A 53,703-nucleotide genomic window follows, 5' to 3' on the forward strand; every position below is an offset into this window, starting at 1 on the left:
CGTGCGCGAGATTGATCAACAGGAGCTGATTGTGCTGCCACCACCGTTCGAGATTGCGCCGTTCACCTTTGTGCTGGCGTGGCATAAACGCCGGGGTGGGGATCAGGCGTTGAACTGGTTGAATCGCCGGATTGAGGAGGGGATAGTGCGCGGCTGAAAACGTTATCAAGGAGTGAGGTGTGACAGTGAAGTCTGGTTGGATCGGGTGGGTGGCCCTGAGTGGGTGGTTGATGGCGGGGCAGGTGTTGGCCGAGTGCACGCCGCCAGCGGTGACAGGACAGTGGGATTTTTCGGTCTGCAAGGATTGGCCTGTAGATCCGCCCCTGACGATCAATGCGATAGCAAAGTTTGAACCGGATCCGGTGTACGCCCAAGGCGACAGAATTGGCGCTTACGATCTGGATTTATCCGTGTCGTCAGCCGATAACTCGAAACCGCTCGCTACTTATCATCGACCGTCCGCATTCCAGACTGACGCCTTCGCGCTGGAGAGCCTGGAATTGGACACGGCGCGCTACAAACTCACTGCTGACATTCGTGCCTTTGGCGTCCGTGCAATTTTCAAAGGCTCCTCGCGCGTCAATCCACTGGATGAAACCCAGCTGTCGCTCTATGTGAAAGAAGGCGGCAAACTGCGTCCTGTACTGGATCGGATGCTGGTTTACCGCTTCAGCGGCGAATGGGATGGCAATTGCGCGGGCGAACGTGCGACCACTGTCAGCACGATCGAAATAGGCAAAACCAGCTCTCACGGATTTGCCGACCTGATCGTGAAATCGGTCACCACTGGCGTGAGTGGCGAGGGGGAGCCGGGCAATTGCGAAATGAAGACCACGAACAATAAACCCGTGCTGACCACTCTGCACTACAACGGAAAATCCTACGTTTTGCCAAACGGTTTCCAAGGCCTATAACCCGCCAGCCAAACACGACACTTATCAAGGAAGAACCATGCTCAACCCCACCAGACTTCTGATCGCCCTCGGTTTGCTGGCCATCACCACCCAGGCCCAGGCCGCCTGCACCACCAAGAGTTTCGACGGTAAATCCATGTCGCGCTGCAACGTCTGGCCGGCGTTCCCGAGTCAGGCGATTTCGGTCAAATCCACCTACCTGGCCGACTCCGGTGGTGACGATGCCGGGGCGTTTGATCTGGATCTGGCGCTCCTCAATGCGAGCAACGCCAAACCCATCGCCACCTACCGTAAGCCGGGCGCCTACAACTCCGATGCCGTGCGCCTGGATGATGTACGCATCGACACGGCGCGCTACCGATTGACGCCGGACATCCGCGCGTTTGGGCTGCGCGCGAAATTCGTGCACAGTTCCCATGCCATTCCCTATGAAAAAACCGATCTGGCGCTGTATGTGCGCGAGGGCGACGAGTTACGTCCGGTGCTTGAGGGCCTGGTGGTCTTCAAGGACAACGGTGAGTTCGCGAATGACTGCGAGGGCTACAGCAAGAAAATCCGCCGAACGCTCGAGATCGCTCCAACGAACCACAATGGTTTTGCCGATCTGATCGTCACCACCAGCGGCAGCAAAATGAAAAACACCCGGTCCGGCAGTCAGTGCGTTTCGAAAACCACCGAGCTGAAGAAAAAGCAGATCACCCTGACGTACGATGGCCAGCAGTACAACGTCCCCGAAGACCTCAGAGGTTACTGACCCATGCTCACCGGCCTCAACCACCTGACCCTCGCTGTCAGCGATTTGCCCCGCAGCCTGGCGTTCTATCGCGATGTGCTGGGTCTGCGCGTCGAAGCCACGTGGGACGCCGGTGCCTATCTGTCGCTGCCGGGGCTGTGGTTGTGTCTGTCGCTGGATGCGCAGCGCAGCGGCGAGCCGTCCGTCGACTACACCCATTATGCGTTCAGCCTGGCTGAGGCGGATTTCCCGCTATTCGCGCAGAAGCTAAAAGCGGCGAACGTGCGGGAGTGGCATGACAACCGCAGCGAAGGTGCGTCGTTCTATTTCCTTGACCCCGATGGTCACAAACTAGAGGCTCACGTCGGCGATCTCGCCTCGCGACTGGCAGCCTGTCGGTTGAAACCGTACTCAGGCATGCGTTTTTACGACGCGTCGTGATCAGGCGTTGCGGGCTGATATAGACTGGCCATCATTTGTACTGGCGACAGCAGGTTTTCCATGACTCCATCGCTGCTAATGGCCGTTCTGGCCTCGGGTTTCATTTACGGCATCACGCCGGGGCCGGGTGTGCTGGCGGTGTTCGGCATCGGCGCGGCGCATGGACGACGCGCTGGCGCGGGGTTTCTTTGTGGGCACTTGCTGGGCGATGTGGTCTGGTGCAGCACCGCGCTGATCGCCATCGTCGGTGCCCGGGAAATCGGCAGCACCGCGTTCGATGTGCTGGGCGTGCTCAGCGGCTTGTACCTGTTCTGGCTTGGCTGGCGGGCGGTGCGGGCCAAACGGCGCAGCGATGATCAGCCGCAGGGCGCGGCGCGTCAGCCGTTCTGGCACGGCATCCTGTTCGGTTTGACCAATCCCAAGGCCTACCCGGTGGCGGTCGCGACATTTACCGCGCTGCTGTCGAGTCGTGCCGAACTGCTCAACTGGTCGATGCTGCCGGCGCTGATCGCCCTGAGCTTTCTCGGCGGATTGCTGGCTTACGCTATCTTGATCGGCGTTGTTGGCGCCCGACGGGTGCGGACGCTGTATCAGCGTCATGAGTTGATGATCACCCGCCTGTGCGGGGTAATGTTCATCGGTTTTGCCATCAATGCGCTGCTGCATGCGCTGCCGGGATTGCTACCGAACAAGGCATGAAATGATCTGCAGGGATGCATGACAAAGGGTCAGGGATGGTTGAACAGTGCTGCATTGTCCGGACACCCACGCTGAACCATGGAAAGCCGAAATTCTGCGCCGTTGGCGAGTTATATGGACCTGTTGCTCGATGCCGTCTGTGCGGTGGACAGGCAGGGCCGTTTCGTTTTTGTCAGTGCTGCCTGCGAGCGTATTTTCGGTTATACGCCTGACGAGTTGATCGGCCGGTCGATGATCGAGCTGGTGCATCCCGCAGACCGCCAGCGCACCCTCGCCGCCGCCCGCGACATCATGAGCGGCGAACCCAAGCACAATTTCGAAAACCGTTACGTGCGCAAGGATGGCCGCATTGTGAACATCCTCTGGTCGGCACGCTGGTCAGAGGTCGATCAGCTGCGCATCGCCGTGGCCCGCGACATCACCGAGCGCAAGCAGGCGGAATCGCGTCAGGCTGCGCTGTATGCGATTTCCGAAGCGGCGCATGTCGCCGAAGACTTGCTGGCGCTGTTCAAGCGCATCCACCTGATCATCGGTGAGTGGCTGCCGGCGCTGAATTTCTCCGTGGCGCTGTACGACGAGCACTGTGCGCAGTTGAATTTTCCCTATCACGTCGACGATCACGAATTGCAGCCCGAGCAACCGGGCACCGTCACCGGGCGTTTGTGTGCGCAGGTCATCCGCAGCGGTCAGCCGATTCTGCTGACGCCGGACAGCCCCGACGCCTCGCCCGACTTCGCGGCGCTGGTGGCGGGGCAGGATTCACCGTGCTGGCTCGGTGTGCCGCTGAACTCGAAGAACGGCACCATCGGTGCGCTGATCGTCAAAAGTCTGCCGGGCGGCGAGCGTTACACCGAGCAGGACAAGGAACTGCTGCAATACGTCTGCGCCCAGGTCGCCACCGCCATCGAGCGGCAGCAGCTGCACGCGCGGCTCAAACGCATGGCGCAGTACGATCAACTGACCCAGTTGCCCAATCGCGGATTGCTCAAAGACCGCCTCAAGGCTGCGCTGGCCGCTGCCCGCGAAACCTCGGGAAACATGGCGCTGCTGTACGTCGATCTGGATCGCTTCAAACAGGTCAACGACACCTTTGGCCATGCGGTCGGCGACATGCTGCTGCAAACGGTGGCGAGTCGGCTCAAGGGCTGTGTACGCGATTCCGACACCGTCGCGCGCATTGGTGGCGATGAATTCGTGGTGCTGTTGCACAGCGTTCACGCCGCTGAAGACGCCGATAGCGTGGCCGGAAAAATCCGCCAGGTGCTGATGCAGCCGATACGCCTGGACGGTCACAACCTGCACATCGAACCGAGCATCGGCGTGGCCCGTTATCCCGAACATGGCAGCGAAGAACAGCAACTGTTCCGGCATGCCGACCAGGCGATGTACGCCGCCAAACGTCTCAATCATCGGGCGCTGGATAGCTGAACCAGCGCGCGCCGTTCGTCGCGGCGTGGGCAACTTTTCTAAACCTTTGGCAGTCCGGCAATTCTCAATCTAGGCGGGCACCTGCTCGCCAACGATCAACACCAAGAGGAAGAGAATCATGCCTAATTCAAGAAACTCGAACTCGGGAAACTTCGCCAACGATCGAACCAAGGCGTCTGAAGCCGGTCGCAAAGGTGGGAAAACCACCACCACGACGGTCGACAAAGAGCCTGCGAAAACCGAAATGGGCCGCAAGCCAGCTCAGAAGTCGAAGTAGTCGGTGAGGTAGTTTTGATTGAGAGGCGGGGGCGCAAGCCCCCGCTTGAATTTGCAGAGATAGGAGGGCGCGACCATGAGCCGGATGGCCACCCAGATACGTCGTTTCAGTTTTGCCACGCTGTTGGGTTTGTTCGCGGGCACAGCATTCGCCCAGTCGCCTGCCGACTTCATCAACGATGCGTCCGCCAAAGGCATGGCCGACATTGAAGCCAGCCGGCTGGCGCACCAGAAATCCGAATCCAAAGAGGTCAAGGATTACACCATCGTCGTGATCAATGACCGCACCACGGCCAACCAGCATCTGGCGAAAATCGCGAAGAAACTCGATCTGCCGGTCGCTCCCCGTGAAGAAATTGCCGACAAGGCCAAGACCATGATCCCTCAGGTCAAGGACGGTGAAACCTTCGACCAGGCCTACGCCGCGAGCCAGGTGAAAGCGACCGAAGAGGCCATCCAGCAGATCCAGCAGGAAGCGCAGTCGACCGACGTACCGGAAATCAAGGCATTTGCCGACGAGACGCTGCCAAAACTGCAAAGCCATCTGGAAATGGCCCGAGCGCTGCAAGCCAGCCGCTGACACCACCTGCCAATCAAAAGATCGCAGCCTGCGCCATTCCATGGAGGAGCTGCCGCAGGCTGCGATCTTTTGCGTTTTTTTAACTTTATTTAGCAGTCATTCAAATCCTGCTTCGGCTTGTTCTTCTCCCCCAGCCCCTCAAGGTTGAACACCTCACTCTCGCCCAAACTGCGGTAATGCTTGCGCAGCGCCTCGAGTTGTTTGAGATCCAGCGATTCCAGACCGAGCATCGCATTCTGCGCCTCCTTGTTCACCCGCAATAACTCATCAAGCTTCAGATGCAGGATGTCGGTATCACGGTTCTGCGTGTTCTGGATCAGGAACACCATCAGAAAGGTGATGATCGTCGTCGAGGTGTTGATGATCAGTTGCCAAGTGTCATTGAAATCAAAAATCGGCCCGCTCAACCCCCACAGAAAAATCAGAATCAATGCACCCATGAAGGTTTTCGGGCTACCGGCCCAGAGGGCCAGGGTCTGGGAGATTTTCGCGAATTTCATTGCGGTGTTCCTTGTTGGGATTGCCTGAAGTTCAGACAGTGACGGCGTTGCGAAAATTCGACTGAGAAAGCCTTTCGCCAATGAAAACGCTCATGTCTGGACATAGGGCGGAACACTTTGTGTTAGAAAACTTTCTTTGTGCGGGTTTGCGTCTAGGATCAACTGGCAGTCAATTCGCCAGCATGCGAATGCACGGACAGTAACTAGTCAGAGGTCATTCATGGAATTCTTCGAGAAATTAACCAGTCTAGCCGCCAAAGTACGGTTGCAAGCTGCTGCGATCCAGACGGAGGAGGCGACAAAAAATGCGTTTGTCATGCCGTTCATCAGCACCGTTCTGGGTTACGACGTGTTTGACCCGACAGAGGTGACACCGGAGTTTGTCTGCGATATCGGTACGAAGAAAGGCGAGAAAATTGATTACGCCATCATGAAAGAGGGCGAAGTTCAGATACTCATTGAGTGCAAGAAAATCGGTGAACCGTTGCACATAAACCACGCGTCTCAGCTCTTTCGTTACTTCCATGTCACCAGTGCCCGGATCTCAATCCTTACCAACGGCCAGATCTACAAGTTTTTTACGGATCTAGATGCACCAAACAAAATGGATGAAAAACCTTTTCTTGAGCTCGACCTTCTGGATATTGATGAGTATTCAGTTCCCGAACTGGTCAAGCTGACAAAATCTGCTTTTGATGTTGATTCGATAATCAGCGCGGCAGGGGAGCTGAAGTACGTCAGTCAAATCAAGAAGGTCATAGCCGCTCAGGTCAGCAAACCCGACGATGATTTCGTTAAGGTCTTTGCATCACGTGTCTACGATGGGGTGATTACACAAAAAGTACGTGAACAGTTCCATGAGTTGACTAGAAAAGCGGTGGCTCAGTTCTTAAACGATCAGATTAATGATCGGCTCAAATCAGCAATGAGTGGCGCAATCCAGCCAGTGTTGGCGTCCTCACCATCAGCAATTGTTGGGACGGATCCGATAGATGCGCGCGACGAGTCAGAAGACAAGGTGTTAACAACACTGGAAGAGCTTGAGGGTTACCACATCGTTCGTGCGTTGGTTCGCTCTGTGGTTGATGCCAAGCGCATCGTTCAGCGTGATACGCAGAGCTATTTCGGTATTTTGTTAGACGACAACAATCGCAAGCCTATCTGTCGATTGCATTTCAATCGTTCTCAGAAGTACATCGGTATCTTCGATCAGGATAAAAATGAAACACGACATCCAATTAGCTCAGTCGATGATATTTACGAATATTCGGATCACCTGAAAAAGACAGTCGGGTACTACGATTGAATAAGAGACCGGCCCAGAGGGCCGGTTTTTTTAGCATTTTTCGTTCGAATACCAGTGTGGAAATCCCTTGCAATAAGCCCGTCTGGAACTGCCCGCAGCGCTACCTGTATTGTGACGAACCGCAGGAATGTCCCGACAGGAGAACGCAATGAGTTGGTCCGCCAGACAATACGTCGCTTTCGAAGATGAACGCACCCGCCCGGCCCGTGATTTGCTGGCGGCGATTCCCCCGGTTCAGGCGCGATCGGTGGTCGATATCGGTTGCGGCCCGGGTAACTCCACCGAGCTGCTGGTGCAGCGTTTTGAGCTGGCGCAGATCCGGGGGCTGGACAGTTCGGCAGACATGATCGCCGCGGCGCGCAAACGCCTGCCGCAGTTGCAGTTCGAAGTCGCGCAAATCGATAGTTGGGCGGATCAAGGGCCGTTCGATGTGATCTTCGCCAACGCCGTGCTGCAGTGGGTGCCGGATCACGCGACGTTGCTGCCGGCACTTGCCAACAAGCTGTCGGATGGTGGCAGTCTGGCGATCCAGATGCCGGACAACCTCAACGAGCCTTCCCATCGACTGATGCGCGAAGTCGCCGCCAACGGCCCATGGGCCGCGAAACTCGCCGGCGCCGCCGGACAGCGCACCGACATGGCCAGCGCCAGCGAGTACTTCTCGATGTTGTGTCCGCACTGCTCGCGGGTCGATGTGTGGCGCACCACCTATCACCATCAGTTGTCCGGTGGAGCGGCGGGGATCGTGGAGTGGTTCAAGGGCAGTGGCTTGATTCCGTTTCTGAGCCCGCTGAGCGAAGAGGAGCGGGCGCAGTATCTGCAGCAGTATCTGGTGGCGGTTGCCGAGGCGTATCCGGCGTTGCCCGATGGTTCGGTGCTGTTGCCGTTTCCGCGGTTGTTTATCGTCGCGACTCGGTAAAGGCAAACACGAATTCTGTGGCGAGGGAGCTTGCTCCCGCTGGACTGCGAAGCAGGCCCAAGATCTTCGGGGCTCTTCGCGCCCCAGCGGGAGCAAGCTCCCTCGCCACAATGTATATGCCGCGAGTTAGCGCTGCACCGCCACCAACATCATCATCGGCCGCTCCCGCTCTTCAGCCAGCGCCGGTTGCGCCGCCACCTCCGCATCGCTCGGCCCCCATTCGTTGACATGGCGAATGGCAAAACCTGCCGCGATCAACGAATTCAACAGCGTGCCCATCGTGCGGTGCTGCTTGATTACCCCGTCGGCCAGCCAGTTGGTCACCCGCTCGCCCTCCATCTGATAGCTGTCCAGCGGCCAACGCTTGTGACCGTCGCTGTCGACCAGCCAGCCTGGATTGCGCGGCGCCATGAAGATCGGATGCTCGATGGAGAAAACAAAATACGAACCCGGTTTCAACGCCGCGTACAGATGAGCGAACAGTCCGGCCAGATCCTTGATGTAGTGCAGCGCCAGCGAACTGTAGGCCAGATCGAAACTGCAGGCCGGCAAGTCGAGATGTTCAAGGTCGGCACGTTCATAGCGAATATTCGCAGCCGCAGTGGTTTCGCGCGCCCGCTCGAGCATCTTTTCCGAGACATCCAGCCCCAGTACATGGGCGGCGCCGTGCTCACTGGCCCAACGACTGAACCAGCCATAGCCGCAGCCGAGGTCGACCACATGCAAATCGTGCATTGATGGCAACAACGCCTTGAGCGCCGGCCACTCCGGCGCGGCGTCGAGGCCGCCTATAGAGCGGTTCATCTGGCTGTAGCCCTGGAAAAACTCTGGGTCGTCGTAAATATTTTGCGTCATGGTGGAAATGCTCTTTTGAGTTCGGTCATCAGCGGCACAGGGGCCGCGCCATGGAGTCCCTCGAAAGTCAAAACGCGTATTCGTCGATGGCCGCGCAGGGGGAGGGTGGTGGGTGATGGAGAAATGCTAGCGGAGGGCCCGATTTGCATTCAACCTTGCTGCAAGACCTTCAACGCTGCCGAAGCCAGAAACCCCGAACGACTTTTCTCTTCCGGGTGATGAAGCACATATTCATCAATGCGGTTGAGCAGATAGCCGGGCAGTGTGATGTTGAGTTTCTGCGCCTTGCCCAGGTATTTGGTAACGTCGATATCAACCACTGCCCAGGCACAACCGGCGTACTGCGGGTTCGCTACGTGCACGCCAAGCTTGCTGGCTGGCGGGATCGACGCACCGTCCTCGGCCAGAATTTCGAAATGACCCTCAATGGCTTCACGAGCCATCGCGACGGCATCATCCAAATCATCCCCGGCAGAAAAACAGCCGGGAATATCCGGCACTTCCACTCCCCAGGCATGTTCTTCATCACCTATTGAAATTGCGATCGGGTAAAGCATGTTCGTGGACCTCCTGGACGCTGTCGGTGGAATGAGTCAAAGCAGCGCCTGTTTCAAAATGCTGATGGCCGTTTTTTTAAGCAGATCCTTCTTTGGATGCGGCACCGTCACCAGACCAGGTTTTATGGGATGTTTAAAGTGGTGATGACTGCCTTTGACCCGCACCAGATACCAACCGTCTGCGACGAGCTGACCGATTAAAAAGCGGCTATTCACAACACCTCCTTTTGGTGTGCTTGGTGGGTACTATAACTACTGATTTTTTTTGATCAACACTATAACCACCGAGCGGTCATCGTCCTTTGATTGGCTCGGTGGCAAGATTCAGTCTAGGCTGGGGCGTCGCGCTGGGATGATAGGTGTGTTGCAGGCCTTTACGGGGCAATGCGGGTAAATCCCGGATACAAAAAAACCGGCCCTGTAGGCCGGTTTTTTCTGTTCCTGCATCCCCCGTCATAACCACGACGTGAGACCCGATTGAGTGGAGCGGGTAGAGGGAATCGAACCCTCAACTAAAGCTTGGGAAGCTTTCGTTTTGCCACTAAACTATACCCGCTCAGAGCGGCTGACTTTGTACCAGAGTCGGGCGCGGATTTGAAGTTTTTCTTTTGCTCGCAGCGCGTTACAGCGTTGAAAATGGTCATTCGCGGGCGAATCTGCAGGTCAATCAATGCTGGTTTTCAGCCCCACAGACTCGCTCGCGACGACGCCTCTTCAAATGGCCAATGCATGGTGATCCTGGACGAACGCGTAACGTGTTCGGCTCGACTGCGGTGACGGTTTCAGGAAGCCGAGCAGGGCGTTCTGGCTATCGCGGCAAGCGGCCTTGTGCTCCATATCGAGGAAATGCCCGGTGGCCTGCAGCGTGGTGAAGGTGCTGTGTGCCATGTGGCTGCCGAAAATCCGGGCGTCTTCGGCGGCGGTGTATTCATCCCATTCGCCGTTGAGGAACAGCACCGGCACGTTGATCTTCTTCGCCGCATTCAGGTAGCACTGGCGATCGCTGTGCAACACGTCACTGATGTGGAAGTGCATCTGCCCGTATTCGTGCTCGGCCAGGCTGCTGACGTGGCGATAGTTGAAGCGCTTGAACAGTGACGGCAGGTGTTTGCCGATAGTGCTGTTGACCAGGTGCCCGACGCGGTCGCCGTCGCGCTGGCCGAGGTAATCGACACCGCGCTCCAGATAATCAAGCATGTGTGCGTTGATCACCGGCGAGAACGAGCTGATCACGGCTTTTTCGATGCGCCGCGGCTGGTGTGACAGGGCAACCAGGGTCGCCGCACCACCCCAGGAAAACGACAGCACGTGTTCGGCGCCGAAGTGGTCGATCAGCTCCAGCAGGATCTGCCCTTCGACTTCCTTGGTCAGATGTTTCTCGTGACGGTTGTGGATTTTCGACCTGCCCGCGTAGGGCTGGTCGTAGCAAACCACGTTGAATTGCGGGTGCAGGTTTTTCACAGTCTGTGCAAACGACGCAGTCGTGGCCATCGAGCCGTTGACCAGGATGATGGTCTTTTCTGCGGCGTCTGCGCGATAGAACTCCGTGTAAACCCGATACTGACCCTGTATATCCAGCACAGCGATTTCTGGCCTCATGTCATAAGACTCCTGGCAAGCAAGCGGGTATGCGCGCAAATAGAGATTGCACGAGCTTTGTGACAGGTAGGCATACGCCTGGAATTTGCCTGGCCCATGTCGATCCATGACTACGGTCGACGGGTGTTGTTATTGGCGGGCAGTCTGCCGGCTGAGGCGCAACCCAAGGGGCTGACGACCGGCAAAAAGTTTCTTGGATGTATGGTGTGACTAATCGGTCACAATCTGGCCGACGTCCTGATTCAAGCAGTGGGATGGGGATCGCGCAAGTGCCGTTGGTAAATTGTTCGACAACTTCTGCTGAGCGGTCGCCGGCTTAGAACAAATGAATCTCTTCGGTGCGCAAAGCACGGTACTCGCCCGGTTTTAGCGCGTTATCCAGCGACAGCGGGCCCATGGATTCGCGGTGCAGACGCAGCACTTTATTGTTGAAGTGACCGAACATGCGCTTCACCTGATGGTAGCGCCCCTCGACGATGCTCAGGCGCGCCGCTCGCGGGCCGAGCACTTCGAGCTGCGCCGGTTGCGTGGTCAGGTTTTCGAAGGCGAAGTAGATGCCCTCGGCAAACGTGAGCGCGTATTGCGGCCCGATCTCCTGTTCGGTCTCGACGTAATAGACCTTCGGCAGTTTGGTCTGCGGTTGGGTCAGGCGTCGCGACCAGCTGCCATCGTTGGTGATCAACATCAGCCCGGTGGTGTTGAAGTCCAGGCGACCGGCGATGTGCAGGTCGTCCTTGTCCGGTTCATCGATCAGGTCGAGCACGGTCGGGTGTTGCGGATCGCGGGTGGCGCTGACGCAGCCGGGCGGTTTGTGCAGCATGAGGTAGCGCGCCGGTTTGCCGGTTTGCAGGACTTCTTGATCGACTTCGACGCGGCTGAATTCCAGCACTTCGCTGTGCGGGTCGCTGACGACTTTTCCGTCGATCCGCACGCGCTTTTCCACCAGCAACAGGCGAACCTGCTGACGGTTGTAGCGGGGCAGGTTGCTGAGGAAACGGTCGACGCGCATGGTCAGGAATCGGCGGACAAAGGGCCGCGTATCTTACGGGATCGGCCGCGCCGCTGCTTGCAGTTGCGCCTCGACCTGAGCGCAGCGCGGACACAGGCAGGATTTGTCGCGCAGCGCTGCGGGCAAGGCTTCAAGCACTGCCGGATCGATGCTCACGCCATAGCACCAGCAGGCCTGGTCGGCGGTGCGCGGGTCGGCCAGGCTGCAGTCGTTGCGCGCGCCACAGGCCGGGCAAAGGTCGGGTTTCGTGTCGGAATCAGGCATAGGGCGAGTGAGGCATTTCCACGCAGGTGCGGTTACGGCCGGTTTGCTTGGCCTGGTACATCGCATGATCGGCCCGGGACGGCAGCGTGTGCAAGGTGCATCCGCTTGCTGAGTGGTAGCACCCGATCAACACTTTCGGGAAATAATTGCTCCCTGAGTGGCGCGAATAGTCGTTGTTGTATTCCTGGGCCTTACGCAGACCAACTGTGGGAGCGGGCTTGCTCGCGAAGGCGTCCTGTCAGTCAGTGATTCGTCACTGACCCACCGCTTTCGCGAGCAAGCCCGCTCCCACAGGGGATTCTCAGTGTGACTGACACCGCTGATCTGCAGCCTTTGCGCGCCCGGTACTTGTCCCAGGCCAAACACCCACAGACTGGGTCGGCTGCGCTGTACCGCTGCGGCCGAAGGTCTTTCTGAAGGCTGTTAGCAGCGGCTGCATGACAGTGTTTTGCAAATGAACAGGATTTCATCAATCACATGTTTCAACTTGTTACGGAATCGCACCAGATTCGGAAAACGCTGTCAGATATTTCGTCAGTCACCGAATAAACGACTGATGCCTGCCAGCGTCGCTGGTGCGGCTACCCGCGGTCCAGGAGGCCGCCATGTATCGACGAATTCTTCTACTTGCTGCGATGATGTTTTCCGTTGCCGGTTGCGCTCCCTACTCCTACGCAGACAGTTATTACAGCTCGCAGGTCTACACCTCACCCGCGCCGGCCTACTACAACACGGGCGGCACTTACTACCGCGGCGGCAGCACCTATTACTCGGCCCCGCGCTATTACCAGGCGGCCCCACGCTACTACCAACCGGCTCCGCGTTACTACTCGGCGCCACGTTACTACCAGGCGGCGCCGCGGCACTACCAGCCAGCGCCGCGTTACTACGAAAGTCGTCGCTGGCACGGCAACGATCGTGGTCGTTGGGACGGTCACCGCGGTGGTGGCTGGGATCGTGACCGGGGCGGGCGTGATCATCACGGCAATCGGGGTGACCACGGCGGGCGAGGCAGTCGCTGGTAATCATCCGCAAATAAAAAGCGGCGCATTGAGCGCCGCTTTTTTTGTGCCTGCGATTTGCCAGGCAATCAGTAAACCGTCAGATCCGCCAACGGATGCCGACCTTCCCAGACCTTGTGAAAATGCGCCTCGACCACCGCCTCCGGGACATTGTTGATGTCCGGCCAATGCCAGTGCGGTTTCTGATCCTTGTCGATCAGCCGTGCGCGAACCCCTTCGCTGAACTCCGGATGCCGGCAGCAATTGAGGCTCAGGGTGTATTCCATCTGAAACACTTCGGCCAGCGACAGGTAGCGGGCGCGGAGGATCTGTTCCCAGACCAGGTGCGCGGTCAGCGGCGAGCCTTCGCTCAGGGTTTTCGCGGCGCGGGCGATCAGCGGATCACTGCTGTCACGTTGCAGGCTGATGGCTTTCCAGGCGCAAGTGACGTCGCTGACGTCGAGCAGTTCATCGATCTGCTGACGCCGCGGCAGCCACTGCGCCTCGGGCATCTGCCCGACGGCTTCCTGTTGCAGGGCCTTGAGCAGACTGTTGAGCTGCATGTCGGTCTGTTCCTGCCAATTGAGTTGCAGCAGGCCTTCGATCAGTTGCGGTTGTTGCTCTTCAAGCAGGAAACGATCGGCCAGATCCAGATCGATCGCATCGCGGCCGTTCATGTGTGCACCGGTCAGACCGAGGAACAAGCCGAGCTTGCCCGGCAACCGTGAGAGAAACCAACTGGCACCGACGTCCGGGTACAGACCGATGGTGATCTCCGGCATCGCCAGGCGACTGCTCGGCGTGACGATCCGCGTGCTCGCGCCTTGCAACAGGCCCATGCCGCCGCCGAGCACGTAACCGTGGCCCCAGCAGATCAGCGGTTTGGGGTAGGTGTGCAGGCTGTAGTCCAGGCGATATTCGGCGGCGAAAAACTGCGCCGCCAGTGGCGGGACTTCACCGGGATGGGCGCGGCAGGCCTCTACCAGACTGCGCACTTCGCCGCCGGCGCAGAACGCCTTGGCGCCATTGCCGCGCAGCAGCACGCAGACGATTTGCGGATCCTTGGCCCAGGCGTGCAGTTTGTCGCTCAGGGCGTTGATCATCGGCAAGGACAGCGCATTGAGCGACTTTTCAGCATCCAGGCTGGCGATCCCGAGGCGGGCGCCGTCGGTGCCGGTAAGTTCTTCGAAGTGCAGATTCATCGTGACCTCGATCGGAAAGTTGAGCGTTCAGTATGATCGCTGTGTGGGAAAGTGCCGGATCTGCGTCAGATCAATTGACAAGCGTGGTCGGCTTTCCTAGGGTTCGCCCCATTGTTTTTGCCGGGTATGACCATGACTGCTGACGACCGTATCAAACTCGAACCGAGCTGGAAGGAGGCACTGCGTGCTGAGTTCGACCAGCCTTACATGGCGGAGTTGCGCAATTTTCTGCAGCAGGAGCGGGCGGCCGGCAAGGAGATCTATCCGCCGGGTCCGCTGATTTTCAACGCGTTGAATTCGACGCCGCTGGATAAAGTCAAAGTGGTGATCCTCGGCCAGGACCCGTACCACGGCCCGGGCCAGGCCCATGGTTTGTGCTTCTCGGTGCAACCGGGCGTGCCGGCGCCGCCGTCGCTGGTCAACATCTACAAAGAGTTGAAACGCGACCTGAACATCGACATCCCCAACCACGGCTACCTGCAGAGCTGGGCCGATCAGGGCGTGTTGATGCTCAACACCACCATGACCGTCGAGCGCGCCAATGCCAACGCGCACAAGGACAAGGGCTGGCAGTTCTTCACCGACCGGATCATCGAACTGGTCAGCGAACGCCAGCCGCATCTGGTGTTCATGCTGTGGGGCGCGCATGCGCAGAGCAAACAGAAGCTGATTGATGCGACCAAGCATTTGGTGCTGACCTCGGTGCATCCGTCGCCGTTGTCGGCTTATCGGGGCTTCCTCGGTTGCGGGCATTTCAGCCGGACCAACAAGTTTCTCGAGCAGAATGGTGAGGCGCCGATCGAGTGGCGGTTGCCGCCGGTCTGATCGGCTGACCGGGCCGGCCCCTTCGCGAGCAAGCCCGCTCCCACATTGGTTTTGCGGCATGCACATAACCAATGTGGGAGCGGGCTTGCTCGCGAAGAAGGCAACTCGGTATATCAGTGTTACTCGGGATTACGATTCCAGTACTTGAACAACGGCTCCGCCAGAAACAGTACAAACAGCAGCCGCATCACCTGCATCGCCGTCACCAGCGGCACCGACAGTTGCAGGGTTTCCGCCGTCAGACTCATCTCGGCGATGCCGCCGGGCATCATGCCCAATGTCAGCGAACGCAGATCCAGATGGGTCAGTGCACTCAAACCCAGCGCGGCCAATGTGGCGATCAACATGGTCAGCGCCGTGCCGATCAGCGTACGGCCCATGAATGACGGTGCGCGGCGGAAGAACTGTCGATTGAAGTGACAGCCCAGCCCGCTGCCGATCAGCCACTGGCCGATCTGGCTGCCACCGTCCGGCAGACCGATGTGCAAGTCCCAGGCAATGCTCACCGTGGCACTGACCAGCAACGGCCCGAACAGCCACGGATTGGGTTGACGCAAACGCTGCCAGAGCCAGGCGAGCAGGGCGCCCGTAGGAAACAGAATCGCCAGCCAGTGCCAATCGACGTTGCCAGCGTGGGAAATCGGTGTGCCGTCGCCCAACAGATACTTGAACGCGGCCGGCACGCACAGCACTACCACCAGCACCCGCAGACTCTGCCCCGCCGCGACATGGCTGAGCAGCGCGCCATTGCGCGCGCCGAGGTTGACCATCTCCCCGGAACCACCGGGCATGCTCGAGAAAAATGCCGTGGCGCGATCTTCGCCGGTACGGCGCATCAACCACACGCCGACCACCGCCGACAGGCTGGTGACCAGTGCGCCGAAGAAAATCAAACCGAAATGACTCAGCACCTGCTCCATCACCAGCGGGGTGAAGTGCAGGCCGATGCCGATGCCGACGATCCATTGGCCGCATTTGCGCCCGCCGGGGATTTCCGTGAGTTGCCACGGAGTCAGGCAGCGCACCAGGATGATCGCCAGCAACGAGCCGACCATCCACGGCAGTGGCCAGCCGATCTGGCTGGCGATAAAACCGCCAAGCAGACCGACCAGCGGGGTAGCCCACCAGCTTCGGAGGGAAGACCGATCAGACATCGGCGATGGCGCGTTGCGCCGCCGAACGTTTGCGCCAGATGCGCAGCAGCGGCATCAGCAACATGATCGCGGTCAGGATCCACACGCCGAAGGTGATCGGGCTCGACCAGAGGATTTCCAGCGCACCGTTGGAGATCGACAGTGCACGACGCAGGTTCTGTTCCATCAGACCACCGAGGATGAACCCGAGCAGCACGGGCGACAGCGGGAAATCCAGCTTGCGCAGGATGTAGCCGAAGATGCCGATGCCGACCATCAGGAACAGGTCGAAAGTGGTCGCATGCACGGCGTAGACGCCGATCCCGGTGATGATCGCGATCACCGGCACCAGTGCCCAGTTCGGCACGGCGAGGATGCGGGTGAAGATGCGGATCATCGGGATATTCAGGATCACCAGCATGATGTTGGCGATGAACAACGACGCGATCAGGCCCCAGACGATGTCCGGTTGCTGTTGGAACAGCAGCGGCCCCGGGGTGATGTTGTACAGCGACAGCGCGCCGATCATCACGGCGGTGGTGCCCGAACCGGGTACACCGAGGGTCAGCATCGGCACCAGTGCTCCACAGGCCGAAGCGCCGATCGCGGTTTCCGGAGCGGCAAGGCCACGGGCGTCACCTTGACCGAATTTGCCGCCGGCACCGGCGATGCGTTTTTCGGTCATGTAGGCCACGGCGCTGGCCAGCGTCGCGCCGGCACCGGGCAACACGCCCATGATGAAACCCAGCAGGCCGCAACGGATGTTCACCACGAACACCGATGCCGCTTCCTTGAAGTTGAACATCATGCGTCCGGTGGCTTTCACCGCTTCCTGGCCGCGATGGGTTTTTTCCAGCAGCAGGAGAATTTCACTGACCGAGAACAGACCCAGTACCAGCACCACGAACTGGATGCCGTCGGTCAGGTGAATATTGTCGCCAGTGAAGCGGTATACGCCGCTGTTGGCGTCGATGCCGACGGTCGACAGAAACAGCCCGATCAGCGCCGCAATAAAGGTCTTCAGCGGTCGATCGCCGGCCATGCCGCCGAGGCAGACAATCGCGAACACCATCAACACGAAGTATTCCGCCGGGCCGAAGGCAATCGCCCATTTCGCCAGCAGCGGGGCGAACAGCACCATGCCGCAAGTGGCGATGAACGCGCCGATGAACGAACTCCACGCCGACAGCGACAGCGCGACACCGGCCAGACCCTGACGCGCCATTGGATAACCGTCGAGGGTGGTCATCACGGTGGAGGCTTCGCCCGGAATGTTCAGCAGGATCGAGCTGATCCGCCCGCCGTATTCGCAACCCAGATACACCGCCGCCAGCAGAATCAGCGCCGACTCCGGCGGCAGGCCAAGGGCGAAGGCGATCGGGATCAGCAGGGCCACGCCATTGATCGGACCCAGGCCCGGCAACAGCCCGACCACGGTGCCGATCAGCGTGCCGGTCAGGGCCGTGACCAGGTTGTACGGACTCAGCGCGACGCCGAAGCCCTGACCCAAATAACCGAGAGTATCCATATCAGTTCTCCAGAACGTCGAGCAGGCCCAGAGGCAGTGGAACGTCCATCAGACGGTCGAACAGCAGGTACAGACCGATGGCCATCAACGTTGTCACCACAATGCTCGGTAGCCAGCGACCGCCATACAGGCGCGCCATCGGGATGCCGATCAGGATGCTGCTGAGGATGAAGCCCAGCGGTTCGAACAGGCCGGCGAACACCAGCAGCAACAGCACGCAGATGCCGATCTTGGTCAGGGTTTGGCGATCCAGCGGTGGCTCGTCTTCGCTGTGTTTGATCGGTGCCGGGCGGAACACCATGTACAGCAGCGCCAGGCCCATCAGGCCGAGCATCAGCAGGGGAAAGGCGCGTGGGCCGACCGGTTCGTAAGAAAAAGCCGCTTGATACGGCCACGCCATCAGCGCCAGGCCGACGCAGGCCAGCAACAGCACCGAGGCGAAAATGCGTTGTAAGAGCATGGGAAACTCCTGTGCCGAGGCCTCGATGCGCGAGGCCGCAGCCGCTAGACAGAGACGATCACTGAATCAGGCCGAACTCTTTGGCCAGCACCTTGTAGTCCGCCACCTGCTTCTTCACGTAGGTGTCCAGCTCCGGGCCGGTCATGGCGAACGGGAACAGCTCACGCTGATCGCGCAGCTTGGCGAAGTCGTCCGAGGCCAGCAGTTTGTCGAAGGCGTCTTTCCACCAGGCGTAGTCTTCGTCGCTGACTTTTGGCCCGAGGTAGAAACCGCGCACCACCGGCCAGACGATGTCGTAGCCCTGCTCGCGCGCGGTCGGGATGTCTTTCATTTCCGGCTCGTCGATGCGCTTGTCGGCGAACACTGCGAGCAGCCGCATGTCACCGCTCTGGATATGCGGCATGGAGTCGGAGATGTCGGTGCTGCCGACCTGGATGTGACCGCCGAGCAGTGCAGTAGCGATTTCGCCGCCGCCTTCGAGGGCGACGTAACGCAGGTCACGCGGGTTGATCCCGGCAGCCTTGGCGATCAGTGCGGTCTGCATCCAGTCCTGGCTGCCGACGGTGCCGCCGGAACCGATGACCACGGAGCTCGGATCTTTCTTCAGGGCTTTGACCAGATCGTCGAGGGTCTTGTAAGGCGAATCGCTCTTCACCGCGATGGCGCCGTAACTGGTGCCGACGGCGGCCAGCCAGCGCACATTGGTTTCATCGAAACGGCCGAACTTGCCTTGCGCCAGATTCAGCAGCGAACCGCTGGACCACGCCACCAGCGTGCCGGCGTCGGCCGGGCGTTGGGCGACGACCGCGTTGTACGCCACCGCGCCGACACCGCCGGGCATGTAGGTCACGCGCATCGGTTTGGTCAGCAGTTTTTCATTGACCAGCGCGCTCTGCGCCAGTTTGCAGGTCAGGTCGAAACCACCGCCGGGGGAGGCCGGGGCGATGCATTCCGGACGTTTCGGTTCGGCTATCAGTTGGCCGGCGAACAGCATGACGCCAGCGGCCAGAGCAACTTTACGCAGTGACAAATTCATTGGTTTCTCCACGGTTTCTTGTTGTAGGGCTTTTTTGTAGGAGCTGCCGCAGGCTGCGATCTTTTGAACTTCAGCACTCCGGCATTTCAATCAATTACCAAAGGGCAACGCTATAGCTCACCAGCAGACGCACTTCATCGGCATCGCGAGCGGAGTAGTTGGAACGGTAGGTGGCATTACGCAGGCGTACGGCAACGTCCTTCAGCGCGCCGCTTTGTACTACATATTTGATCTCGGTGTTGCGCTCCCACTCTTTGCCTTCTTCGCCATTCTTAAGCTTGATGTTGTCACCGCTCAGGTAACGGCTCATGAACGACAGGCCAGGGATGCCGAGGCGCGCGAAGTCGAAATCGTAACGCGCCTGCCACGAGCGTTCTTCGGCGCCGGCAAAGTCGTTGATCTGCACGAAGTTGACCAGGTACGGGTCGCTGCCATCGACATACGGGAACGCGCTGTCGCCGGACATGTGCTGATAACCGGCGCTGAACTTGTGGCCGCTCAGGGCATAGCTGACCAGGCCATTGAGCGAGCGGTTGTCGATCTCGCCGCCACGGGCTGCGCCCTGATCGTCACTGACGGCAAAGCGCAGGTCGGTGGCGAAGGTGCCCGGGCCCATCGGCCGCGAGGCGACCAGACCGAAGAAGTGCTGGTTGTAGACTTCGTCGAGTTGGGCGAAGTGGTAACTGCCGGTGATCTTGTCGGTGAACTTGTAGTCTACGCCGGCAAAGTCGAAATGCTTGCCGGCAGCGGTACCGGCGAAACGGCTGTTCTTGTTGTTGAGGGCGATGTCCTCGAAATCGGTGCTGTCGCGATCCTTGGCTTTCTCCAGACGCCCGCCGGTGAAGGTCAGGTTCTTGATCTCTTTGGAGGTCAGCAAGCCGCCTTCAAAGGTCTGCGGCAGGATGCGCCCGTCATTCGGTTTGAGGATCGGCAGTTCAGGAATCAGGCTGCCGATTTTCAGCTCGGTGGCGGAGATTTTCACTTTGCCGGTCAGGCCGACTTTCGAGTATTCGTCCGCCGCGCGCCCGTCATCGTGGGTCGGCAACAGGCCGGTGCCGGTACGATCCGGGCTCGAATCAAGCTTGACCCCGAGCATGCCTAGCGCATCGACACCGAACCCCACGGTGCCGTCGGTGTAACCCGATTGCAGGTTGAGCATGAAACCCTGCGCCCATTCATCACGCTTGCTTTGCTGGGCACTGGTGCCGTCGCGAAAGTCGCGGTTGAAGTACATGTTGCGGGTTTCGAAAGTGGCGGAGCTGTCTTTGATGAAGTCGGCATGGCTCAGCGGCGAAAAACCGGCGAGGGCAGCAGTGCTGGCGAGGGTGGCGTGGCGCAAACGAGAAGGACGAACAGGCGTAGGAGCCTTGGTCTGCAAGGACGGCATGCGGGTGTACTCCGTTTATTGTTCTTATTGGTCGAAAACGCTTCGAGGCGTTTTTCGTATCGCTGTGTGGCAGCAGCGACGGCAGTCGAAACTGTCCGTGACCGGACTCTAACGGGCTAACCTTTCACTAACCTTTCAGCTGGATTTCGCGGGTTTCGGGCTTCACAGCGGCGGTTGCGGCTGTAAACTCCGCGGCAAAGAGTGGCGTCGGCCATCCCTGAATGAGGTAGAGATCCATGCGTGTTCTGCTCGTCGAAGACCATTTGCAACTGGCCGAAAGTGTCGCCCAGGCGCTCAAGAGCACCGGTCTGACCGTGGACGTGTTGCACGATGGCGTGGCCGCCGACCTGGCGCTGGGCAGTGAGGAATACGCAATGGCGATCCTCGACGTCGGCCTGCCGCGCATGGACGGCTTTGAGGTGCTGGCACGCCTGCGCGCACGCGGCAAGAACCTGCCGGTGTTGATGCTGACGGCGCGCAGCGATGTGAAGGACCGCGTACACGGGCTCAATCTCGGTGCTGACGATTACCTGGCCAAACCCTTTGAACTGACCGAGCTCGAAGCGCGGGTCAAAGCCCTGCTGCGACGCAGTGTGCTCGGTGGCGAGCGCCAACAGCGCTGTGGCGTGCTGGCCTACGATCTCGACACCCGGCGCTTCAGCCTCGGCGAAGAACTGCTGACCCTGACCTCTCGCGAACAGGCAGTGCTCGAAGCGTTGATCGCCCGCCCGGGCCGAGTGATGAGCAAGGAGCAACTGGCGGCACAGGTGTTCGGTCTCGACGAGGAGGCCAGCCCTGACGCCATCGAAATCTACGTGCATCGTCTGCGCAAGAAACTCGACGGCCAACCGGTAGCGATCGTGACTTTCCGTGGCCTCGGTTACCTGCTGGAAAGCCGCGATGCATAAGCCCAGCAGCCTGCGCTGGCGGTTGCTGTGGAACCTCGCGTTGCTGCTGGTGGTGTTGATGCTCGCCAGTGGTTTGAGCGCGTACTGGAACGGGCGCGAAGCCGCCGACACCGCCTACGACCGCACCCTGCTGGCCTCGGCGCGGACCATCGCCGCCGGCCTGTCGCAGCGCGACGGCACCCTCAGCGCCGAGGTGCCCTACGTGGCGCTGGATACCTTCGCCTACGACAGCGCCGGGCGGATTTACTACCAGGTCAACGACATCCATCAGAAGCTGATTTCCGGCTATGAAAACCTGCCTGGCCCGCCACCTGGCACGCCGAGAACCGACGATTATCCAGCGCTGGCGCGCTTCTATAACGCGACCTATCGCGGGCAGAACGTGCGCGTGGTCAGCCTGCTCAAAGCCGTCACCGAACCGAACATGAACGGCATGGCGGAAATCCGTGTCGCCGAAACCGATGAGGCGCGGGTCAGCATGGCCCGCAGTCTGGCGGCCGATACGCTGCTGCGTCTGGGCATGCTCGCGATCGGCGCCTTGTTGCTGGTGTGGTTTGCGGTGAGTGCCGCGCTGCGCCCGCTGGAGCGTTTGCGCACGGCGGTGGAGGAGCGTCAGCCCGATGATTTGCGGCCGCTGCCGCTGGTGGAAGTGCAACATGAATTGTGGCCGCTGGTGCGCGCGCTCAATCACTTCACCGAACGCTTGCGCGGGCAGTTCGAGCGGCAGGCGCAGTTCATCGCCGATGCCGCCCACGAACTGCGCACGCCACTGGCAGCGTTGAAGGCGCGGTTGGAACTGGGGCTGCGTTCGACTGAAGCGCAAACCTGGCGCAGCACGCTGGAATCCTCTGCGCAAAGCACCGATCGCCTGACCCATCTGGCCAATCAACTGCTGTCGCTGGCGCGGGTGGAAAACGGTGCCCGGGCGATTGCCGAGGGCGGCGCGCAACTGCTCGATCTGAGTCAGTTGGCCCGCGAGCTGGGCATGGCCATGGCGCCGTTGGCTCATGCACGCGGGGTCGCGCTGGCGCTGGAGGCGGATGAGCCGGTATGGCTGCGCGGTGAGCCGACGTTGCTCAATGAACTGTTGAGCAATCTGGTGGACAACGCACTGGCGCATACGCCACCGGGCGGCAACGTGATTCTGCGGGTCGCGGCGCCCGCGGTGCTTGAGGTCGAAGATGATGGGCCGGGCATTCCGCTGGAAGAGCGGGATCGGGTGTTTGAACGCTTCTATCGGCGCAATCAGCAGGTTGCAGGCTCAGGGTTGGGGCTGGCGATTGTCGGAGAGATCTGCCGGGCGCATCTGGCGCAGATTACCTTGCACGATGGCGAGCAGGCCGGTTTGAAGGTTCGGGTGAGTTTTGTTGCGGGATAAATGTGGTGTTGGTGCGGGCCTCTTCGCGAGCAAGCCCGCTCCCACAGGGGATCCGCGCCGTACACAAATCCCCTGTGGGAGCGGGCTTGCTCGCGAAGGCCGCGCCGCGGTTCCGGATCAGTAAAACATCGTCCGCGATTCTTCCAGATCCGCGCACAATTCCTTGTTCTCCGTATCGATCCCAAGCTTCCTGAACGCCGGCACACTGTGCGGATCAATCCGCGCAAACGGATGCTCGGTGTTCTTGTGGCAATACAGGCTCGCCACCTGCACCAGATCGACGTAATCGATCTGCGCCGAGTTGCGCTTGAAATCCAGATACAGCCCCGGCAACGCCACCAGTTGCTCGGGAAATTCCCAGACCCGCAACAACTTGTCGCCCAGCAGCGGATGAATGTGGTCGATCACGTGGTTGAGGCTGACCGGGTCTGATAGCAGTTCGTAGTGATCTTCGGCGTAGGTCAGGATCGGCAGCACGCCGATCTGATGCACCAGCCCGCCCAGCGCCGCCTGATCAGGTTTGAGTTGGGTATGCCGGCGGCACAGGGCGTAGCTGACGCCGGCGATTTCCAGGCTCTTGCGCCAGACTTCGCGCATCTTCTGTTCGACCACCTCGGAGCGGGCGTGGAAGATCTGTTCCATCACCAGCCCGATCGCCAGGTTGCTGCTGTAGTTGACCCCCAGCCGGGTGATAGCGGTGTGCAGGTCGGTGACTTCCTGGGTGGCGCGCAGCAACGGGCTGTTGACCACTTTGATCAGTCGCGCCGACAACGCCGTGTCGCGGCCAATCACTTTGCTCAGGTCGCTGACACTGATCTCCGGGTCTTCGGCGGCCTTGCGAATTTGCAGGGCCACTTCCGGTAATGTTGGCAGAACCAGGTCATCGTTATCGATGGCCTCAACCAAATCCTGTTGGACCTTATCCGCCAGCTCGCTCATGTAGATTCTCTAGGGTGTTGCAACAAAAGCTGCGATCAGCGCTGGATTTCGCGGTCGCGATCCAGTTCGTAGGGCAGGTCGAGCAAATGCAGGGCTGGCCCTTCGAGGGCGCCCAGGTGCAGATCACCCGCTTCGGCAGCTTCGGCCTGCAACACCGCCAGCAGTTCAATCTTTTCTGCGGCGCGGGCGGCAATCACTACTTCGCCGATGGCGCTGCTATGGCTTGGGGCGAACAGCGGGGTCCCCGGCTCCGGCAATTCGCTCGCGTCCAGTTGCACGCGATAGAGACGACGCTTGAGCTTGCCCAGGTACTGCATGCGCGCGACGATTTCCTGGCCGGTGTAGCAACCTTTCTTGAAACTCACGCCACCGACGGCCTGCAGGTTGAGCATCTGCGGGATGAACAGCTCGCGGGTGGTCGGCATGACCTGACCGATACCGGCGCGAATCTGCCCCAACAGCCATTGGTTCAACTCGCCTTCAGGCAGGGCAGCGGCCAGTTTGGCCTTGATGGTGTCGGCTTGATCGGCCGGTAGCCAGAGTTCGGCGCGATCCGGCGAGACGCGAATCGCGATCAGGCCTGCGCTGCGCACCACGCTGTCGGTTTCGCTTGGCAGATCCAGACCCAGACTGGCCAACGCTGCGTCGCCGTGCTCCAGACCAAAACGCACCCAGGCGGCGCTTTCGTCGGTCAATTTGGATTTGGAGAACACCGCGTACTTTTTCAGATCCGCCAGTTGCGGTTCCAGCAGTTCGCTGGACATCGCCAGCAGCACGCCGTCACCTTCGAGCAGAATGCGGAAGCTCGACTGCATCCGGCCTTTTTGCGTGCAGCGCGCGCCCAGGCTGGCCTGGCTGTCGCTGAGGTAGTTGAGGTTGCAGGTCAATTGGCCTTGCAGGAATTTGCCGGCATCCACGCCGCGAACCGCGAGTACGCCTTCATGAGACAGGGTGCAGAAAAAAGCAGAATCGGCCATGGGTCATCGCAGGGTAAAAAGTCTGGGGCACATCATAAGGGCGCGTTGTTGAAATGGGTAGTTGATAAAGGATCGGTGGTGCCCGACCAAAGCCGACTGTGCGACCCGCGCCGGGGCTGTATACTGCGCGCCTATTTGAGGAGGGCTCCATGGTCGAACAAGTTGAACTGAATCGCCTCTTTTGGCACAGCCGTCGCGGCATGCTTGAGCTTGACGTGTTGCTGGTGCCGTTCGTGAAAGAGGTCTATCCGCACCTCAACCAGGTCGATCGCGACTTGTATGTCCGTCTGCTGACCTGTGAGGATCAGGACATGTTCGGCTGGTTCATGGAGCGCAGCGAATCCGAAGACCCGGAGCTGCAGCGCATGGTCCGGATGATCCTGGACCGTGTTCAGCCCAAGTAACACCTTCGAATGCCGCTGGCATGCCTCACGGCAGTTGCTGGCGGCGTATCTGTTGGCCCAGGCGTTCGCTCTGGGTGTGTTGTTTCTTCTGACGATTCCACTCTGGGCCAGTTTGCTCGGGGCTTTCGCTTGTGTGCTGCACGCCGCGTGGGTGTTGCCACGGCAGATTCTGCTGACGCATCCGCAGGCTTTTTGCGGGTTGCGCCGCGACGCCGATGGCTGGCAGTTGTGGAATCAGGCGGGCGGCTGGCAAGCGGTGCAGCTGCGCCCGGATAGCCTGGCGTTGCCGTTGATCGTGGTATTGCGCTTTCGTTTGCGCGGCGAGCGGCGGGTGCGCTCGATCTGTGTACCGCAAGACTCGCAGGCAGCGGATGTGCACCGACGCCTGCGAGTGCGGCTCAAGTTCAGCCGGCGTAGGTGGGCGGCACCAGAATAGTGTCGAGCGCCTCGGGCAGCAGGTTTGGATAGTCGAGTGTGTAATGCAGACCGCGACTTTCCTTGCGCTCCATGGCCGAGCAGATCATCAGTTCGGCGACTTGCGCCAGATTACGCAGCTCGATCAGATCGCGGCTGACTTTATAGTTGCTGTAAAACTCGTCGATCTCGTCCAGCAACAGACGCACGCGGTGCTGCGCCCGTTGCAGACGCTTGTTGGTGCGCACGATGCCGACGTAGTCCCACATGAAGCGGCGCAACTCATCCCAGTTGTGGGCGATGATCACGTCCTCGTCGGAATCGGTCACCTGGCTGGCGTCCCACTCGGGCAGAGCGGTTGGCGCAGCGACGTCATCCAGTTGCGCAAGAATGTCCGCTGCCGCCGAGCGGGCATAAACGAAGCATTCGAGCAGCGAGTTGCTGGCCATGCGGTTGGCCCCGTGCAGACCGGTGAAGCTGGTTTCGCCGATTGCGTACAGCCCCGGCACGTCGGTGCGACCGTGTTGATCGACCATCACGCCGCCGCAGGTGTAGTGCGCCGCCGGTACGACCGGGATCGGCTGCCTGGTGATGTCGATGCCGAAACCCAGGCAACGTTCGTAGACGGTCGGGAAGTGGCTTTTGATGAAGGCTTCAGGCTTGTGGCTGATGTCGAGATACACGCAGTCGACGCCCAGCCGCTTCATTTCATGGTCGATGGCCCGGGCGACGATGTCGCGTGGCGCCAGTTCGGCACGTTTGTCGAAGCGCGGCATGAACCGCTCGCCGTTGGGCAGCTTCAGGTGCGCGCCTTCGCCACGCAGGGCTTCTGTGATCAGGAAACTCTTGGCCTGCGGGTGATACAGGCACGTGGGGTGGAACTGGTTGAATTCCAGGTTGGCCACCCGGCAGCCCGAGCGCCAGGCCATGGCGATGCCGTCACCGCAGGCGCCATCGGGGTTGCTGGTATAGAGGTAGACCTTGGCCGCGCCGCCGGACGCGAGGATCACGAAGCGTGCGCCGTAGGTGTCGACTTCGCCGGTCGCGCGATTCAGCACATAGGCGCCGAGGCAGCGCTCGCCGTCCATACCCAAGCGGCGTTCGGTGATCAGATCAACGGCAACCCGTTGTTCCAGCAGCTCGATGTTGCTGCGTTCTCTGGCCTGAGCAAGGAGGGTGGTGAAAATCGCTGCGCCGGTCGCGTCAGCGGCGTGGATGATGCGCCGATGGCTGTGCCCGCCTTCGCGGGTCAGGTGGAATTCGAAACCGCCGTCTTCGGTGCCGGACTGTTCGTCGCGGGTGAACGGCACGCCCTGGTCGATCAGCCACTGGATGGCTTCGCGGCTGTGCTCGACGGTGAAGCGCACCGCGTCTTCATGGCACAGACCGCCGCCGGCGTTCAGGGTGTCGTCGACGTGGGATTCGACAGTATCGGTATCGTCCAGCACGGCAGCGACGCCGCCCTGGGCCCAGTAAGTGGAGCCGTTGGCCAGATCACCTTTGCTCAATACCGCGATGCGCAAATGACCCGGCAGGGTCAGTGCGAGACTCAAACCGGCAGCGCCGCTGCCAATCACTAGAACATCGTGTTGAAACTGTTGGCTCATTTCAGGATTCCGCTCAAAGCGACCCGGATCGGGGTTGGCGCAAGACAGCTGGATCGGCGAGTCAAGACAGCCACACAGCCCACTAGTATATAGAGGGGTGGAGCGGCACAATAGCCGGGCTCGTATGGCATTGTGAAACTACTGTGACGACAAAAGCTTGACGTTTCGTCGGACGTTTTTTTCCGTCGTTTTCGGAAAAGGCGACTGTATCGAGGATGAAACAGGCTTTTTCAGCACACGGTTGCTCAATGTCGCTTCAGCCCGGCTATAAATAATTGGAACTTTTGCCAGAGGCCCAAGATCAATAGTCAGTTGCCAGAAGCACGGGACAGTGTCGGCTTCAATGCAGAACCTGCGATTGGGTTTTTGCCGGCGAACCGATGACAAGATTATTCGCGCAGCCGGTTTATCCCGCGCTGCGTTTTTCGTGCGTGCCAAATCAGAGCCCGCAGGAAACTTGCCTGGAGGGGGAGAACTTTTGCGAAAAGCCCGAGTCTATGTTTGCAAGTCTGGTCGTTTAGTTATGCAAGCCTCCTCCATGCTTATCGAGGAGTGTTCATGCTAACCCAGGAAGAGGATCAGCAGCTGGTCGAGCGTGTTCAGCGTGGCGACAAGCGAGCTTTCGATCTGCTGGTGCTGAAATATCAGCACAAAATTCTCGGGTTGATCGTGCGTTTTGTGCACGACACCCATGAAGCCCAGGATGTGGCTCAGGAAGCCTTTATCAAGGCCTACCGAGCGCTAGGAAACTTTCGCGGAGACAGCGCGTTCTATACGTGGCTTTACCGCATTGCCATCAACACGGCAAAAAACTATCTGGTTTCACGCGGCCGCCGGCCGCCGGATAGCGATGTAAGTTCTGAAGATGCAGAGTTCTACGACGGCGATCATGGCCTGAAGGATCTCGAATCACCGGAACGCGCATTGCTGCGGGATGAGATCGAAGGCACCGTCCATCGAACCATTCAGCAACTGCCAGAGGATTTGCGTACGGCTTTAACTTTACGTGAATTCGATGGTCTGAGTTACGAGGATATTGCGAGCGTCATGCAATGTCCGGTGGGTACCGTGCGCTCCCGGATTTTCCGCGCTCGGGAGGCCATCGATAAAGCCCTGCAGCCGTTGTTGCAGGAAAACTGAGACAGCGGCGACAGCCAAGAGAGGAACGCCATGAGTCGTGAAGCCCTGCAGGAATCGCTGTCCGCAGTGATGGATAACGAAGCGGACGAACTGGAATTGCGTCGAGTGATCAATGCACTGGACGATGTTGAAACCCGTGAGACCTGGGCTCGTTATCAGATCGCTCGGGCAGCCATGCACAAGGATCTGCTGCTTCCGCGTCTGGACATTGCTGCGGCAGTTTCTGCTGCGCTGGAAGACGAAACGGCTCCAGCCAAAGTATCCCGCGGCCCTTGGCGCAACCTTGGTCGTCTGGCCGTTGCGGCTTCGGTGACCGTTGCAGTACTGGCTGGTGTGCGCCTGTACAACCAGGACGAGATCGCTGGTGTCGAGCTGGCTCAGCAGTCCAATCAGCCTTCGCTGGTTGCGCCGCAGGTCAAAGGCCCGGCTGTTCTGGCAGGCTACAAGGAAAGCTCGGAAACCACTGGTCCGATGGCCAATGGCGTCCTGCAGGGACAGCCAGGCTGGCACGATCAGCGTCTGCCAGGCTATCTGCGTCAGCATGCTCAGCAGGCTGCATTGAAAGGTACTGAAAGCGCTCTGCCTTATGCGCGTGCAGCAAGCATGGAAAACCGTTAAGGAGGATCATGCGCGCCATACCTCTACTTTCGCTTCTGCTCAGCGGCTGGTTCATTGTTCCAGCCCATGCCGACGAGGCCCAGGACTGGTTGATCCGCCTGGGTCAGGCCGAGCAGCAGCAAAGCTTCCGCGGCACTTTCGTATACGAGCGTAACGGTAGTTTTTCTACCCACAATATCTGGCACCGCGTCCAGAATGGTCAGGTTCGCGAGCGTTTGCTTCAGCTCGACGGATCGGCACAGGAAGTCGTGCGCGTTGATGGGCATACTCAATGCGTCAGCGGTAGCCTGATTGCGGGGTTGGGAGACTCTCCCAACTCGACCGCTCGTTCGCTTGATCCCCAAAAGCTGAAGAACTGGTATGAGCTTGCCGTTATCGGCAAGTCGCGCGTGGCCGGGCGTGATGCGGTCATCGTATCGCTGACGCCTCGCGACCAGCATCGCTATGGTTTCGAGCTGCATCTGGATAAACAGACCGGGTTGCCACTGAAATCGTTGTTGCTCAACGACAAGGGGCAGTTACTCGAGCGTTTCCAGTTCACCAGTCTTGATACCGCAGATGTTCCGTCGGACAAAGACCTGCAAGCTGGCACCGAGTGCAAGGCAGTTACGCTTGACAGTGACAAGGCGTCTGCCGTCAAGACGGCTCAGGTTTGGCGTTCCGACTGGTTGCCACCTGGCTTCGAACTGACCAGCAGCACCTCGCACAAAGACCAGGAAACCAAAACTCAGGTTAATAGCCTGATGTATGACGACGGGTTGGCGCGTTTCTCGGTGTTTCTGGAACCGTTGAACGGTGCGACAGTCACGGATACGCGCACGCAACTCGGTCCGACCGTCGCCGTTTCCCGTCGTCTCACCACGCCTCAGGGCGAAATAATGGTTACGGTGGTTGGCGAAATCCCCATTGGCACAGCTGAAAGAATTGCCTTGTCGATGCGTAACGATGGCGCTGCAACCAGCAAGCAGTGAGCTGATTTCAGTCATTTCCACTTCTTTTTCGAGACGTAGATGAAATGTTTGCTCAGCATTTTCATTTGCAAATCCCCCGAAAGTTTTTTATAGGTCAGAGCCTCACGGCTCTGGCCTTGTCTGTTGTTCCCGGAACAAAAATACCGGCCCGCGGTTCCCGGTGTTCCTTGCTCCATATCGCTTAACCCTGCTCGTCGTAACGGGAGCTGTATGTCGATACTTAGCTTGAAGTCTTATCTCTCCATTTTCGCCACCGTGCTCGTGCTTGGTCAGGCGGTGCCCGCTGCCCAAGCGGCCGACTTGCCTGACTTCACCCAACTGGTTGAACAGGCCTCGCCTGCAGTGGTGAACATCAGTACCACGCAGAAGCTGCCGGACCGCAAGGTGAACCAGCAGATGCCTGACCTGGAAGGCTTGCCGCCGATGTTGCGCGAGTTCTTCGAACGCGGCATGCCGCCTCAGCAGCGTTCGCCACGCGGTGATCGTCAGCGCGAAGCGCAATCGCTGGGTTCGGGCTTCATCATTTCCTCGGATGGCTACATCCTGACCAACAACCATGTGATTGCCGATGCCGACGAAATCCTCGTGCGTCTGGCTGATCGCAGTGAAATGAAAGCCAAGCTGATCGGCACTGACCCACGCTCTGACGTGGCCCTGCTGAAAATCGATGGCAAAGATCTGCCGGTGCTCAAGCTCGGCAAATCCCAGGACCTGAAGGCCGGTCAGTGGGTGGTGGCGATCGGCTCGCCGTTCGGCTTTGACCACACCGTGACCCAAGGCATTGTCAGCGCCGTCGGCCGTAGCCTGCCGAACGAAAACTACGTGCCGTTCATCCAGACCGACGTGCCAATCAACCCGGGTAACTCCGGTGGCCCGCTGTTCAACCTGAACGGTGAAGTGGTCGGGATCAACTCGCAAATCTACACCCGTTCCGGCGGCTTCATGGGGGTGTCGTTCGCCATCCCGATCGACGTGGCGATGGACGTTTCCAATCAGCTGAAAAGCGGTGGCAAGGTCAGCCGCGGCTGGCTGGGTGTGGTCATTCAGGAAGTGAACAAGGATCTGGCCGAGTCGTTCGGTCTTGATAAGCCGGCCGGTGCGCTGGTTGCGCAGATTCAGGATGACGGTCCGGCAGCCAAGGGTGGCCTGCAAGTGGGCGACGTGATCCTGAGCATGAACGGTCAGCCGATCGTCATGTCCGCCGACCTGCCACACTTGGTCGGTGCGCTGAAAGCGGGCGCCAAGGCCAACCTTGAAGTGATTCGCGACGGCAAGCGCAAGAATGTCGAGCTGACAGTCGGTGCGATTCCGGACGAAGACAAAGAGCTGGCAGCACTGCCGAAGTCCGGCGCGGAAAGCAGCAGCAACCGCCTCGGCGTTTCGGTGGCGGAACTGACCGCTGAGCAGAAGAAAACCTACGACCTCAAAGGCGGTGTGGTGATCAAGGAAGTTCAGGACGGTCCTGCGGCCCTGATCGGTCTGCAGCCGGGTGACGTGATCACTCACCTGAACAACCAGGCCATCGGCTCCACCAAGGAGTTCACCGATATTGCCAAGGCCCTGCCGAAGAATCGTTCGGTGTCGATGCGCGTTCTGCGTCAAGGTCGCGCCAGCTTCATCACCTTCAAACTGGCTGAATAAGCCGGTCGCGGTGAAAATAAAAAACCGCCTCGAGAGAGGCGGTTTTTTTGTGCCTGAAACTTTTATCTCGCTGATGAAAACTCAGCCCATCATGTCCTTGATCATGCGCTCCTGCTCCATCAGCTCGCGCTGGCGCGCATCGATCCGCGAGGATAACGGGAAGTTGCTGCCCGCCTTGCGCTTGGCAAAGTCGAGCTGCTGGATCGCCTGCCGATAATCACCGACCAGCGCAAAGTACTCGGCACGGGCCTGGTGCAAGCCGATGATGTTGCCTGAGAGACCACGGGTCTCGGCCACCTGGTACCACACGTCCGGATCATTCGGACGGGATTTGAGCAGGCTATCGAGAGCCTTCTCTGCGTCGGCAGTGCGATTCTGTTTCAGTAGCAGATCGACGCGAACCTGATTCAGCGGGTAATTGCCAGGATACTGCGTGAGCATCCGGTCAACCCGCGTTTGCGCATCCGGCAGACGGTTGTTGGTGATGTCCAGGTCGATCTGCGCGAGGTTGTAGATGATCTCGTTGGGCGATTTGGCCAATAGCTGTTTGAGGTTCTCCCGGGCTTCATTGAGCTGGCCGCCCTTGATCTGGGCGATTGCCAGCCCGTAACGCGCCACGTCATTTTTCGGGTTCTCGTCCAATTGTGCGCGAAAGCGTTTGGCGCCCAGCCCCGGGGTTTCTTCGTAGATCAACTGTACGCGAGCGCGAATCAGCTGATAGCGCATGCTGTCTTCGATGCCGCCCGCTGGCGCTTGTTCTGCGCGGTTACGGGTGTCGGCGATACGCGATTCGGTGACCGGGTGAGTCAGCAGAAACTCCGGCGGCTTGGCGTCGAAGCGATACTGGCGCATCAGGCGTTCGAACATGGTCGGCATCGAGCGCGGATCGTATCCGGCCTTTTCCAGGTTGAGAATGCCGATGCGGTCGGCTTCCTGCTCGTTCTGGCGCGAAAAGGTGCGTTGCGACTGAATCGCCGCGGCCTGTGTGCCGGCGATAGTCGCGATCCCGGCATCACCGCCACCGGCGGCGGCAATCACGATCCCGGCCAGCAGCGCGGCCATCATCGGCACCTGCATCCGCTGCGAAGCTTCTACCCCGCGCGCGAAGTGGCGCTGTGACAAGTGCGCCAGTTCGTGGGCCAGTACCGAGGCATATTCGCCTTCGGTCTGCGCGTTGAGGAACAGGCCGCCGTTGACCCCGACCACGCCACCCGGCGCGGCGAAGGCGTTGAGCTGCGGACTGTTGATCAGGATGAATTCCAGGCGCCGATCGGTGACCTGGCTGGTTTCCACCAGCTTGTAGACGCTGGATTCGACGTAGTCTTTGAGCTGCGGATCGTTAAGCTGTGCAACCTGACTGCGCAACATGGCCAGCCAGGCGCGGCCCAGCTGATATTCCTGTTGCGGTGAGACAATGGCAGAACTGGCGTCGCCAAGTGACGGCAGATCGTCGGCAAAGCCCGGTGAGGCGAGCAGGCAAGCGAGCGTCAGCAGGGTAGGGCGCAGAAATGTCATGCACAAAGCCTTAGAAGACAAAGACCTTACTGTAGCCGGACACCGGGCGTGCGACCAGATATTCTAGGCGCCTCAACCACCTGAACCGGAGTGACGCAATGACTGACGCTGTAGCCCATGACTGTGAACTGGACGCCAGTGGCCTGAATTGCCCGTTGCCGTTGCTCAAGGCCAAGATGGAACTCAACAAGCTGTCCAGCGGCGCGGTGCTCAAGGTGATAGCCACGGATGCGGGTTCGCAGCGCGACTTCCGCACCTTTGCCCGTCTGGCCGGTCATACGCTGCTGCGCGAAGAAGAGGAAGCAGGCGTCTACCGTTACTGGTTGAAAAAAGCCTGAAGCCAACAGCGTAAAAGACCTAAGGATTATTGATGTTCAAAGTGTTACGCGACTGGATTCAGCGCTACTTTTCCGACGAAGAAGCGGTGGTGCTGGCGGTGCTGCTGTTCCTCGCCTTCACCGCGGTGCTCACGCTCGGTGGCATGCTTGCGCCGGTATTGGCCGGGATGGTGCTGGCGTATCTGATGCAGGGGCTGGTGCTCGCCCTTGAGCGCATGCGCGTGCCTGGCGCGGCGGCCGTGGGCCTGGTGTTTGCGCTGTTCATGGGCGTGTTGCTGGTGTTCATCGTGGTGGTGTTGCCGCTGCTGTGGCATCAGTTGATCACGCTGTTCAACGAGCTGCCGGGGATGCTCGCCAAATGGCAGTCGCTGCTGCTATTGCTGCCCGAGCGCTATCCGCATCTGGTTTCTGACGAGCAGGTGCTGCAGGCCATCGAAGCGGCGCGTGGCGAGATCGGCAAATTCGGCCAATGGGCGCTGACCTTCTCGCTGTCGAGCCTGCCGCTGCTGGTCAACATCATGATCTATCTGGTGCTGGTGCCGATCCTGGTGTTTTTCTTCCTCAAGGATCGGGCCATGATCGGCGAGTGGGTGCGCGGCTATCTGCCCCGTGAGCGGGCGCTGATCACCCGCGTGGCGCAGGAAATGAACCGGCAGATCGCCAACTACATTCGCGGCAAGGTCATCGAGATCGTGATCTGTGGCGGCGTGACCTACATCGCCTTCGTCGCGCTTGGCCTCAACTATGCGGCGCTGCTGGCGTTGCTGGTCGGGGTGTCGGTGGTGGTGCCGTACGTCGGCGCGGTGGTGGTGACCGTCCCGGTGTTACTGATCGCGCTGTTCCAGTGGGGCTGGAGCGATCAGTTCATCTATCTGATGGCGGTCTACGGGATCATTCAAACGCTGGATGGCAACGTTCTGGTGCCGTTGCTGTTTTCCGAGGCGGTCAACCTGCACCCGGTGGCAATCATTTGCGCGGTGTTGTTGTTTGGCGGGTTGTGGGGGTTTTGGGGCGTGTTCTTCGCGATTCCGCTGGCGACGCTGTTCAAGGCAGTGCTGGATGCCTGGCCGCGCAAGGAGCCGGTTGTAGCTCCGTTGCTTTAAAGCCGGATTATTCGTTGCGGCTTGTGGCCCCTTCGCGAGCAAGCCCGCTCCCACATTTGAAATACATTCAAAATGTGGGAGCGGGCTTGCTCGCGAAAGCGTCAGTGAAAACGACGCAGAAATATCAGGCTTTATTGAGGGCCTGAGCCGCAGCCAGCACCGCATCCACATGCCCCGGCACTTTCACGCCGCGCCATTCCTGACGCAGTACACCGTTCTTGTCGATCAGGAATGTGCTGCGATCAACGCCCAGATACTCCTTGCCGTACAGCTTTTTCAGCTTGATCACGTCGAACAACTGGCAGACGGCTTCGTCCTTGTCGCTGATCAGCTCGAACGGAAACTCCTGCTTGCACTTGAAGTTCTCGTGAGACTTCAGGCTGTCGCGGGAGATACCGAAAATCTCGGTATCAGCGGCCTGGAACGCCGCGTACTGGTCACGAAAACCCTGGCCTTCGGTGGTGCAGCCCGGGGTGCTGTCCTTCGGATAGAAGTAGATCACCACTTGCTTGCCCTTGAGGGCGGACAGGCTGACGGTCTGCCCGCTGGTGGCAGGTGCTTCGAAATCCGCAACCGGTTGGTCGATGACAACGGCCATGAAAGCTTCCTTACATTGGGTTTTGTGGGCGCCAAGGTTCGATCAGCGCATCCAGGTTCATTGCGTCGGCGAAATCCAGGAACTGGTCGCGCAGCCAACTGATCTGGGTGCCGGCCGGCAGCGTTACGGTGAACGTGGCGTTGAGCATGGTGCCGCCGGTCTGTGGGGCCTGATAGGTGTCGCAGGTCAGGTTTTCCAGCTCGACGTTGTGATCCATGAAGAACTGGCACAGTTCATTGATGATGTCCGGGCGATACGCCGAGCTGACATAAGCCACGTAGGGCAGGGCCTGTGGACGGTTTTCCAGGGCTGCGCTGCGTACCACGTTGACGGTGAAGGCGTGGCGCTTGGCCAGGGTCGGCAGGCTGCCTTCGAGGCGGGCCAGAGCGTCCCAGCTGCCGGAGATTTCCAGCACCAGGGCACTGCACTCGCCGTGGCGGGTCAGGCGGGAAGTGACGACGGCGCAGCGATTTTCATGGCTGGCGCGGCACAGGACGTTAGTCAGCTCCATGGGGTTGGCGCCAAGGGCACTGATGACAAGGAATTGTTCGCGAACTGTGGGGGTGGACATGCAGCATTCCTAAAGCGATGAGCGGTCGGTAGGTCGATGGGCATTGGCCGTCGGGATGCGTCTGCGCGTGCCCGTTCAGAAAGCCCCGGGCCGTGGCTCGCAATTCGCTCCAATAAAGGCGGAGCGTGCAGCAGCGACACTGGAACGGGGCCTGGGAGGCCGAAAGGGGAGGCTGGAACCCGGCGTACAAGCTGATCTGTACCGATCAAAGTCTGAAGGGTAGCGAAAACCGACGCCAAGGGGAATGGCGGCGCAGTACTTCGCTTGTGCAAGCATCTTGGCGCCAGTACCATTACCGCTCTCTTTTTCCGGCAGGAGCGGTTTCATGATTGCGGGCAGTATGGTGGCACTGGTCACTCCCATGGATGCACAAGGGCGTCTTGACTGGGACAGCCTCAGCAAACTCGTGGACTTCCATCTCAAGAACGGCACCCATGCCATTGTCGCGGTCGGTACCACCGGCGAGTCGGCGACCCTTGATGTAGAAGAACACATCGCCGTCATCAAAGCCGTGGTCAAACAGGTAGCCGGGCGCATTCCGGTGATCGCCGGTACCGGCGCCAACTCGACCCGCGAAGCCGTCGAGCTGACCCGCAACGCCAAGGAAGCCGGCGCCGACGCCTGCCTGCTGGTAGTTCCGTACTACAACAAGCCGACCCAGGAAGGCCTGTACCAGCATTTCAAGCACATTGCCGAAGCCGTCGACATTCCACAGATTCTCTATAACGTTCCCGGCCGCACCTCCTGCGACATGCAGGCCGAGACCGTAATTCGCCTGTCCAGCGTGCCGAACATCATCGGCATCAAGGAAGCCACCGGCGACCTGAAACGCGCCAAAGCCATCATCGACGGCGTGAGCAAGGACTTCATCGTGCTGTCCGGCGATGATCCGACCGCGGTCGAGCTGATCCTGCTGGGCGGCAAAGGCAACATCTCCGTAACGGCCAACGTCGCCCCGCGCGAAATGGCTGACCTGTGCGAGGCCGCGCTGAAAGGCGACGCCGAGACCGCACGGGCGATCAACGAAAAATTGATGCCGCTGCACAAGGACCTGTTCATCGAAGCCAACCCGATTCCGGTGAAGTGGGCTTTGGTCGAAATGGGCCTGATGCACGAAGGCATCCGCCTGCCGCTGACCTGGCTGAGCGCTCCTTGTCATGAAACGCTTCGCACGGCCCTGCGCCAGTGCAGCGTCCTGGTTTAATTGAGGAAGTACAACGCATGAAGCGAATGGCCGGACTTTCCGCACTTGCCTTGATTATCTCCAGCACCAGTGGCTGCGGATGGGTCTGGGGCCCGGAAGGTTATTTCCGTGACCGTGGTAGCGATTACCTGGAAGCGCAACAGACTGCACCGATGCAACTGCCACCGAATGTCAGCACCTCCAAGCGTCTGGATCCGCTGTTGCCGATCCCGCGCAACGTGGCTGATGACACGGCGAAGGGCGAATACGTGGTACCACGTCCGCAACCGCTGACGGCGGTTGCCGATGCGACCGACTACTCGCTGCAGAAGAGCGGTGACTCGCGTTGGGTCGTGGCCCAGCACCCACCGGCCGAAGTCTGGCCAGTGGCGGTGCAGTTCTTCCAGGACAACGGTTTCCGACTGGATGAACAGCGCCCGCAAACCGGTGAGTTCACCACCACCTGGCAGCATTCCGACGAGCTGTCCGCCGCTGTGGCCAAGCGCCTGAGCGCCGCCGGTGTCGGTGCCGACAGCGAAACCCGCGTGCGGGTGCGTATCGAGCCGGGCGTGCAGCGCAACACCAGTGAAATCTACGTGGTCAGCGCCGAGCGTCCTGCCGGCAGCACCGCCGACGTCGAGTTCACCAACCGTTCGGTCAACACTGGCCTGGACGCAGCGCTGGTCGACGACATGCTGGCGAGCATGAGCCGGATCTCCGAGAAGGGTGGTTCGGTGTCGATGCTGGCTTCGCGCGATTTCGATACCCCGAGCCGTGTCAGCCTCAGCGAAGACGGCAGCGGCAACCCGGTATTGAACGTTGGTCCGGACCTGGATCGTGCCTGGTCGAGCGTCGGTCGTGCGCTGGAGCAAGGTCAGTGGCGCGTTGAAGACATCAACCGCAGCCTGGGCCTGTACTACATCAACCTGGCCGAAAAAGCCGAGAAGAAAGACGACAAGCCTGGTTTCTTCAGCAGCCTGTTCGGCAGTGCGCCGACCAAGGAAGAAGTTGAAGCCCGTGCCGAGCGTTATCAGGTTCGCCTGAGCAAGGTCGGTGAGAACGTTCAGGTGACCGTCGAGAAGAACATCAACACCGTAGCGCCGGCCGATGTGGCGCGCAAAGTGTTGAGCGTGATTCAGGACAACCTGGGCTGATCACATGCGCTTTGCCGTTCTCGGCAGCGGTAGCCAAGGGAACGGCACGCTGATCGCCAGCGCTGATACGTATGTGCTGGTGGATTGTGGTTTTTCCCTGCGGGAAACCGAAAAACGCCTGTTGCGCCTGGGTGTTCACCCGGCGCAACTGAGCGCGATACTCGTAACCCACGAACATGCCGACCACGTGCATGGCGTGGGTTTGCTGTCTCGGCGCTACAATCTACCGGTCTACCTCAGTCGCGGCACACTGCGCGGGATGCGCAAACCGATCGAACCCGCAGGCTTTCTCGCCGGCGGCGAGCAGCTGCAGATCGGCGCACTGAACATCGGGGTCATTGCCGTGGCCCATGATGCGCAAGAGCCGACCCAGTACGTATTCAGTGACAGCGAGCAGCGGCGCTTTGGCCTGCTGACCGACCTGGGTTCCTACTGCGAGCGGGTGCTGGACGGCTATCGGGATCTCGATGCGTTGATGATCGAGTCCAACCACTGCCGCGACATGCTGGCCCGTGGTCATTACCCGTACTTTCTCAAGCAACGGGTGGGCGGCGAGCTGGGACATTTGAACAACCATCAGGCGGCATTCCTGGTGGCCGAGTTGGGGTGGCAGGGCTTGCAGCATCTGGTTCTCGCCCACCTGAGCAGCAAGAACAACCTGCCGCAGCTGGCCCGGCAATGTTTCGTCGACACCCTCGGGTGCGACCCGGACTGGCTGCAACTGGCCGATCAAGATTCAGGGCTCGACTGGCGCCATATCGCCTAGCCCATCTACTTAGCAAGCGGAGCCCATCATGGAAAAACGTGAAGAACTCTACCGCGGCAAAGCCAAATCGGTTTACAAGACCGACGACGCTGACCGCTTGATCCTGCTGTTTCGCAACGACACCTCGGCGTTCGACGGCAAGCGCATCGAGCAGCTCGACCGCAAAGGCATGGTGAACAACAAGTTCAACGCCTTCATCATGCAGAAACTCGAAGCGGCCGGCATTCCGACCCAATTCGACAAACTGCTGGGCGACAACGAGTGCCTGGTGAAGAAGCTGGACATGATCCCGGTCGAGTGCGTCGTGCGTAACTACGCCGCTGGCAGCCTGGTAAAACGTCTGGGCGTCGAAGAGGGCATGAAGCTCAACCCGTACACCTTCGAACTGTTCCTGAAGGACGACGCCAAGGGCGACCCGTTCATTAACGAATCCCACGTCGTGGCATTCGGCTGGGGCACCGCCGAGCAACTGGCGCGCATGAAAGAACTGTCGCTCAAGGTCAACGAAGTCCTGAGCAAACTGTTCGACGACGCAGGCCTGCTGCTGGTCGACTTCAAGCTTGAATTCGGCGTGTTCAGCGACGGCTCGATCGTTTTGGGCGACGAGTTCAGCCCGGACGGCTGCCGTCTGTGGGACAAGGACACCAAGAAGAAAATGGACAAGGACCGCTTCCGTCAGGGCCTCGGTGACGTCATCGAAGCCTACGAAGAAGTCGCCAATCGTCTGGGTGTACCGCTTTAATCGACGCAAGCATCTGATAGCACGAGAAATTTTGCGAAAGAGGGTTTGCTTTCGGTAAAAGTGTTGTTATGATGCGCGCCGTTGGAGAGATGCCAGAGTGGCCGAATGGGACGGATTCGAAATCCGTTGTACCTTCACCGGTACCTAGGGTTCGAATCCCTATCTCTCCGCCATACATAGAAAAAGCCCCGTAGCTGAAAAGCTACGGGGCTTTTTTGTTTCTGCTCGCTAGAGTAATCAGCAAATCCTGTCGCCGGAACCCGAGGTTGAAAACTCGATAATCGGATGTGACTCGATTGATGCCGGTTCGTACGTAACTCTCGGAGTCTACCTACAGCTCTATTTCAAATCACTCCTTATCCTGACCTGCGTGCCCAATATCGACTGGAATTCGGATAAAAAGACGCCGCTTTTCAAGCCTGGAGGGCGGCGTTGTCCGCTTGTTCAAGGGGCGCGCTTCATGGATCAGCGATATGAATCGCGATTGCCAATTTTTCCTGCGCGGTATCATGGTGTAATACTATGATCAACAGACAGCTCGGTACGCTCGCGGCTATATTTTCACGACCCACACCCTCCACGTTGGAATGGGCGCGCATCGAGTCTCTTTTCAATGCGGTCGGGGCCAGAACCGTGGAAGGCAATGGTTCGCGAGTTCGGTTTGAATTAAGAGGTGTGGTCGCTACGTTCCACCGACCTCACCCGGATAAAGAAGCAAAGCCCTATCAGGTTCGTGATGCTCGGGCTTTTCTTGAACAAGCAGGAGTCACTCCATGAACGTGATGAATTACAACGGGTATGCCGCCCGAATTGAATACAGTGATGAAGATGGTCTTTTTGTTGGTCATATCGCTGGGATCAAGGACGTTGTAGGTTTTCATGGCGAATCTGTAAAAGAGCTTCGGTCAGCGTTCGAAGAGGCTGTTACTGACTATCTGGAGACTTGCGAAAAACTGGGTCGTGCCCCGCAAAGGCCTTATTCGGGCAATCTCAGTCTGCGTTTGGCGCCTGCTCTTCATGCGACTGTTGCCGTAAAAGCGCAATTGGCTCAAAAAAGCATTAATCAGTGGGTTGCGGATGTTCTTGACCGAGAGGCCCATGCCTAGCTTGATTCTGGTTTGGAACTACAGGGTCTTATGTACGTCGTTCCCGAACAGAGCAAATAGCCCCGTAGCTGAAAAGCTACGGGGCTTTTTTGTTTCTGCGGGCTTTACCGAGCACCCGCATCAGTCACTCACGGCTGCGAGTGCCCGAGCTTCTGCTTGATCAGGTCATACACTTGCTTGTGCGTCGAGTTGCGCAGGGTGTTGTCCTTGCAAGCCGAAGCCAGGAAAGTTTTCACTTCGTCCTTGGCGTGCGGATAGAGGCTGGCGACGTAGTCGGCTTCGTGTGTTTGAGTGCAGTTGAAGTGCTTGTCGTCTTTCGCTTTGTCTCTAGCCATGGTGCGGCTCCTTTTTTGAGTTGAATGTCATATGGCTTAACAGGGCTGGATCGCCCCATACGCTAAAGAGCGTAGGGGCGCACAACTGCTTCGCCAGTGCTTCGGGCAAAAAAGGAAGAGGCTGTAGGACGTGGCGCCATGCCGACCGGCGCGATCAGATCTCCTTCACCGGTGTCTCCCCCTGCACACCCTTGATCAACTCGATCACATGTAAACAATCAGCCTTGTTCACATACGACTCGCCACTGGCAATCGTCTCGTGGTTCCCCGCCCGCAGCCTCCAGCGCCATTGGCCTTTGCCGGTGCTCGGGGTGCCTCGGGATTGCCTGTAGATCTCGAAATACATTCAGTTCGCTCCTTGCGATGGTGTTTGCGACAACCTGTGTGGCGCATCGTCGCAAGCCTAGCGGAGCGAGTTTTTTTCGCTATCGGGTATTTGTTTCCAATCGTTGGCAGATGTTTCTGAAGAGCGCGGGCCAGAGCGCCCGCATCGGCGTCTGGATTGGCCAGAATGTCGCCACTTCCACCTTGCAAGGCTATCGACGCTACTGCTTAATACGGGACGGCTCATGGCGTCGAAAATGCTTCGACGACCGACAAACACTATAAAAAGAGCATTCCCTTGACTGAGCATGGAACAGCACAGGCCACACGGGTCACGTTATCGCTGGTTGTCCCGGTTTTTAACGAGGAGGACAGTCTCGACGCGTTCATTCTGCGCCTCGATGAAGTCTTCCAGCACCAGGCCTCAATTGCTCTGGAGCTGGTGTTCGTCAATGACGGCAGTTCCGATGCCACGCTTGAGCGGCTGTTGGAGCGCCAGTTGCGCGACTCGCGGCTGCGCATCGTCGATCTGAGTCGCAACTTCGGTAAAGAGGCGGCGTTGTCTGCGGGATTGCAGATCGCCACCGGGCAGATCGTCGTCCCCATTGACGTCGATCTGCAGGACCCGCCCGAAATCATTCTGCAAATGATCGAGCGATGGCGCGAGGGCTATGAAGTCGTGCTCGGTCATCGCGTCAGCCGCCGCAGCGATACGTGGGCCAAGCAGACTTCGGCGCATTGGTTCTATCGTTTGCACAATAAGATCGCCGAACAACCGTTGCCGGAAAACGTCGGTGATTTTCGCCTGATGGACCGTTGTGTGGTCGATGCCTTGCTGACCTTGCCCGAGTCCCGGCGCTTTATGAAAGGCCTGTTCGCCTGGGTCGGTTTTCGCACTACCCACGTTGATTACGAGCGGCCCGAGCGCGTGGCGGGGCAGAGCAAGTTCAACGGCTGGCGGCTATGGAATTTTGCTCTGGAAGGCATCACCAGTTTCAGTACCGAACCGCTGCGGATCTGGACGTACATCGGCGCGGCGGTGTCGCTGGTATCTTTTGCCTTTGCCATTTTTATCGTGTTGCGCACGCTGATCCACGGCGTCGACATGCCCGGTTATGCCTCGTTGATGGTAGCCGTGACGTTCCTCGGTGGCCTGCAGTTGATTGGCATCGGCGTGCTCGGCGAGTACCTGGGCCGCACTTACATCGAATCCAAACGCCGGCCGATTTTTCTGGTGCGTCGCGTCTACGACCCCAAGGACTGAAACATGGATCTCAAGGAAACCGACATCCTCGGCGACAGCATCGGTGAGCATTGGTATTACTGCTCCAAAGCGGCGGCGACGCGTCGTCTGCTCGGTGATGCACCGATCACGCGGATTCTCGACGTGGGCGCCGGGTCTGGGTTTTTCTCGCACCACCTGCTGACGCAAACCTCGGCGCAGGAGGCGTGGTGCGTCGATATCAGCTACCCCGCCGATTCCGATGCGACCACGGTTGGCAAACCGGTGCATTACCGCCGCGATATCGACGCCATCGATGCGGATCTGGTGCTGCTCATGGACGTGCTGGAGCATGTCGACGACGACCTTGGGCTGCTCAAGGCTTACGTCGATAAAGTGCCGTCCGGCAGCCGCTTCCTGATGACTGTGCCGGCATTCCAGTTCCTGTGGAGCGGGCATGACGACTTCCTCGAACACAAGCGCCGCTACACCCTGCCGCAGTTTGAAACCCTGGCCCGTGATGCCGGTTTGACTGTGCAGCGTGGTGCCTACTATTTCGGTGCGGTGTTTCCGATCGCCGCGGCATTGCGTTTGCTGCCCAAAGGCCCGCAGGCCGCAGTACCGCAGTCTCAACTCAAACGCCATCAACCGTTGGTCAACGGCGTGCTCAAGACCCTCTGCAGCCTTGAACTGCCGCTGATGGGCATGAATCGCCTGGCCGGTCTGAGCGTTTTCGTGCTGGCGCGTAAGCCGTGACCTCAGCCGACCGATCGGTGTTGGTCCAGCGTGGTTTGCGCTTTGCCGTGACCGGTCTGTTCGTCACCGCACTGCATGCGCTGGTGGCGGTGCTGTTCATCAACTTCGTCGCGCCGCAACCGCCGTTGGCCAACGGGGTGGCATTTGCTGTGGCGACGGTGGTGTCCTATGTGATCAACACCACCTGGAGTTTTTCGGCCCGTTTGCATGGCAAAACCTTGCTGCGCTTCATGCTGGTTTCCTGCGGTGGATTCTTGCTGGCGATGTTCGTTGCGTGGACGGCGCAACTCGCTGGACTGCACTATTTGCTGGGCATCGGCGCGGTGGCACTGATCATCCCGGCATTCACCTTTGTGCTGCATAACTTCTGGACGTATCGATGAAGGGCTTGAACAAGCACCCGTCCTTGGCGCTGTTGCCGATCCTGCTGGGAGCGCTGGCGTTTTTTCTGGTGATCGGCCCGCGTGCCCTCGATCCGCAAAACATTGCCTGGCTCAAGGACGGCGACCCGGCAACGCACTATCTGGGCTGGGTATTCTTTCGTCATTCGCCCTGGACTTTTCCCCTCGGGCTGAACCCGTCCTATGGGATGGAACTGGGCAGCTCGATCATTTTTTCCGATTCCAATCCGCTGCTGGCGCTGCTGTTCAAACCGTTTAATGGCTGGTTGCCGGAGACGTTCCAGTATTTCGGTTTATGGCTGCTGGCGTGTTTTATTCTGCAGGCCTGGTTTGCCTGGAAGCTGCTCGGACTGATCACCGACAACCCCGTGTTGCGCCTGCTCGGTGCCGGGCTGCTGGTGTTTTCGCCGCCGATGTTTCTGCGTACCGGTGGTCATCTTTCGCTGGTCGGGCATTTCCTGATTCTTGCGGCGCTGTATCTGGCCTTGCATCCGGCGCTGCCGCGACGACGCTTGGCGTGGGGCGGTTTGCTCGCCGCGACAGCACTGGTCCATGCCTATCTGCTGGGGATGGTAGCGCTGATCTGGGTGGCGGATCTGTTGGGCAAGTTGTGGGCCGGCAAGTTGAGTCGACGTCAGGTGCTGATCGAGCTGGTCAGTTTGTTCGCGCTGGTGAGCGTGTGCTGCTGGCAGGCGGGGTATTTCAGTATTACCGATGGGGCGGCGGGCGGCGGTTTCGGCTTTTATCGAATGAACCTGTTGTCGCTGGTGGATCCAGACGGTTGGTCATTTGTCTTGCCGGGCATCCCCAAGGGCGGCGGTGATTACGAAGGCTTCAACTACCTCGGACTGGGTGTCCTGCTGCTAGTGCCAGTGGCGGCAATCGGCTGGTACAGAAGTGGTATCTCGTTGAAGGCTTTGTTGTGCAGTCGCCCGTTCCTGTTGTTGGCGTTCGTCGGATTGACGTTGTTTGCCCTGTCGAATCAGATCGGTATCGGCTTGCATACTTTCGGCTATCCGCTTCCCAAGTTCGCGCTGCGTGTGGCGAGTGTTTTTCGCGCTTCAGGACGCATGTTCTGGCCGGTGTTCTACGCCATCGTGATATTGCTCACCTACCTGGTGGTGCGCGGTTATCGGCCGCGCATCGCCATGGGGCTGCTGGCGCTGGCGTTGGTGGTGCAAGTCGCCGATAGCCGAATCGCCTGGGCCGGTTTGAGAGCGGCGAAAATGCTGCCCGAATCCTCGGCCTGGACCAGCCCGATGCATGATCCGTTCTGGGCCAGTGCGGCGGCGCACTACAAGAGCATCCGCGCCATGATGCCGAAAAATCAGCCTGATCAGTGGCAGGCGATTGCCGATTTCGCCGCCACCCACGGGCTGAAAACCGATGCGGCTTACCTGGGCCGTACGAGCCCCAAGGCGCTGGACATGCTGCTGCGCACGACGCAAAGCCAGCTCGCCAGCGGCCAGTACGACAGCGATTCGCTGTACCTCCTCGATGACGATGCGCTGGAGCTGGCGGTCAAGAGCATTCACAGCGACACCGATCTGTTGACCCGCGTCGACGACTTTGTTGTGTTGGCCCCAGGCTGGAAACGTTGCAATCAATGCCTGGCGATGGTCGACCAGGGGCGGGCGCTGTCGTCGATACCCTTGAGCCAGCCGGGACTGGTGCAGACGTTCAACCGCAGCACTCGACAATTGGTCAAAGGCTGGTCCACCCCGGAAGCCTGGGGCACCTGGAGTGATGGGCAGGATGCGGAACTGCGACTGCGCGTCGCTCCCGGGTCGCATGCGCTGGTGATCGAGGCGCTGGCCTTTGCCATGCCGCCGAACCTCAGTCAGCGGGTGATCGTCAGCATCAATGGGGTCGAGGCATTGTCGACGCGTCTGACTGAGGTGCAGGGCAATCGGCTGGAAATACCGCTCAGCGCAGCGCAGGTGGCCGAGGAATATCTGAATGTCCGATTGCATCTGCCCGATGCAGTCAGCCCAAAAACACTGGGCTTCAATGACGATGCGCGAGTCATGGGGCTGGGCTTGAAAACCCTGACGGTACAGTGAAATTGTCCAACAAACCGCCAATCGTCTGATAGACGTCAGTCCCAAGGACTTCATACACTGCCGGCAGTCTGGCGAGCGGGGGGCAATGGATGAATCGAAATGAATTACGCAAGGCCGACATCAACCTGATGGTGGTGTTCGAGACCTTGATGCTCGAACGCAACGTGACCCGGGCGGCGGAGAAACTGTTTCTTGGCCAGCCGACCATCAGCTCGGCACTCAATCGCTTGCGCGCGATGTTTAATGATCCGCTGTTCATCCGCGTCGGCCATCGCATGGAGCCGACTGCCCGGGCCGAAGAACTGTTCAAGTACCTGTCGCCAGCGCTCGACTCGCTGTCGGTGGCCCTGAGTCTGACTCACGATTTCGATCCGGCCGTGAGCAACATGACGTTCCGTATCGGCCTGTCCGATGACGTCGAATTCGGCCTGCTGCCACCGTTGCTGCGGGCGCTGCGTCAGGAGGCACCGAGCGTGGTGTTCGTGGTGCAGCACGTCGACTACTGGCGCATCCCCGATCTGCTGGCCGCCGGCGACATCACCGTCGGCATCAGCCAGACCCGAGGTTTGCCAGCCAATGCCAAGCGCAAACTGTTGCGGCATATCCAGCCAAGCATCCTGCGCGCCGATGCCTCGGACTCGCCGCTGACCCTCGACGAATACTGTTCACGCCCGCACGTACTGGTGTCGCACACGGCCAACATCAGCGGCTATGCCGACGAGTGGCTGGCGGAAATCGGCCGTACCCGGCATGTGGTGTTGTCGGTGCCGCAATACAGTGCGCTGCCGGCATTGCTGGCCGGTACCGACCTGATCGCCAGCCTGCCGGACTACACCGCCGAAGCGATGGCTGCCTCCGGGCTGCTGTTCAAGGAACCGTTCCCGTTCAAGACGCCGATGCTGGATCTGTCGATGGTCTGGCTCAGCCACGTCGACAGCGATCCGGCCGAGCGCTGGCTGCGTTCGCGGCTTGAAGCGTTCATGAGTGAACGGCCGCTGACCGCGCCCTGAATCCCACCACAAATCTCCCCTGTGGGAGCGAGCCTGCTCGCGAAAGCGCAGTATCAGACAACATTGATGTGACTGACACACCCTCATCGCGAGCAGGCAAAAACCCGCACGGGAGTAGGGCGGTGCTGTGGTATATGTACGACCTTTCTGCCGACTGACTGGAGCATCCCCATGCCACACCTGCACATGGAATACACCGCCAACTTGCCGCAGTTGAACGCTGATGTGGCGTTGATCCGCCTCAACAACGCCCTGGTGGGTTCCGGTCAGTTCGCCGCCGAGTTCGATATCAAGAGCCGGGCGGTGAAGGTCGAGACCTTCAAGGTCGGTACCGGTATGGGTGAGCGCGCTTTCGTCCATGTGAAGCTGGCGCTGCTCAGCGGTCGTTCGCCGCAGATCAAGAAGCAGCTCTCGGATAGCTTGCTGGCGGTGTTGCAGGATTTGTGCGAGTGGCCGGCCGGGGTCGAAGTGCAGCTTTGCGTGGAGTTGCTCGATATCGACCGCGACTCCTACACCAAGACCGCCATCGGCGTGTAGGACTCAGGCCGCTTCCAGCTCACTGCACACTTTGATCACCTGCTCGCGCAGCCAGACGTTGGCGCTGTCCTGATCGACGCTCTGGCTCCACTGCATGTCGAGAGTGAACCCCGGCAGGCCGTTCGGCGCCTCGCAGTGATTGAACACCGCGTCGTTGGTCAGCAGGCGCTGGATGCGCCGGGGCAGGGTCAGGATGAAGTCGGTGCCGGTGATCATCTTCAATGCCGCGCTGTAGCTGTTGGAGCGCGCGACGATCTGCCGTTTCTGCGCCTGACGCGCCAGCCAGCCATCGACCATGTTGGTGGTGGAAGTCCACGGTGTCGGGAACACATGGCGCCGTTCGGTGAAGGCCTGCAGGCTCAGGCGCGGCTCCAGCGGTGTTGCGCGTTTGTCGAAGACACAGACCAGATCGTCCTCCAGCAGCATTCGCGATTTCAGGTCGGTGTGGCTGCGGTGGAAGTTGGGGCCGAAGCAGATCACCAGATCGAGGCTGCCGTCGCGCAGTTCGTCGGCGGGCACGTCGGTCTCGAACTTGTGCATGTTGACCACCACCGGCAAATCGTCGAAGTCGAAACGCTTCAACAGGCGCGGCAGCACCAGTTGCTCGAAGTACTCCGGGGCGCAGATATTGAAGGTCACCGCTTGCCGGGTCGGATCGAAGGCCGGGGCGCCGGCGTGGCACAGGTTGATGCTTTCGAGGATCTTCTGCACATGGCCGTACATGGTGCCGGCCTTGTAGGTGGGACGCATGCCCGTGCGGGTGTTGATGAACAACTCGTCTTCGAAACTGGTGCGCAATTTTTTCAGGCAGTAGCTGACAGTGGACTGGCTGACGCACAGCGTCTCCGAGACATCCGTGACGCTGCTTTGCTCATACACGGCGATAAACACCATGAGATCCTGCATGTCGAGCTTTCGAAGCAAGTTACTGTTCAGCATCCGTTCCGTCCCGCTGTGCTCCTTGCGCTGAATCCGCGCAAACGTGTGCGCATGATCGTAGCGGAACGATGGTGCCAGGACAAAGCCCTGTAGGACGTTTCAGTGTCAGTTGTGGGACAGAAAGTTTTAGGAACACGACGCCGTTAAATAAACCGGCAAAAGATGGCAACAGGCCTCTAGCCCGGTAACGGCATTCGGCTTCAACGGAAGTGTCGGGCGTAATGCCGAGGGTCGAAGCGCAGCACTATCAGCAACATCACCACCATTACCGCAGTCAGCGACCACCAGGCCCATTCGAAGCTGCCGAGACGGTCGCGGATGATTCCGGCCAGCAGCGGTGAAAGCCCGGCGATCAGGTAGCCGATGCCTTGCACGAACGCGGTCAGGCTGCCGGCGCGCTGCGGGTTGTCGAGGTGATCGAGCGAGACAATCAGACTCATCGGAAACAAGCCGCCAATGCCCAGCCCCAGCAGGCACGGCCACAGCAGGCTGAGGTGTTGCGGGCTGAGGATCAGTCCGCAGAAGCCGCCGATGATCAACAGCAGCAACGCTGCGAGGACGGTACGGCGATCACGGCTGCGATTGGCGATGGCCGGCGTCACCAGCCCGGATATCACCTCCATGGCGGTCAGAAAGCCCAGCAGCAGACCGGCGTGCTGTTCGCTCCAGCCCTGTTCCACGTAGTACGGCGCCAGCCAGGCGAGCACGCAGGTGTAGGACGCCGTGCCGAGGCCGAAGAAGAGGGCGAGCAACCAGGCACGGGAATTACGCGTGAAGGACTCTTTTCCTACAGGCGTGTTGTGGATGGATGATGGGGTCGACTGTGTCCACCAGACCAGCAACGCGAGCACGGCCAGTCCTGCCCAGATCGCCAGCCCGGTGCGCCAGCTGCCGGTCTGCCCCATTACCAGCGGCGAGAATGAGGCGGCCAGCGCGGCGCCGCCCATGATTGACGTGACATACAGGCCCATGCACAGCGCCACATTGTCAGGGAAACGGGACTTGATCAGTGCCGGCATCAACGCCTGAATCAAGGCGATGCCAAGCCCCGCCAGCACCGCGCTGCCAATCAATTGCGGCGCCGAATCGAGCCACAGCCGCGACAGCGTCGCCAGCCCGATAATCAGCAACGACAGGATCACCGTGCGCTGCTCGCCCAGGCGTCGGCTGATGCCTATGCCGAAAAACATCGCCAGCCCCATCACCATCACCGGCAGCATGGTCAGCAGCGAGGCCGCGCTGAAACTCAGCGGGATATCGCCACGAATCGCCGACAACAATGGCCCGACAGCTGCCATGGACGGGCGCAGATTGAGCGCGACGAGGATGATGCCCAGCATCAGCCAGACAGCGGGGCGGGTGGTGGCACGGACGTTTTCCATCGGCAGACTCTGGATTGCGGAGGCTGTCGATTAGGCGGCGCGCAGCACTTATCGGCAAATCAGATTTCCCCAGTACTATTTAAAAACTAAATAACACTCCCCTGTGTAGGAGCTGCCGAAGGCTGCGATCTTTTGACGTTGGTTTTAAAAAACAAGATCAAAAGATCGCAGCCTTCGGCAGCTCCTGCACGGGGAGGTTCGGATCCCTCGTGCTGACCACGCTGTAAGACTATTCTTTCTCTCTGGTAGGACATTTCGTTACAGCTCTGGCCCAGCGCAGGCGCGTAAAACGCCGGCGGCGATATATACTGCGCGCCATTCTTCAAGGGAGAGCCGTGTGGCTATCGATATTCACTGGATTCGCGACAACGAAAGCCTCGCGCAGTTTTGCGCCGAGTGGCAGCAGCTGCCGTTCGTTGCCCTCGACACCGAATTCATGCGGGTCGACACCTTCTACCCGATTGCCGGTTTGCTGCAGGTCGGCGACGGCAAACGCGCCTATCTGATCGATCCGCTGACCATCGACGCCTGGCAACCGCTGGCGGCGTTGCTGGAAAACCCGGCAGTGCTCAAAGTCCTGCACGCCTGCAGCGAAGACCTCGAAGTGCTGCTGCGCCTGACCGGCAGCCTGCCGGCGCCGTTGTTCGACACGCAACTGGCGGCGGCCTACCTGAACCTCGGGTTCTCGATGGGCTATTCGCGGCTGGTGCAGGAAGTACTCGGTATCGAGTTGCCGAAGGGCGAAACCCGTTCCGACTGGTTGCAGCGTCCACTTTCCGACACACAAATCAGCTACGCCGCTGAAGACGCGGTGCATCTGGCGGAAGTTTTCGTACAGCTGCGGCCGAAACTGTCCGACGACAAATTCGCCTGGGTGCTGGAGGACGGCGCCGAACTGGTCGCCAACCTGCGCCGCGAGACCGATCCGTACGAGGTCTATCGCGAAGCCAAACTGGCGTGGAAACTGTCCCGTGCGCAACTGGCGGTGCTGCGTGAACTGTGCGCCTGGCGCGAAAAAGAAGCGCGTGCCCGTGATCTGCCGCGCAACCGCATCGTCCGTGAGCACTCGCTGTGGCCGCTGGCCCGCACGCAACCGGACAACCTCGCCGCGCTGGGCAAGATCGAAGACATGCACCCGCGTACCGTGCGTCAGGACGGCCAATTTCTGCTTGATCTGATCAAGCGCTCTGGCAGTGTGGGGCCTGATCAATGGCCGCCGGCGGTGCCGGAGCCATTGCCGGTCGAAGCGGCGGCGCTGATCAAGCAACTGCGCGCCCTCGGCCAGGTCGAGGCCGAACGCCTGGGCATCGCCCCGGAACTGATGCTGCGCAAGAAAACCCTCGAAGCGCTGGTCAAAAGCGGCTTCCCCGAGGGCCCATATCAATTGCCTGAGTCGCTGCGTGGCTGGCGCCGCGAACTCATGGGCCAGAAGCTGCTCGACAGCCTGGCCACCGCCGGAGAACAGCCTTGAAACGTATTTGCTCCATTTACCAAAGCTCCAAGCGAAGCGGAATGTACCTGTATGTGCTCAAGAGCGATGCGCTGGAGCGTGTGCCGGAACCCCTGATGCTGGCGTTCGGCAAGCCGAAGCATTCCTTCGATCTGGTGCTGTCGCCTGAGCGCAAGCTGGCCAGCGAGGACATCACCGTGGTCCTGGAAAACCTCGACAAGCAGGGCTATCACTTGCAGATGCCGCCGGCCGAGGACGAGTACATCGAACACCTGCCCGAAGAATTGCTGCGACGCAACGACCCGGTCTGATCTGCGAGGCCCTGTTCTGGGCCTCTTGCCACCCTGGAACTGTTTTTACGGCGACGACCGCCACGAAGGAGCGCGACTCCTTCGGCGGTTGCCCGCACGGTTTGCGAAAGGTTTGAAAATGCGCGTTCTGATTGCTGAACACGACCACGCGGTGTACGCCCGGCTGCTGCGTCAGGCGGCCCCGGAACTTGAAGTACTGACCAGTGGCGACTCCGCCGAACTGGCCCGTCAGGCGGCCGATTGCCCGGTGTGGCTGGGGCAGCCGGATCTGCTGGCGACGCTGTTGCGTCAGGGCCATCAGCCGCAATGGCTGCAATCGACCTGGGCCGGCATCACGCCGCTGCTCGCCGACGGCTTGCGCCGCGATTACCGCCTGACCCGCGCGGTGGGGATCTTCGGTCAGGTGATGGCCGAATACGTGCTGACCTATATGCTCGGGCACGAGCGGGAAGTGCTGGCGCGGCTGGTCAGCCAGGTCGAGCGCAAGTGGGACAACCGCACCGGCCAGAGTCTGGTCGGGCGCAAGGTGTTGATCGTCGGCACCGGCGATATCGGCCAGAGCGTGGCGCAGTTTCTGTTGCCGTTCGGTGTCGAGCTGTACGGCATCGCCAGCAGCGCGCGCGAGCAGGCGCCGTTCATCGAAGTCGGCTCGATGGCGGATCTGCCACGGCTGGTGGGCGCGGTCGATTACGTGGTCAACCTGCTGCCGAATACCGCGCAAACCCACGACATTTATGACGCGGCGCTGTTCAAGCAATTCAAGCCGACCGGGTTGTTCATCAACGTCGGACGCGGCGTGGCGGTGGTCGACGCGGATCTGGTGGAAGCCTTGAAGGAAGGGCATCTGGCTGGTGCGGTGATCGACGTTTGCCGTCAGGAGCCGTTGCCGCAACGCCATCCGTTCTGGACGGCGTGGGGCTTGTTGCTGACCGGGCACAGCTCGGCACCGACGTCGCCGGCGTTGATGGTGCAGTTGTTCGTCGAAAACCTGAAGGCGTATCAGGCGGGAGAAGCATTGCGCGGGGAAGTGGATTTCAGTCGCGGATATTAAATCCACCGCGATACCTGTAGGAGTGAGCCTGCTCGCGATGAGGGTGTGTCAGTCGACAATGTTGTCTGACACTACGCCATCGCGAGCAGGCTCACTCCTACAGTGGTTTTTGCATGGTGGCTTAGAGGGTGAAGTTGCCTTCTGCAGCCAGCTCGCTCAGCGGGCGACGCGGGCTCGGCATTTCACGAGCCTGCAGGTATTCGGCCAGGGTCGCCTTGTCACCCAGCTTGCCGATAGCGACCGCCGCATGCAGCGCATAACCTTCAGGAATATTCAGCTCCTTGCGGGTCAGCTCCTGATCGAAACCGGCCATGCCGTGGGTGTGCCAGCCGCTGATGCTCGCTTGCAGCGCCAAGTGGCCCCAGGCCGAACCGGTGTCGAAAGTGTGCCACAGCGCCGGGGACTCTTCGCTGGCACCGGGTGCGGTGAAGGTGGTTTTCGAAATCACGATCACCAGTGCCGAAGCGTGCTGCGCCCAGCTGCGGTTGAATTCATTGAGCAGACCCAGGAAACGCTCCCAGTTCGGTGTATCCCGGCGCGCATACAGAAAGCGCCACGGTTGCGAGTTGTAGGCCGACGGCGCCCAGCGTGCGGCTTCGAAAAAGCTCAGCAGGGTTTCTTCCGGGATCGTTTCGCCGGTGAAGGCGCGGGGCGACCAGCGGTCGGTGAACTGCGGGTGAATGGCGTAATCGGCGACGCGAGGGTTGGCACTCATCGAAAGATTCCTTGCTGTGTTTGAGTCATGAATTCGTGGCAAAACCCTACTGGGCGGCGATTCGGCTGACAAGCGGGATTTACCGACAGTCGCCAGCGCTTGGCCCGCAAGGCCTTGGGCACTAGACTGGCGGCCTTTTCACCACCTGATGTTGATGCTTGAGCCATGGCCGCCAAAGTCGAACCGTTCTGGAAACGCAAAACCCTCGAGCAACTGGATCACGAGGAATGGGAATCGCTGTGCGACGGCTGCGGTCTGTGCTGCCTGCAGAAACTCGAAGATGAAGAAGACAACAGCGTCTATTACACGCGTATCGCCTGCAAACTGCTGGACCTGAAAACCTGCCAGTGCAGCGATTACCCGAATCGCATCAAGTTTGTCCCGGACTGTATCCAGCTCACTCCGGGTCAGGCTGAAGAATTCAAATGGCTGCCGCCGACCTGCGGTTATCGTCTGGTCAGCGAAGGCAAGGATCTGCCGCT

At 59.7% G+C, this 53,703-nt stretch carries 63 protein-coding genes and 2 tRNA genes (2 of these 65 running past the window's edge); 39 read left to right on the plus strand and 26 right to left on the minus strand.

Translation table 11 applies throughout. The annotated features are described in order from the left end of the window. From ACS4NR_RS01120 to ACS4NR_RS01155, 8 genes are all read left to right on the plus strand, one after another. Positions 1-157: the 3' end of a LysR family transcriptional regulator gene (locus ACS4NR_RS01120; RefSeq protein ID WP_456018897.1), read on the plus strand. Its footprint begins 755 nt before the window's first position; only the last 157 of its 912 coding nucleotides appear in the window; its start codon lies off the left edge, out of view; the stop codon is at positions 155-157. Between the two features lie 22 nt (positions 158-179). Next, positions 180-914 (plus strand): PA3715 family protein, encoded by a 735-nt coding sequence (locus tag ACS4NR_RS01125; protein WP_456018898.1) that lies wholly within the window; start codon positions 180-182, stop codon positions 912-914. A gap of 37 nt (positions 915-951) precedes the next feature. Next, positions 952-1,668 (plus strand): PA3715 family protein, encoded by a 717-nt coding sequence (locus tag ACS4NR_RS01130; protein ID WP_456018899.1) that lies wholly within the window; start codon positions 952-954, stop codon positions 1,666-1,668. A gap of 3 nt (positions 1,669-1,671) precedes the next feature. After that, positions 1,672-2,088 carry a fosfomycin resistance glutathione transferase gene (fos, locus tag ACS4NR_RS01135; RefSeq protein WP_456018900.1) on the plus strand — a complete coding sequence of 139 codons (417 nt, stop codon included), beginning with the start codon at positions 1,672-1,674 and terminating at the stop codon, positions 2,086-2,088. Positions 2,089-2,148: 60 nt separating this feature from the next. Beyond that, positions 2,149-2,787 (plus strand): LysE family translocator, encoded by a 639-nt coding sequence (locus ACS4NR_RS01140; protein ID WP_166497110.1) that lies wholly within the window; start codon positions 2,149-2,151, stop codon positions 2,785-2,787. A gap of 78 nt (positions 2,788-2,865) precedes the next feature. Continuing rightward, complete coding sequence (locus ACS4NR_RS01145; RefSeq protein WP_456018901.1) at positions 2,866-4,215, plus strand: diguanylate cyclase domain-containing protein; 1,350 nt, start codon at positions 2,866-2,868, stop codon at positions 4,213-4,215. Between the two features lie 118 nt (positions 4,216-4,333). After that, positions 4,334-4,492, plus strand: a complete 159-nt coding sequence (locus ACS4NR_RS01150; protein WP_003222499.1) for a KGG domain-containing protein — start codon at positions 4,334-4,336, stop codon at positions 4,490-4,492. 75 nt (positions 4,493-4,567) lie between these two features. Then, positions 4,568-5,071, plus strand: a complete 504-nt coding sequence (locus ACS4NR_RS01155; protein ID WP_027614439.1) for a DUF4142 domain-containing protein — start codon at positions 4,568-4,570, stop codon at positions 5,069-5,071. 89 nt (positions 5,072-5,160) lie between these two features. On the opposite strand, the gene ACS4NR_RS01160 is transcribed toward ACS4NR_RS01155, so the two are convergent. Next, positions 5,161-5,571 carry a low affinity iron permease family protein gene (locus tag ACS4NR_RS01160; protein ID WP_456018902.1) on the minus strand — a complete coding sequence of 137 codons (411 nt, stop codon included), beginning with the start codon at positions 5,569-5,571 and terminating at the stop codon, positions 5,161-5,163. Between the two features lie 220 nt (positions 5,572-5,791). On the opposite strand from ACS4NR_RS01160, the gene ACS4NR_RS01165 reads away from it, so the two are divergent. Further along, positions 5,792-6,877 carry a type I restriction endonuclease gene (locus tag ACS4NR_RS01165; protein WP_456018903.1) on the plus strand — a complete coding sequence of 362 codons (1,086 nt, stop codon included), beginning with the start codon at positions 5,792-5,794 and terminating at the stop codon, positions 6,875-6,877. A 148-nt stretch (positions 6,878-7,025) separates the two neighbouring features. Next, complete coding sequence (gene tam, locus ACS4NR_RS01170; protein WP_456018904.1) at positions 7,026-7,796, plus strand: trans-aconitate 2-methyltransferase; 771 nt, start codon at positions 7,026-7,028, stop codon at positions 7,794-7,796. Positions 7,797-7,922: 126 nt separating this feature from the next. Here tam and ACS4NR_RS01175 read toward each other — a convergent pair whose 3' ends face one another. From ACS4NR_RS01175 to ACS4NR_RS01210, 8 genes are all read right to left on the minus strand, one after another. Next, positions 7,923-8,651 (minus strand): class I SAM-dependent methyltransferase, encoded by a 729-nt coding sequence (locus tag ACS4NR_RS01175; RefSeq protein ID WP_456018905.1) that lies wholly within the window; start codon positions 8,649-8,651, stop codon positions 7,923-7,925. Between the two features lie 149 nt (positions 8,652-8,800). Next, a complete protein-coding gene (locus tag ACS4NR_RS01180; protein WP_095138523.1) occupies positions 8,801-9,208 on the minus strand; it encodes a type II toxin-antitoxin system HicB family antitoxin in 408 nt (135 codons plus the stop codon). A 36-nt stretch (positions 9,209-9,244) separates the two neighbouring features. Then, positions 9,245-9,424, minus strand: coding sequence for a type II toxin-antitoxin system HicA family toxin (locus tag ACS4NR_RS01185; protein WP_007963251.1), 180 nt, complete (start codon positions 9,422-9,424; stop codon positions 9,245-9,247). 266 nt (positions 9,425-9,690) lie between these two features. Further along, a tRNA-Gly gene (locus tag ACS4NR_RS01190) sits at positions 9,691-9,764 on the minus strand. 158 nt (positions 9,765-9,922) lie between these two features. Beyond that, the gene (locus tag ACS4NR_RS01195; protein ID WP_456018906.1) at positions 9,923-10,807 is read right to left on the minus strand and encodes an alpha/beta fold hydrolase; all 885 of its coding nucleotides are present in this window, start codon (positions 10,805-10,807) and stop codon (positions 9,923-9,925) included. A 316-nt stretch (positions 10,808-11,123) separates the two neighbouring features. After that, entirely contained in the window at positions 11,124-11,816 is a 693-nt protein-coding gene (locus ACS4NR_RS01200) for a pseudouridine synthase (protein WP_456018907.1), read from the minus strand. Between the two features lie 33 nt (positions 11,817-11,849). Continuing rightward, positions 11,850-12,080: a cysteine-rich CWC family protein gene (locus ACS4NR_RS01205; RefSeq protein WP_115986181.1), complete on the minus strand. Its 231-nt coding sequence runs from the start codon at positions 12,078-12,080 to the stop codon at positions 11,850-11,852. Beyond that, positions 12,073-12,279 carry a diguanylate cyclase domain-containing protein gene (locus ACS4NR_RS01210; protein ID WP_456020421.1) on the minus strand — a complete coding sequence of 69 codons (207 nt, stop codon included), beginning with the start codon at positions 12,277-12,279 and terminating at the stop codon, positions 12,073-12,075. Before ACS4NR_RS01210 ends, ACS4NR_RS01205 begins: the two co-directional genes overlap by 8 nt. A gap of 406 nt (positions 12,280-12,685) precedes the next feature. On the opposite strand from ACS4NR_RS01210, the gene ACS4NR_RS01215 reads away from it, so the two are divergent. Next, positions 12,686-13,105: a hypothetical protein gene (locus ACS4NR_RS01215; protein WP_166497104.1), complete on the plus strand. Its 420-nt coding sequence runs from the start codon at positions 12,686-12,688 to the stop codon at positions 13,103-13,105. Between the two features lie 65 nt (positions 13,106-13,170). Here the strand turns inward: ACS4NR_RS01215 and ACS4NR_RS01220 are convergent, their stop codons facing one another. After that, complete coding sequence (locus tag ACS4NR_RS01220; protein ID WP_204895733.1) at positions 13,171-14,283, minus strand: 3-hydroxyisobutyryl-CoA hydrolase; 1,113 nt, start codon at positions 14,281-14,283, stop codon at positions 13,171-13,173. A 132-nt stretch (positions 14,284-14,415) separates the two neighbouring features. Here ACS4NR_RS01220 and ung point away from each other — a divergent pair, with 132 nt between their 5' ends. Further along, a complete protein-coding gene (gene ung / locus ACS4NR_RS01225; protein WP_007963257.1) occupies positions 14,416-15,108 on the plus strand; it encodes a uracil-DNA glycosylase in 693 nt (230 codons plus the stop codon). Positions 15,109-15,227: 119 nt separating this feature from the next. Here ung and ACS4NR_RS01230 read toward each other — a convergent pair whose 3' ends face one another. The 5 genes from ACS4NR_RS01230 to ACS4NR_RS01250 form a co-directional block, all read right to left on the minus strand. Next, positions 15,228-16,262: an AbrB family transcriptional regulator gene (locus tag ACS4NR_RS01230; protein WP_115986178.1), complete on the minus strand. Its 1,035-nt coding sequence runs from the start codon at positions 16,260-16,262 to the stop codon at positions 15,228-15,230. Then, positions 16,255-17,769, minus strand: a complete 1,515-nt coding sequence (locus ACS4NR_RS01235; protein WP_027614452.1) for a tripartite tricarboxylate transporter permease — start codon at positions 17,767-17,769, stop codon at positions 16,255-16,257. The genes ACS4NR_RS01230 and ACS4NR_RS01235 overlap by 8 nt, the downstream gene beginning before the upstream one ends. A gap of 1 nt (position 17,770) precedes the next feature. Beyond that, the gene (locus ACS4NR_RS01240) at positions 17,771-18,229 is read right to left on the minus strand and encodes a tripartite tricarboxylate transporter TctB family protein (RefSeq protein ID WP_134785621.1); all 459 of its coding nucleotides are present in this window, start codon (positions 18,227-18,229) and stop codon (positions 17,771-17,773) included. 58 nt (positions 18,230-18,287) lie between these two features. Then, positions 18,288-19,265 carry a Bug family tripartite tricarboxylate transporter substrate binding protein gene (locus ACS4NR_RS01245; protein WP_456018908.1) on the minus strand — a complete coding sequence of 326 codons (978 nt, stop codon included), beginning with the start codon at positions 19,263-19,265 and terminating at the stop codon, positions 18,288-18,290. A gap of 94 nt (positions 19,266-19,359) precedes the next feature. Next, the gene (locus ACS4NR_RS01250) at positions 19,360-20,652 is read right to left on the minus strand and encodes an OprD family porin (RefSeq protein WP_166497100.1); all 1,293 of its coding nucleotides are present in this window, start codon (positions 20,650-20,652) and stop codon (positions 19,360-19,362) included. Positions 20,653-20,888: 236 nt separating this feature from the next. Here ACS4NR_RS01250 and ACS4NR_RS01255 point away from each other — a divergent pair, with 236 nt between their 5' ends. Next, complete coding sequence (locus tag ACS4NR_RS01255) at positions 20,889-21,560, plus strand: response regulator (RefSeq protein WP_003222545.1); 672 nt, start codon at positions 20,889-20,891, stop codon at positions 21,558-21,560. After that, complete coding sequence (locus tag ACS4NR_RS01260) at positions 21,553-22,938, plus strand: sensor histidine kinase (protein ID WP_443533186.1); 1,386 nt, start codon at positions 21,553-21,555, stop codon at positions 22,936-22,938. The genes ACS4NR_RS01255 and ACS4NR_RS01260 overlap by 8 nt, the downstream gene beginning before the upstream one ends. 117 nt (positions 22,939-23,055) lie before the next feature. Here the strand turns inward: ACS4NR_RS01260 and ACS4NR_RS01265 are convergent, their stop codons facing one another. Together ACS4NR_RS01265 and ygfZ are read right to left on the minus strand one after the other, a co-directional pair. After that, positions 23,056-23,877 carry an HDOD domain-containing protein gene (locus ACS4NR_RS01265; protein ID WP_204895730.1) on the minus strand — a complete coding sequence of 274 codons (822 nt, stop codon included), beginning with the start codon at positions 23,875-23,877 and terminating at the stop codon, positions 23,056-23,058. A gap of 35 nt (positions 23,878-23,912) precedes the next feature. Beyond that, the gene (gene ygfZ / locus ACS4NR_RS01270; RefSeq protein WP_456018909.1) at positions 23,913-24,854 is read right to left on the minus strand and encodes a CAF17-like 4Fe-4S cluster assembly/insertion protein YgfZ; all 942 of its coding nucleotides are present in this window, start codon (positions 24,852-24,854) and stop codon (positions 23,913-23,915) included. Between the two features lie 149 nt (positions 24,855-25,003). Here ygfZ and ACS4NR_RS01275 point away from each other — a divergent pair, with 149 nt between their 5' ends. Next, positions 25,004-25,258: an FAD assembly factor SdhE gene (locus ACS4NR_RS01275; protein WP_003222550.1), complete on the plus strand. Its 255-nt coding sequence runs from the start codon at positions 25,004-25,006 to the stop codon at positions 25,256-25,258. Then, positions 25,242-25,694: a protein YgfX gene (locus ACS4NR_RS01280; RefSeq protein WP_456018910.1), complete on the plus strand. Its 453-nt coding sequence runs from the start codon at positions 25,242-25,244 to the stop codon at positions 25,692-25,694. Before ACS4NR_RS01275 ends, ACS4NR_RS01280 begins: the two co-directional genes overlap by 17 nt. On the opposite strand, the gene nadB is transcribed toward ACS4NR_RS01280, so the two are convergent. Beyond that, on the minus strand, positions 25,663-27,279 hold the full coding sequence (nadB, locus tag ACS4NR_RS01285) for an L-aspartate oxidase (protein WP_456018911.1): 1,617 nt from the start codon (positions 27,277-27,279) through the stop codon (positions 25,663-25,665). The two genes, ACS4NR_RS01280 and nadB, sit on opposite strands and share 32 nt — an antisense overlap. Before the next feature lie 558 nt (positions 27,280-27,837). Between nadB and rpoE the strand changes: the two genes are divergently transcribed. The 4 genes from rpoE (at position 27,838) to ACS4NR_RS01305 (ending at position 31,649) form a co-directional block, all read left to right on the plus strand. Continuing rightward, the gene (gene rpoE, locus ACS4NR_RS01290) at positions 27,838-28,419 is read left to right on the plus strand and encodes an RNA polymerase sigma factor RpoE (RefSeq protein ID WP_003172477.1); all 582 of its coding nucleotides are present in this window, start codon (positions 27,838-27,840) and stop codon (positions 28,417-28,419) included. 30 nt (positions 28,420-28,449) lie between these two features. Continuing rightward, a complete protein-coding gene (locus ACS4NR_RS01295) occupies positions 28,450-29,037 on the plus strand; it encodes a sigma-E factor negative regulatory protein (RefSeq protein WP_003222558.1) in 588 nt (195 codons plus the stop codon). A gap of 8 nt (positions 29,038-29,045) precedes the next feature. Beyond that, positions 29,046-30,008 carry a MucB/RseB C-terminal domain-containing protein gene (locus ACS4NR_RS01300; RefSeq protein WP_456018912.1) on the plus strand — a complete coding sequence of 321 codons (963 nt, stop codon included), beginning with the start codon at positions 29,046-29,048 and terminating at the stop codon, positions 30,006-30,008. Positions 30,009-30,218: 210 nt separating this feature from the next. Beyond that, positions 30,219-31,649: a DegQ family serine endoprotease gene (locus tag ACS4NR_RS01305; RefSeq protein WP_095138539.1), complete on the plus strand. Its 1,431-nt coding sequence runs from the start codon at positions 30,219-30,221 to the stop codon at positions 31,647-31,649. Positions 31,650-31,730: 81 nt separating this feature from the next. Here the strand turns inward: ACS4NR_RS01305 and ACS4NR_RS01310 are convergent, their stop codons facing one another. Then, the gene (locus tag ACS4NR_RS01310) at positions 31,731-33,164 is read right to left on the minus strand and encodes a M48 family metalloprotease (protein ID WP_007963277.1); all 1,434 of its coding nucleotides are present in this window, start codon (positions 33,162-33,164) and stop codon (positions 31,731-31,733) included. Between the two features lie 98 nt (positions 33,165-33,262). Here ACS4NR_RS01310 and ACS4NR_RS01315 point away from each other — a divergent pair, with 98 nt between their 5' ends. Together ACS4NR_RS01315 and ACS4NR_RS01320 are read left to right on the plus strand one after the other, a co-directional pair. Further along, positions 33,263-33,502: a sulfurtransferase TusA family protein gene (locus ACS4NR_RS01315; RefSeq protein WP_095138540.1), complete on the plus strand. Its 240-nt coding sequence runs from the start codon at positions 33,263-33,265 to the stop codon at positions 33,500-33,502. Positions 33,503-33,534: 32 nt separating this feature from the next. Continuing rightward, positions 33,535-34,605 carry an AI-2E family transporter gene (locus ACS4NR_RS01320; RefSeq protein ID WP_027614463.1) on the plus strand — a complete coding sequence of 357 codons (1,071 nt, stop codon included), beginning with the start codon at positions 33,535-33,537 and terminating at the stop codon, positions 34,603-34,605. Positions 34,606-34,729: 124 nt separating this feature from the next. Here ACS4NR_RS01320 and ACS4NR_RS01325 read toward each other — a convergent pair whose 3' ends face one another. Together ACS4NR_RS01325 and ACS4NR_RS01330 are read right to left on the minus strand one after the other, a co-directional pair. Beyond that, a complete protein-coding gene (locus ACS4NR_RS01325; RefSeq protein ID WP_204895725.1) occupies positions 34,730-35,203 on the minus strand; it encodes a peroxiredoxin family protein in 474 nt (157 codons plus the stop codon). A gap of 10 nt (positions 35,204-35,213) precedes the next feature. Continuing rightward, on the minus strand, positions 35,214-35,774 hold the full coding sequence (locus ACS4NR_RS01330) for a glycine cleavage system protein R (RefSeq protein WP_007963284.1): 561 nt from the start codon (positions 35,772-35,774) through the stop codon (positions 35,214-35,216). A 325-nt stretch (positions 35,775-36,099) separates the two neighbouring features. Between ACS4NR_RS01330 and dapA the strand changes: the two genes are divergently transcribed. The 7 genes from dapA to ACS4NR_RS01365 all read left to right on the plus strand — a co-directional run bounded on the left by dapA (position 36,100) and on the right by ACS4NR_RS01365 (position 40,725). After that, positions 36,100-36,978, plus strand: coding sequence for a 4-hydroxy-tetrahydrodipicolinate synthase (dapA, locus tag ACS4NR_RS01335; RefSeq protein WP_027614465.1), 879 nt, complete (start codon positions 36,100-36,102; stop codon positions 36,976-36,978). 17 nt (positions 36,979-36,995) lie between these two features. Further along, positions 36,996-38,111, plus strand: coding sequence for an outer membrane protein assembly factor BamC (gene bamC / locus ACS4NR_RS01340; protein WP_095138541.1), 1,116 nt, complete (start codon positions 36,996-36,998; stop codon positions 38,109-38,111). Between the two features lie 4 nt (positions 38,112-38,115). After that, positions 38,116-38,877, plus strand: coding sequence for an MBL fold metallo-hydrolase (locus ACS4NR_RS01345; protein ID WP_095138542.1), 762 nt, complete (start codon positions 38,116-38,118; stop codon positions 38,875-38,877). A gap of 28 nt (positions 38,878-38,905) precedes the next feature. Beyond that, on the plus strand, positions 38,906-39,619 hold the full coding sequence (purC, locus tag ACS4NR_RS01350) for a phosphoribosylaminoimidazolesuccinocarboxamide synthase (RefSeq protein WP_007963288.1): 714 nt from the start codon (positions 38,906-38,908) through the stop codon (positions 39,617-39,619). A gap of 83 nt (positions 39,620-39,702) precedes the next feature. Beyond that, positions 39,703-39,792 (plus strand) — tRNA-Ser (locus ACS4NR_RS01355). 349 nt (positions 39,793-40,141) lie between these two features. Then, on the plus strand, positions 40,142-40,396 hold the full coding sequence (locus ACS4NR_RS01360; protein ID WP_456018913.1) for a type II toxin-antitoxin system HicA family toxin: 255 nt from the start codon (positions 40,142-40,144) through the stop codon (positions 40,394-40,396). Beyond that, complete coding sequence (locus tag ACS4NR_RS01365; protein ID WP_095138544.1) at positions 40,393-40,725, plus strand: type II toxin-antitoxin system HicB family antitoxin; 333 nt, start codon at positions 40,393-40,395, stop codon at positions 40,723-40,725. The genes ACS4NR_RS01360 and ACS4NR_RS01365 overlap by 4 nt, the downstream gene beginning before the upstream one ends. Positions 40,726-40,853: 128 nt before the next feature. On the opposite strand, the gene ACS4NR_RS01370 is transcribed toward ACS4NR_RS01365, so the two are convergent. Beyond that, a complete protein-coding gene (locus ACS4NR_RS01370) occupies positions 40,854-41,060 on the minus strand; it encodes a hypothetical protein (protein WP_095138545.1) in 207 nt (68 codons plus the stop codon). A 154-nt stretch (positions 41,061-41,214) separates the two neighbouring features. Beyond that, positions 41,215-41,406 carry a YegP family protein gene (locus ACS4NR_RS01375; protein ID WP_007963291.1) on the minus strand — a complete coding sequence of 64 codons (192 nt, stop codon included), beginning with the start codon at positions 41,404-41,406 and terminating at the stop codon, positions 41,215-41,217. Positions 41,407-41,682: 276 nt separating this feature from the next. On the opposite strand from ACS4NR_RS01375, the gene ACS4NR_RS01380 reads away from it, so the two are divergent. From ACS4NR_RS01380 to ACS4NR_RS01405, 6 genes are all read left to right on the plus strand, one after another. Beyond that, positions 41,683-42,648 (plus strand): glycosyltransferase family 2 protein, encoded by a 966-nt coding sequence (locus ACS4NR_RS01380; protein ID WP_443533213.1) that lies wholly within the window; start codon positions 41,683-41,685, stop codon positions 42,646-42,648. 3 nt (positions 42,649-42,651) lie between these two features. Then, on the plus strand, positions 42,652-43,362 hold the full coding sequence (locus tag ACS4NR_RS01385; RefSeq protein ID WP_456018914.1) for a class I SAM-dependent methyltransferase: 711 nt from the start codon (positions 42,652-42,654) through the stop codon (positions 43,360-43,362). Further along, entirely contained in the window at positions 43,359-43,745 is a 387-nt protein-coding gene (locus ACS4NR_RS01390) for a GtrA family protein (protein WP_456018915.1), read from the plus strand. Before ACS4NR_RS01385 ends, ACS4NR_RS01390 begins: the two co-directional genes overlap by 4 nt. After that, on the plus strand, positions 43,742-45,826 hold the full coding sequence (locus ACS4NR_RS01395; RefSeq protein ID WP_456018916.1) for a DUF6311 domain-containing protein: 2,085 nt from the start codon (positions 43,742-43,744) through the stop codon (positions 45,824-45,826). Before ACS4NR_RS01390 ends, ACS4NR_RS01395 begins: the two co-directional genes overlap by 4 nt. 89 nt (positions 45,827-45,915) lie before the next feature. Continuing rightward, on the plus strand, positions 45,916-46,836 hold the full coding sequence (locus tag ACS4NR_RS01400; RefSeq protein WP_027614510.1) for a LysR substrate-binding domain-containing protein: 921 nt from the start codon (positions 45,916-45,918) through the stop codon (positions 46,834-46,836). A 171-nt stretch (positions 46,837-47,007) separates the two neighbouring features. After that, positions 47,008-47,373 (plus strand): 5-carboxymethyl-2-hydroxymuconate Delta-isomerase, encoded by a 366-nt coding sequence (locus ACS4NR_RS01405; protein WP_095138550.1) that lies wholly within the window; start codon positions 47,008-47,010, stop codon positions 47,371-47,373. A gap of 3 nt (positions 47,374-47,376) precedes the next feature. Here ACS4NR_RS01405 and ACS4NR_RS01410 read toward each other — a convergent pair whose 3' ends face one another. Next, a complete protein-coding gene (locus ACS4NR_RS01410; protein ID WP_253150405.1) occupies positions 47,377-48,312 on the minus strand; it encodes a LysR family transcriptional regulator in 936 nt (311 codons plus the stop codon). A gap of 200 nt (positions 48,313-48,512) precedes the next feature. Continuing rightward, positions 48,513-49,694, minus strand: a complete 1,182-nt coding sequence (locus ACS4NR_RS01415; RefSeq protein ID WP_456018917.1) for a cyanate transporter — start codon at positions 49,692-49,694, stop codon at positions 48,513-48,515. A gap of 337 nt (positions 49,695-50,031) precedes the next feature. Here ACS4NR_RS01415 and rnd point away from each other — a divergent pair, with 337 nt between their 5' ends. From rnd to ACS4NR_RS01430, 3 genes are all read left to right on the plus strand, one after another. After that, positions 50,032-51,165: a ribonuclease D gene (gene rnd, locus ACS4NR_RS01420; RefSeq protein WP_027614515.1), complete on the plus strand. Its 1,134-nt coding sequence runs from the start codon at positions 50,032-50,034 to the stop codon at positions 51,163-51,165. Beyond that, positions 51,162-51,455: a YcgL domain-containing protein gene (locus ACS4NR_RS01425; RefSeq protein ID WP_095138552.1), complete on the plus strand. Its 294-nt coding sequence runs from the start codon at positions 51,162-51,164 to the stop codon at positions 51,453-51,455. The genes rnd and ACS4NR_RS01425 overlap by 4 nt, the downstream gene beginning before the upstream one ends. Positions 51,456-51,573: 118 nt before the next feature. Beyond that, positions 51,574-52,506, plus strand: coding sequence for a D-2-hydroxyacid dehydrogenase (locus ACS4NR_RS01430; protein ID WP_095138553.1), 933 nt, complete (start codon positions 51,574-51,576; stop codon positions 52,504-52,506). A 121-nt stretch (positions 52,507-52,627) separates the two neighbouring features. Here ACS4NR_RS01430 and ACS4NR_RS01435 read toward each other — a convergent pair whose 3' ends face one another. Then, entirely contained in the window at positions 52,628-53,221 is a 594-nt protein-coding gene (locus ACS4NR_RS01435; RefSeq protein WP_443533222.1) for a nitroreductase family protein, read from the minus strand. Between the two features lie 165 nt (positions 53,222-53,386). On the opposite strand from ACS4NR_RS01435, the gene ACS4NR_RS01440 reads away from it, so the two are divergent. Beyond that, positions 53,387-53,703, plus strand: the 5' portion of a protein-coding gene (locus tag ACS4NR_RS01440) for a YcgN family cysteine cluster protein (RefSeq protein WP_027614519.1). 133 nt of this gene lie beyond the right edge of the window; 317 of the gene's 450 nt are visible here — the first part of the coding sequence; its start codon is at positions 53,387-53,389; its stop codon lies beyond the right edge, outside the window.

Source organism: Pseudomonas sp. JQ36, from assembly GCF_053851495.1.

What these genes read in the sequence shown, in the direction of transcription:
- ACS4NR_RS01130 (WP_456018899.1), top strand. Translation starts at nt 952, where the DNA reads ATGCTCAACCCCACCAGACTTCTGATCGCCCTCGGTTTGCTGGCCATC.
- fos (WP_456018900.1), top strand. Translation starts at nt 1,672, where the DNA reads ATGCTCACCGGCCTCAACCACCTGACCCTCGCTGTCAGCGATTTGCCC.
- ACS4NR_RS01140 (WP_166497110.1), top strand. Translation starts at nt 2,149, where the DNA reads ATGACTCCATCGCTGCTAATGGCCGTTCTGGCCTCGGGTTTCATTTAC.
- ACS4NR_RS01145 (WP_456018901.1), top strand. Translation starts at nt 2,866, where the DNA reads ATGGAAAGCCGAAATTCTGCGCCGTTGGCGAGTTATATGGACCTGTTG.
- ACS4NR_RS01150 (WP_003222499.1), top strand. Translation starts at nt 4,334, where the DNA reads ATGCCTAATTCAAGAAACTCGAACTCGGGAAACTTCGCCAACGATCGA.
- ACS4NR_RS01155 (WP_027614439.1), top strand. Translation starts at nt 4,568, where the DNA reads ATGAGCCGGATGGCCACCCAGATACGTCGTTTCAGTTTTGCCACGCTG.
- ACS4NR_RS01160 (WP_456018902.1), bottom strand. Translation starts at nt 5,571, where the DNA reads ATGAAATTCGCGAAAATCTCCCAGACCCTGGCCCTCTGGGCCGGTAGC.
- ACS4NR_RS01165 (WP_456018903.1), top strand. Translation starts at nt 5,792, where the DNA reads ATGGAATTCTTCGAGAAATTAACCAGTCTAGCCGCCAAAGTACGGTTG.
- tam (WP_456018904.1), top strand. Translation starts at nt 7,026, where the DNA reads ATGAGTTGGTCCGCCAGACAATACGTCGCTTTCGAAGATGAACGCACC.
- ACS4NR_RS01175 (WP_456018905.1), bottom strand. Translation starts at nt 8,651, where the DNA reads ATGACGCAAAATATTTACGACGACCCAGAGTTTTTCCAGGGCTACAGC.
- ACS4NR_RS01180 (WP_095138523.1), bottom strand. Translation starts at nt 9,208, where the DNA reads ATGCTTTACCCGATCGCAATTTCAATAGGTGATGAAGAACATGCCTGG.
- ACS4NR_RS01195 (WP_456018906.1), bottom strand. Translation starts at nt 10,807, where the DNA reads ATGAGGCCAGAAATCGCTGTGCTGGATATACAGGGTCAGTATCGGGTT.
- ACS4NR_RS01200 (WP_456018907.1), bottom strand. Translation starts at nt 11,816, where the DNA reads ATGCGCGTCGACCGTTTCCTCAGCAACCTGCCCCGCTACAACCGTCAG.
- ACS4NR_RS01205 (WP_115986181.1), bottom strand. Translation starts at nt 12,080, where the DNA reads ATGCCTGATTCCGACACGAAACCCGACCTTTGCCCGGCCTGTGGCGCG.
- ACS4NR_RS01215 (WP_166497104.1), top strand. Translation starts at nt 12,686, where the DNA reads ATGTATCGACGAATTCTTCTACTTGCTGCGATGATGTTTTCCGTTGCC.
- ACS4NR_RS01220 (WP_204895733.1), bottom strand. Translation starts at nt 14,283, where the DNA reads ATGAATCTGCACTTCGAAGAACTTACCGGCACCGACGGCGCCCGCCTC.
- ung (WP_007963257.1), top strand. Translation starts at nt 14,416, where the DNA reads ATGACTGCTGACGACCGTATCAAACTCGAACCGAGCTGGAAGGAGGCA.
- ACS4NR_RS01230 (WP_115986178.1), bottom strand. Translation starts at nt 16,262, where the DNA reads ATGTCTGATCGGTCTTCCCTCCGAAGCTGGTGGGCTACCCCGCTGGTC.
- ACS4NR_RS01235 (WP_027614452.1), bottom strand. Translation starts at nt 17,769, where the DNA reads ATGGATACTCTCGGTTATTTGGGTCAGGGCTTCGGCGTCGCGCTGAGT.
- ACS4NR_RS01240 (WP_134785621.1), bottom strand. Translation starts at nt 18,229, where the DNA reads ATGCTCTTACAACGCATTTTCGCCTCGGTGCTGTTGCTGGCCTGCGTC.
- ACS4NR_RS01245 (WP_456018908.1), bottom strand. Translation starts at nt 19,265, where the DNA reads ATGAATTTGTCACTGCGTAAAGTTGCTCTGGCCGCTGGCGTCATGCTG.
- ACS4NR_RS01250 (WP_166497100.1), bottom strand. Translation starts at nt 20,652, where the DNA reads ATGCCGTCCTTGCAGACCAAGGCTCCTACGCCTGTTCGTCCTTCTCGT.
- ACS4NR_RS01255 (WP_003222545.1), top strand. Translation starts at nt 20,889, where the DNA reads ATGCGTGTTCTGCTCGTCGAAGACCATTTGCAACTGGCCGAAAGTGTC.
- ACS4NR_RS01260 (WP_443533186.1), top strand. Translation starts at nt 21,553, where the DNA reads ATGCATAAGCCCAGCAGCCTGCGCTGGCGGTTGCTGTGGAACCTCGCG.
- ACS4NR_RS01265 (WP_204895730.1), bottom strand. Translation starts at nt 23,877, where the DNA reads ATGAGCGAGCTGGCGGATAAGGTCCAACAGGATTTGGTTGAGGCCATC.
- ygfZ (WP_456018909.1), bottom strand. Translation starts at nt 24,854, where the DNA reads ATGGCCGATTCTGCTTTTTTCTGCACCCTGTCTCATGAAGGCGTACTC.
- ACS4NR_RS01275 (WP_003222550.1), top strand. Translation starts at nt 25,004, where the DNA reads ATGGTCGAACAAGTTGAACTGAATCGCCTCTTTTGGCACAGCCGTCGC.
- nadB (WP_456018911.1), bottom strand. Translation starts at nt 27,279, where the DNA reads ATGAGCCAACAGTTTCAACACGATGTTCTAGTGATTGGCAGCGGCGCT.
- rpoE (WP_003172477.1), top strand. Translation starts at nt 27,838, where the DNA reads ATGCTAACCCAGGAAGAGGATCAGCAGCTGGTCGAGCGTGTTCAGCGT.
- ACS4NR_RS01295 (WP_003222558.1), top strand. Translation starts at nt 28,450, where the DNA reads ATGAGTCGTGAAGCCCTGCAGGAATCGCTGTCCGCAGTGATGGATAAC.
- ACS4NR_RS01300 (WP_456018912.1), top strand. Translation starts at nt 29,046, where the DNA reads ATGCGCGCCATACCTCTACTTTCGCTTCTGCTCAGCGGCTGGTTCATT.
- ACS4NR_RS01305 (WP_095138539.1), top strand. Translation starts at nt 30,219, where the DNA reads ATGTCGATACTTAGCTTGAAGTCTTATCTCTCCATTTTCGCCACCGTG.
- ACS4NR_RS01310 (WP_007963277.1), bottom strand. Translation starts at nt 33,164, where the DNA reads ATGACATTTCTGCGCCCTACCCTGCTGACGCTCGCTTGCCTGCTCGCC.
- ACS4NR_RS01315 (WP_095138540.1), top strand. Translation starts at nt 33,263, where the DNA reads ATGACTGACGCTGTAGCCCATGACTGTGAACTGGACGCCAGTGGCCTG.
- ACS4NR_RS01320 (WP_027614463.1), top strand. Translation starts at nt 33,535, where the DNA reads ATGTTCAAAGTGTTACGCGACTGGATTCAGCGCTACTTTTCCGACGAA.
- ACS4NR_RS01325 (WP_204895725.1), bottom strand. Translation starts at nt 35,203, where the DNA reads ATGGCCGTTGTCATCGACCAACCGGTTGCGGATTTCGAAGCACCTGCC.
- ACS4NR_RS01330 (WP_007963284.1), bottom strand. Translation starts at nt 35,774, where the DNA reads ATGTCCACCCCCACAGTTCGCGAACAATTCCTTGTCATCAGTGCCCTT.
- dapA (WP_027614465.1), top strand. Translation starts at nt 36,100, where the DNA reads ATGATTGCGGGCAGTATGGTGGCACTGGTCACTCCCATGGATGCACAA.
- bamC (WP_095138541.1), top strand. Translation starts at nt 36,996, where the DNA reads ATGAAGCGAATGGCCGGACTTTCCGCACTTGCCTTGATTATCTCCAGC.
- ACS4NR_RS01345 (WP_095138542.1), top strand. Translation starts at nt 38,116, where the DNA reads ATGCGCTTTGCCGTTCTCGGCAGCGGTAGCCAAGGGAACGGCACGCTG.
- purC (WP_007963288.1), top strand. Translation starts at nt 38,906, where the DNA reads ATGGAAAAACGTGAAGAACTCTACCGCGGCAAAGCCAAATCGGTTTAC.
- ACS4NR_RS01360 (WP_456018913.1), top strand. Translation starts at nt 40,142, where the DNA reads ATGATCAACAGACAGCTCGGTACGCTCGCGGCTATATTTTCACGACCC.
- ACS4NR_RS01365 (WP_095138544.1), top strand. Translation starts at nt 40,393, where the DNA reads ATGAACGTGATGAATTACAACGGGTATGCCGCCCGAATTGAATACAGT.
- ACS4NR_RS01370 (WP_095138545.1), bottom strand. Translation starts at nt 41,060, where the DNA reads ATGGCTAGAGACAAAGCGAAAGACGACAAGCACTTCAACTGCACTCAA.
- ACS4NR_RS01375 (WP_007963291.1), bottom strand. Translation starts at nt 41,406, where the DNA reads ATGTATTTCGAGATCTACAGGCAATCCCGAGGCACCCCGAGCACCGGC.
- ACS4NR_RS01385 (WP_456018914.1), top strand. Translation starts at nt 42,652, where the DNA reads ATGGATCTCAAGGAAACCGACATCCTCGGCGACAGCATCGGTGAGCAT.
- ACS4NR_RS01395 (WP_456018916.1), top strand. Translation starts at nt 43,742, where the DNA reads ATGAAGGGCTTGAACAAGCACCCGTCCTTGGCGCTGTTGCCGATCCTG.
- ACS4NR_RS01400 (WP_027614510.1), top strand. Translation starts at nt 45,916, where the DNA reads ATGAATCGAAATGAATTACGCAAGGCCGACATCAACCTGATGGTGGTG.
- ACS4NR_RS01405 (WP_095138550.1), top strand. Translation starts at nt 47,008, where the DNA reads ATGCCACACCTGCACATGGAATACACCGCCAACTTGCCGCAGTTGAAC.
- ACS4NR_RS01410 (WP_253150405.1), bottom strand. Translation starts at nt 48,312, where the DNA reads ATGCTGAACAGTAACTTGCTTCGAAAGCTCGACATGCAGGATCTCATG.
- ACS4NR_RS01415 (WP_456018917.1), bottom strand. Translation starts at nt 49,694, where the DNA reads ATGGAAAACGTCCGTGCCACCACCCGCCCCGCTGTCTGGCTGATGCTG.
- ACS4NR_RS01430 (WP_095138553.1), top strand. Translation starts at nt 51,574, where the DNA reads ATGCGCGTTCTGATTGCTGAACACGACCACGCGGTGTACGCCCGGCTG.
- ACS4NR_RS01435 (WP_443533222.1), bottom strand. Translation starts at nt 53,221, where the DNA reads ATGAGTGCCAACCCTCGCGTCGCCGATTACGCCATTCACCCGCAGTTC.